Origin of the sequence: Vibrio sp. T3Y01, from assembly GCF_013114525.1 — a bacterium.
In the GTDB taxonomy this organism is placed as follows: domain Bacteria; phylum Pseudomonadota; class Gammaproteobacteria; order Enterobacterales; family Vibrionaceae; genus Vibrio; species Vibrio chagasii_B.
This window is the reverse complement of the sequence record NZ_VTXJ01000026.1, coordinates 1-57,671: the sequence shown is the minus strand read 5'-3', so window position 1 is coordinate 57,671 and position 57,671 is coordinate 1. Positions and strand designations below refer to the sequence as shown.

Below are 57,671 nucleotides of genomic sequence, written 5' to 3'. Positions count from 1 at the left end.
GGTAGCGCAATATAATCTGCGGGTTAGCGCGTGCTTGATTACCCTCATAGTAGCCAGTTGGACTTGGGTTCAATGCACCAATTAATTGAAAGCGCGCAGGAAAGCGAGTTTTGCCCGCCACCCGCGAGATAATGATTTCACCTGACTCCAGCGGCTCACGCAATGAATCAAGCACCTTGCGCTCAAACTCGGGCATCTCATCAAGAAACAATAAACCATTGTGCGCTAAAGAGATCTCGCCCGGGCGAGGTACAGAGCCACCACCAACCAGTGCTGCCATTGAACTCGAATGATGTGGCGCGCGAAAAGGGCGTTGCTTCCAGTTGTACTGATTAATCTCTTGTTGAGTCAAAGAGGCGACCGATGCCGTTTCCATCGCTTCTTCATCACTCATGTCAGGTAACAAATCACGCAGACGAGACGCCAACATGGTCTTGCCCGTTCCGGGAGGCCCGAGAAAAAGTAAGTTATGGTTACCCGCCGCTGCTATCTCCAATGCTCGCTTCCCCTGCTGTTGGCCAATGATGTCCTGCAAGTCGCGAAGCTCAGACACATCAACTTGATGTTGCTCAGTGCGATACAAACCCAGTTGAGCCTGACCACACATATCCGCACAAACTTCTAACAGGGTTTGAGCCGACTTATGGGCCCCTTTACCAACTAAGGCTGCCTGATCACCATTGTGATGCGGTACAACTAAGCAGCGATCAACACTATCAGCAGCCAGTGTCGCTGGCAGCACACCTTTAACTGAACGCAGTTCTCCAGACAGTGCCAACTCACCAATAAACTCATGCTGCGCGATCTTAGAAGTAGGAAGTTGCTCAGAGGCGACTAAGATTCCAAGCGCAATCGGCAAATCAAAACGGCCGCCCTCTTTTGGCAAATCCGCTGGAGCAAGGTTGACCGTGATTCTTTTCGATGGAAACTCAAAGCGAGAATTGATGATGGCACTTCTGACTCTGTCCTTGGACTCTTTGACTGTCGTTTCAGGCAAACCCACCAGCGTGAACCCCGGCATTCCATTGCTGATATGCACCTCAACCGTCACTTCTGGCGCCTCAACCCCCACACTAGCCCGGCTATGAATTATCGCGAGTCCCATAACTTTCCTTTCTCTTTGATTTAAAAGTATTCGCTCTGGATATTCATTGCGCACCAAAGCAATAAGGTTGTTATATAGCTTGGTGGAATGGTGTTTTAATGTGAAAAAAGAATGACATTTTCCTTGTCATGCAACAGATTTGTGTGATAACACTAGAGATGTAGACATTTACTGAACAGAATAAACGAGAAAACTCGAATTATATGAACTTTAACGCTCGCATTTACGCACTGATTAACCTGATTATCGTAGTCATTATTGAGACTGCGCGGGGGCGAGTGGGAAAAAAGTAACCACGAATTAGAAAAAACCCCCGCACTGACAAGTCCGGGGGTTTTTTCTAATTTGAATAATCGATTTTTATATTTTGAACATTTTCGGCTTTGCCGATTTACAGGAAGAATGGGAGCACAAGATGTGCAGAGACAAAGGAAAAAGTTACCAAAATAAAGGTAATACGGGAGAATTCCGATGAAAGGCGCAGAACTAGTTGTATCCGCACTAAAGCAGCAAGGAATTGAGACCGTATTTGGCTACCCAGGCGGTGCCATCATGCCAATCTACGATGCACTTTATGACGGCGGAGTTGAGCACATCTTATGTCGCCATGAGCAAGGCGCGGCCATGGCTGCGATCGGTATGGCTCGTGCAACACAAGATGTGGCAGTATGTATGGCAACCTCAGGTCCAGGTGCTACTAACTTAGTAACAGGCCTAGCCGATGCCTTTATGGACTCTATTCCACTGGTCGCTATCACAGGTCAGGTAGCAAGTTCCCACATCGGTACCGATGCATTCCAAGAGATGGATGTGATTGGTATGTCTCTATCATGTACTAAACACAGCTACCTAGTTACCGACATTGAAGAGCTAGCTCCAACACTAGCCGAAGCATTTGTGGTAGCGAAATCTGGCCGACCTGGCCCAGTTATCGTTGATATCGCCAAAGATGTTCAACTGGCTGAAGCTCCGGTAAACACTCTTCCTGAATTTACTCCTCCTGAAATTCCGGTAGCAACGACTGATGCTATTGAGCAGGCGCAGCACTTCTTATCTCAAGCTACCCGCCCTGTTTTATACGTAGGTGGTGGCGTTCAATTAGCAAAAGCGACCGATGCCGTTCGCGAGTTTTTGCGCCTTAACCCAATGCCAGCAGTAAGCACATTGAAAGGCTTAGGCACTATTGAGCGTGACGACCCGCACTACCTTGGTATGCTTGGTATGCACGGCACGAAAGCCGCTAACCTAGTGGTTCAAGAGAGTGACTTACTGATCGTAGTTGGTGCTCGTTTTGATGACCGAGTAACCGGCAAGCTTGATACCTTTGCACCACACGCGAAAGTTATCCATATCGATATCGATGCGGCTGAGTTCAGTAAACTGCGTCTTGCCGATGCGCCAATTCGTGGCGACATCAACAAGATCATGCCTCAACTTGAATTGAGCCAAGACATCTCCTCTTGGGTTCATCACTCAGAAGGCCTACGTAGCTCATTCAAGTGGCGCTATGACCACCCAGGCGATCTGATCTTTGCTCCACTGCTGTTAAAGCAACTGTCAGACATGATGCCTGCAAGCTCTATCGTTTCAACCGATGTGGGCCAACACCAAATGTGGGCTGCACAGCATATTCAACCTCGCGATCCACAAAACTTCATCACCTCTGCTGGTCTAGGCACTATGGGCTTTGGTTTACCAGCCGCGATGGGTGCTTCGGTTGGCCGTCCTGATGACCAATCTATTCTTATCTCTGGTGATGGCTCGTTCATGATGAACGTGCAAGAGCTGGGTACGCTAAAACGCCGCCAAATCCCAGTGAAGATGGTACTGCTAAACAACTCTCGCTTGGGCATGGTTCGCCAATGGCAATCGCTGTTCTTTGATGGTCGCCACAGTGAAACCATCTTAGATGACAACCCTGACTTCGTGATGTTAGCGAAAGCCTTCGATATCCCGGGCAAGACCATCACTCGTAAAGAAGAAGTAGAGCCCGCTCTAAAAGAGATGCTAGAGAGCAAGACGGCTTACCTACTTCATGTTCTTATCGATGAAGAAGAGAACGTATGGCCACTAGTACCGCCAGGTGCTTCAAACAGTGATATGTTGGAGAACACATAACATGAAAAGATACCTATTAGACATCAAAGCCGATGATAAGCCAGTACTACTAGAGCGTGTTCTTCGTGTTATTCGTCACCGTGGCTTTATCGTTAAACAAGTAGCCGGCACTCAGAACCATGAAAGCAAGATCGCTAGCGTTGAAATCATTGTCGACAGTGAGCGTCCGATTTCCTTCTTGGTAAATCAAATCGAAAAACTGTGGGATGTACGTACCGTTGACGTTATCTCTATCAGTCGTAATGAATTGCCAAACAATAACTTACAACAAAAGATAAGTGCATAAGGAACAGCAAACATGACAGCAAAAACGGCAGACTATATTTGGTTTAACGGTGAAATGGTTCCTTGGGCAGAGGCGAACGTTCACGTCTTAACCCACGCTATGCACTACGGTACTTCAGTGTTTGAAGGTGTTCGTTGCTACAACACACCAAAAGGGCCGGTCATCTTCCGTCACCCAGAACACGCAAAGCGCCTAAAAGATTCAGCAAAAATCTACCGCTTCCCGATTCCTTACACTGAGGAAGAGATTATGGAAGCGACTCGCGAAACACTACGTCAAAACAAACTAGAGTCAGCCTACATCCGCCCTCTAGGCTTTGTTGGTAACGTAGGTTTGGGCGTATGTCCTCCAGAAAATACTGAGATGGACCTTATCATCGCCGCTTTCCCTTGGGGCTCTTACCTAGGTGAAGAAGCGCTAGAAAATGGCGTAGATGCGATGATCTCAAGCTGGAACCGTGCAGCTCCAAACACCATCCCAACGGCAGCGAAAGCGGGTGGTAACTACCTATCTTCTCTACTGGTTGGTGGTGAAGCACGTCGTCATGGTTACGATGAAGGTATCGCTCTCAGTGTTGATGGTTACCTTTCAGAAGGTGCGGGTGAAAACATCTTTGTCGTTCGCAATGGCGTGCTATCCACACCACCAGCGACCAGCGCGATTCTGCCGGGCATCACGCGTGATTCGATCATGACGCTAGCAAAAGACATGGGTTATGAGATCCGTGAAGAGAACATTGCTCGTGAAGCGCTATACCTTGCCGACGAAGTCTTCATGACAGGCACAGCAGCGGAAATTGTTCCAGTTCGCAGTGTAGACAAAATTACAGTAGGTGAAGGCAAACGCGGTCCTATCACTGAAAAAGTTCAAGCGGCTTACTTTGGTCTTTTCAATGGTACCACTGAAGATAAGTGGGGCTGGCTAGACTATGTTTATCCAGAAAACCAAACTTCAGAAAATCAGTAAGCAACAGCCAAATATTTTATAAGGATTTAAGCAATGCCAATCTATCGTTCAGCAACGACTACCCACGGACGCAACATGGCTGGTGCGCGCGCTTTATGGCGTGCAACTGGCGTTAAAGATGATGACTTCGGTAAGCCAATCATCGCAGTTGTAAACTCTTTCACTCAATTCGTACCAGGCCACGTTCACCTTAAAGATATGGGCCAATTGGTTGCAGGTGAAATCGAGAAAGCGGGCGGTATCGCTAAAGAATTCAACACCATCGCAGTTGATGATGGTATCGCAATGGGTCACGGCGGCATGCTGTACTCACTGCCATCACGTGAGCTTATCGCAGACTCTGTAGAGTACATGGTCAATGCACACTGTGCGGATGCGATGGTGTGTATCTCGAACTGTGACAAAATCACTCCGGGAATGATGATGGCAGCAATGCGCCTAAACATCCCAGTGATCTTTGTATCGGGCGGCCCAATGGAAGCCGGTAAAACCAAGCTTTCCGATCAAATCATCAAGCTAGACCTTGTTGATGCAATGATCCAAGGTGCCGATCCAACAATTTCAGATGAGCAAAGTGAGCAAGTAGAACGCTCTGCGTGTCCAACATGTGGTTCATGTTCAGGTATGTTCACAGCTAACTCAATGAACTGTCTAACTGAAGCACTTGGTCTATCTCAGCCAGGCAACGGCTCTATGCTAGCAACGCACGCTGACCGTGAAGAGCTGTTCATCAATGCCGGTAAGCGTATCGTTGACCTGACTAAGCGTTACTACGAGCAAGACGACGAATCAGCACTGCCTCGCAATATCGCGAACCGCGCAGCCTTTGAAAATGCAATGGCTCTAGATATTGCAATGGGTGGTTCGAGTAACACTGTTCTTCACCTATTGGCAGCAGCTCAAGAGGGTGAAGTCGACTTTGATATGGGTGATATCGACGAGATGTCTCGCCGTGTTCCACACCTATGTAAAGTAGCTCCTTCAACACCTAAGTACCACATGGAAGACGTTCACCGCGCAGGTGGTGTAATGGCTATCCTTGGTGAGCTAGACCGTGCAGGCCTACTGAACAGCCAAACTCGCACTGTGCTTGGTCTAAGCATGCAAGAGCAGCTTGCTCAATACGACATCATGCAGACAGAAGACGAAGCGGTACTTAAATTCTTCCGTGCTGGCCCTGCGGGCATTCGTACGACTAAAGCCTTCTCGCAAGATTGTCGTTGGGATCGCCTTGATGACGACCGTAAAGAAGGTTGTATCCGTACCAAAGAGAACGCATTCAGCCAAGAAGGTGGCCTAGCAGTACTTTCAGGTAATATCGCGGTTGATGGTTGTATCGTTAAGACGGCAGGTGTTGATGAAGAGAACCTGAAATTCCAAGGCCCTGCTATCGTATTTGAAAGCCAAGACACAGCCGTAGAAGGCATCTTAGGTGGTGAAGTAAAAGCGGGTGAAGTGGTTGTTATCCGTTACGAAGGTCCTAAAGGTGGTCCGGGCATGCAAGAAATGCTTTACCCAACTACTTATCTAAAATCGATGGGCCTAGGCAAGTCTTGTGCACTGCTAACCGATGGTCGTTTCTCGGGTGGTACATCGGGTCTATCTATCGGTCACGCTTCTCCAGAAGCTGCAAGTGGCGGTGTGATTGGTCTAGTCAATACTGGCGACATCATCACTATCGACATCCCTAGTCGCTCGATCACACTTGACGTGCCTGAAGCTGAACTAGAAGCGCGTCGTGTTAAGCAAGACGCACTAGGCTGGAAACCAGAAAACCGTCAGCGTGAAGTGTCGTTCGCACTGAAAGCTTACGCAAGCATGGCAACCAGTGCCGACAAAGGCGCGGTGCGTGATAAGTCGAAGCTTGAGGGCTAATCTATGAGTGATGACACGGTCAGTCCCCAAAAACAAACTGGCGCAGATTATCTGCGTCAGATCCTGAGAGCGCCAGTTTACGAAGCCGCAATCGTGACACCTCTGCAAGAGATGCCTCGCTTAAGTGCTCGTATTGGTAATCAGGTTCAGCTAAAGCGAGAAGACCGTCAGCCGGTCCACTCGTTCAAGCTACGTGGTGCCTACAACATGGTATCAAGCCTTTCAGAGCAACAGAAAGCCGCTGGCGTGATTGCAGCATCGGCAGGTAACCATGCTCAAGGTATGGCACTGTCCGGTTCTAAGCTTGGTATTCAAACCACGATTGTGATGCCAAAAACCACACCAGACATCAAGGTTGATGCGGTACGTGGCTTTGGCGGTAACGTGGTTCTGCACGGCAGTAACTTTGATGAAGCTAAAGCTGAAGCTGAACGCCTTTCCGCTGAACATGGCTACACCTTTGTGCCTCCATTCGATCACCCATTGGTGATCGCAGGACAGGGCACCATGGGTATGGAAATGCTTCAACAAAATGGTCACATGGATTACATCTTTGTGCCTGTCGGTGGTGGTGGTTTGGCTGCGGGTGTTGCCGTGCTGGTTAAGCAATTGATGCCAGAAATAAAAGTCATCGCGGTTGAACCTGAAGATTCATCTTGCTTGAAAGCAGCACTGGATGCCGGTGAGCCAGTAGTACTGGATCAAGTCAGCATGTTTGCCGATGGCGTTGCAGTTAAGCGCATTGGTGAAGAGACATTCCGTCTATGTCAGCAGTACATCGATGGTCACATAGCCGTATCTAGCGATGAGATCTGCTCTGCGGTCAAAGACATCTTTGAAGACACTCGTGCGATTGCCGAGCCTTCTGGTGCGCTTGCTCTGGCTGGTTTAAAGAAGTTTGCAGAGCAGAACCAACTGCAAGGCAAACAACTGGCAACGGTACTGTCTGGTGCTAATACCAACTTCCATGGTCTGCGCTATGTGTCTGAACGTTGTGAGCTGGGTGAGAAGCGCGAAGGTCTACTTGCGGTTACGATTCCTGAGCGACAAGGTGCCTTCCTAGAGTTCTGTAATATCATTGGCGGCCGTGCTGTGACTGAGTTTAACTACCGTCATAACGATGACAGCCTAGCGAACATCTTCGTCGGTGTACGTCTCAATGGTGGACAAGAAGAACTCGATCACATCATCAACGACCTGCGTGAAGGTGGCTATCCAGTCGTCGATCTGTCTGATGATGAGATGGCAAAACTGCACATTCGTTACATGATTGGTGGCAAACCATCAAAACCATTGAAAGAGCGCTTGTACAGCTTTGAGTTTCCAGAATATCCAGGTGCATTGATTAAGTTCCTTGATACCTTAGGTACCCATTGGAATATCAGCCTGTTCAACTACCGTAACCACGGCGCTGATTACGGCCGTGTATTGTGTGGATTCGAACTGGATGATGATGATTTGGCTCAGTTCTCTACTCACCTCAGAGAGCTTGGTTACCAGTGTAAAGATGAAACCGATAACCCTTCTTACAAGTTCTTCTTGTCATAAGAGAGAGTTACCGAAACAAAAGAGCGAGTTTTCACTCGCTCTTTTTGATCTTACCAACAAAGATCTTTCAACTAGATCGCTTTGCGATGATCCAACCAATCACGGTGAAGTTGTTCACTGGATCCTAAATAATTGACCATCCACTCGATCAACTTATGGTTATCGTCTTTTCGCCACACCAAGCAACACTGACTCAACGGGCTCGGTTCTGGCAAAATTTTCTCCACCAGCAAACCTTGTTCGATAATCGGCGCGGCAATATGCCTCGGCATGTACCCCACTCCAACGCCGTTCTTGAGGCATTCAATAGCGCTATACCAGTTAGGTAACAGCAAACGCCTTTGATTGGCGTAGTGTCCAGTATGACGCTTAGGCAGCACGCTTGAGGTATCATCCAAGCAGATGGCTGGATATTGGCTCACGAACTCTTCATTAAGGTTCTGTTCGCGCACACACGGGTGGCTTGGCGACATCACAAACGCCCAATCTAATTGCCCCATGTCTTTGACTTCAAAATCGCCACCAACTGGCACAGCTGACGTGGCGCCAATCACGATATCCGCCCTGCCCTGTGCAATCGCTTCCCATGAACCGTTGAATACCTCCATGTTGATCTGAAGTTCGGCAAACTCAAAGGTTTGATAGAACTCTTCAATCATCGGCTTCATCTTGTCGAGCTTCACCACATTATCGAGCGTCAGACGCAAGGTTTTCTTCCAACCTCGAGCTGCTCGACGAGTCTGGGCACTGACCTCTTCCATTTGCCTCAGTAGTGCACGCGCCTCTTCAATGAACAATTCACCTGCCGGAGTGAGCTCGACCTTTCTAGGTAAACGCCTGAAAAGTAGTACATCTAGTTCTTGTTCGACCTGTCTAACACCATAGCTGATCGCCGAGGGCACTTTGTGCAACTGCTCCGCCGCCGCGGTAAAGCTACCTAAACGCGCTACCGTGTCGAGCATTTCTAAAGAGGATTTAGAGAACATAAGCCTTCAAATTTTTTGATTGATAACCACATATTTTAGCGTTTTATTTTATCAGATCCGAAAAATAGAATGTCAGCATAAATAAACAGGGACTTTCACCTCTGTATATCAAACAATTTTTTTGATGATAAAAACATCACTACTTTTAGCGTAATGGCATCTTATGAATATTTCTAAATTTCAATTGGTCTACCTTGCAGTACTTTCAATGCTAGGTTTTATCGCGACTGATATGTACCTTCCTGCATTTAAGGCGATGGAGATCGATTTCGCAACCGGTCCTGAACAGATCGCCCTATCTCTTACTGTATTCCTTGGTGGTATGGCAATGGGTCAACTGCTTTGGGGATTAGCGAGTGATAAATACGGTCACCGTAATACGCTGGCGGTTGGTCTTTTGATTTTCACTGCCGCTTCTTTCGGTTTGGCATTCAGTACTGAAGTTTGGCATCTACTGACGTTGCGCTTCATTCAAGCGATTGGTGTATGTGCACCAGCGGTAATCTGGCAAGCGATGGTTATCAAGCGCTACTCAGAGAGCAGCAGCCAACAAATTTTTGCAACCATCATGCCTTTGGTGGCACTGTCTCCAGCGCTGGCACCTCAACTTGGTGTGCTACTGGCAGATAACTTTGGCTGGCACAGCATCTTCGTAACATTAACCCTAATGGGCGCGCTGCTAGTGGCAACCACTATGGCTCAGCCAAAAGAAGCACCAGAAGTAAAACAAACATCAGTGAAAACTGATATCAAAATGCTGCTTAAATCGAAGCCTTACGTGGGTAACGTATTGATGTTTGCATCGGCTTCTGCAGCGTTCTTTGCTTACCTAACGGGTATGCCTGAGATCATGGCGCAATTAGGCTACGAAGCAAAAGACATTGGCCTGAGCTTCATCCCACAGACGATCGCATTCATGGCGGGTGGTTACTTCGGTAAGCAAGCCGTGAAGAAATATAGCGATGGTGTGGTGCTAAGAAATCTGATCGGTTTGTTCAGCGTTGCTGCAATGCTTATCTTTATCGCATCACAGTGGGAACTGACATCAATCTGGCCTCTACTTGCACCCTTCTGTCTGATTGCAGTAGCAAATGGCGCACTTTACCCAATCGTAGTAAACCGTGCTCTATCAAGTGCAAAACAAAGCCCAGCAACAGCGGCTGGTCTACAGAATAGCTTACAAATCAGCATCAGCGGCCTTTCAAGCGCATTGGTAGCAGCAATGGCGAGCCAAGCATTAAGTGCGACAGGCATCGCGGTCGTGATTTGTTTGGGCGCATTGTGGATTGGTTACATCGTTTCAAACAAAGAGCTTTCAGAACACTTCGCAGCGCCGGATAACTCTCGCGTTGTAGCAGAAGAGAAACAAGACTAGTTTCTAGTTTAATAAAAACTAAAAAGAGCGAGGTAACTCGCTCTTTTTATATCTGAATTTTGTACTCACTAGAGTTAATGCGTAGCCGCTTCTCCATCAACAACTTCTAACGCAGGTGCCTTATGGCGGCTGTATTCATCATAATTAACCACTCGACTGCGTCCCATATCCTTTGCCATGTACAGCGCGTTGTCCGCCATCTTCACCAGAGATTCGGTATCGGAGGCAGGCTTCGGATACGTAGCAACACCGATCGATACACCTAACTGACCTAAAGAAAGCCCTTTGTGTTCTAGGTGCATAGAACGAACCGCATCACACAAGGTTTGCCCGAACTCGGTCGCTTGCTGCATAGTGTAATGTGGAAGCAGCACCGCCAACTCTTCACCACCTAAGCGACAAGCAATCTCATCTTCACTGACACTCTGTTTAAGTAGCGCACTGATCTCTTTCAACACGAAATCACCTGCATCATGGCCAAAGTTATCATTGAAGCGTTTGAAGTGATCCAAATCGAGCATCAGCAAAGACAGTGGCTGCTCGCTGGTGGCTGAATTCATTGAGTGCTCTTCCAACTTCTGCTCGAAGAAGCGACGGTTGAATAGTCCTGTCAGTGGATCGCTCAATGCTTGTGAGCGAAGCTTCTCTTGCAGGCTCAAGTTAGCCAGCGCCAAGCCTAGGTGTTCTGACACACTGAAAGCCAATTGCTCGGTGATAGGGTCAATCTCGATATGACCTTGACCGAAATAGAGGTGCATGATGCCTATGGTATTGCCATGCGCGGTCAATGGGATACAAAGGGTTTGATTGTTTTCCATCTCGTGCATGTGCCCACAAGTTAACGAATGGAAGTCATCATTTGATTGATGTGCTCGCCCCTTACGCAGTGACCAACACTCTTCAGGTGCAAAGCTCGCACTTCCGGGCCAAGTGTCTCCCCAGTCTAGCTGGGTAATTAATTGATTTCGTGATGCTCGCATCAGTGAAACACTGCCGTTCACCTTACCAAGAATTCGCGGCAAGATATCTGAAACGATCTGCTGAGCTTCCACCATGTTATTACACGCTGCAAGCATATTGGCCAAACGGTGCATCAACTCAATCTCATGGGTTCTTTGGCGAATACGCTCATCTTGCTTCTTCTGCTCTTCTTCAACCTTGTGCACTATCTGACGGTTACTCACATACGAAGTGCCAATCAAAAAGCTCAAGCTCAATACAACCATCCCGATCAGAATACCCATTAGCTGGAAGTTCATCTGCTTAAGTTGATGCATAGGTGAAGAGATTACGATAACGAAACTGCTACCGTTCATCGACTCTTTATGCGAGTAATAGATACGATCAACGGAGGTAACGGTACTAAAGCGCACGTCACTACCAAGGCCGTTTTCTAAAGCTTGTTGAAACTCAGGGCGATTGCTGTGGTTCTCAACACTCGCCAATGCATGATCAGAAAGGTCTGTATCACCAATCACCACACCATCAGGCGTAATAACCTGGATTCTCAATCGCGTACTGGCTTGAGTAAGATTGCCAATGTAGTCATCCACATCCACTCCAGCAGTAAATAGGCTACTATCTTCACGGATCTCATAAACAACGTCAGACATCAATGAGACGAGATGGTTACGTTCGTTCTCAACCACTAACTTTTCTAAAGTGATGTAAAAACCATACAGGCCCACCAGCATTGAAAAAGACAGAATAATGATCGGCAAAGTTTGCCACTTTTTATCGACGAGTCTCATTTTGCGCACACTTCAAATTTACAGAACAACGACCCGATTATTAACAATCGTCCTACAAAATACAATTAGGAAATAGATTATTTTTTTGTCAGTAAATGATGACAAAAAAGCCAGCAACGTAAGTTGCTGGCTTTCAAAAGAATCAAACTTTAGGTGTTAGAAGATTACTTCTTCTTTGGGCGCTGCCAGTCCGCAATTTTGCGCTCTTTAGCACGGCTGATAACCAGTTCGTTCTCAGAAACGTCACGTGTTACCGTAGAACCAGCACCCACTGTCGCACCATTACCGATAGTAACAGGCGCGATTAATTGGCTATCAGAGCCAACGAATACGTCATCGCCAATGATGGTCTTAAACTTATTTGCACCATCGTAGTTACAAGTAATAGCACCTGCACCAACGTTAACACGCTGACCAATCTCTGCGTCACCTAAGTAAGTAAGGTGGTTCGCTTTAGAGCCTTCACCAAGACGAGTGTTCTTCACTTCAACAAAGTTACCAACATGCGAATCATTGCGCATGTCAGCGCCTGGACGTAGGCGAGTAAATGGACCAACTGTGCAGTCTTCACCTACAGTCGCACCTTCAATTACGCTGTATGGGCGAATAACGGTATTGTCATCAATTTCGCAGTCTTTTAAAACACAACCAGTGCCAATAACCACGTTATCACCAATGCTTACGCTGCCTTCAATAATAACGTTGGTGTCGATCTCAACGTCCATACCACATTGCAGTTCACCACGTAGATCAAAGCGGCTAGGGTCGCGTAGCATAACGCCCTGCTTCAATAATTTGTCAGCCTGCTCTGCTTGGTAAGCACGCTCTAAACGAGCAAGTTGAGAGCGATCGTTCACGCCTTCAACTTCAATTGGGCTTACAGGGTGTACCGCTTCTACCGCACGGCCTTCATCGTGAGCTGCAGCAATAACGTCAGTTAGGTAGTATTCACCTTGCGCGTTGTCATTGCTTAGACCTGACAACCAGCGCTTAAGATCACCGCCTGTCGCAACCATAACTCCGGTGTTGATCTCTTTGATAAGCTTCTGCTCATCCGTTGCATCTTTTTGTTCAACGATCGCTACTACTGGACCATTGCGACGAATGATACGGCCGTAACCCATTGGGTTATCCAGCACAACAGTAAGTAGTGCGATGCCACCATTTGGTTGAGCGTCTAATAGGTTTTCAATGGTTTCAGGCGAGATAAGCGGAACATCACCGTAAAGTACTAGGACTTTCTCATCATCAGCAAAGTGCGCTGATGCCTGATCAACCGCGTGACCTGTACCTAACTGCTCTGCTTGCAGTGCCCAATTTACCGATTCCTCAGCCAAAGTAGCCTTCATCTGATCACCACCATGACCATAAACCAAGTGGATATTTTGGGCGCCGAGACCATTACAGGTATCGATCACATGCTTCACCATTGGTTTGCCTGCAAGAGTGTGCAGAACCTTTGGTGTATTTGAATACATGCGAGTACCTTTGCCCGCTGCGAGAATTACCGCGCTAAACTTCATTGTAAACCTATCCGACGTAATTTTTATTAAGCTGATATTGTAACCGTTTTGAGGCAAAAACTTAAATCGTAATAACCATTTAATCGGTAGCGATACGTAAACGAACAATTATGAGAATGCAAAAAAACAAAAAGGCGACCCTTAGGTCGCCTTTAGATCAGAACCAATAATCTTATAAAAGATTAGCGGCGCTGTTTTGTCAGTTCGATAACTCGTAACTGAGCAATGGCTTTAGCCAGTTCACCGGCCGCTTGTGCGAAGTCTATGTCGCCATGCTGATTTTGGATATTCTCCACAGCCTTGCGCTTAGCTTCTTCCGCCTTTGCTGCGTCTAGTTCTTCACCACGGATAGCTGTATCAGCCAGTACAGTCGCTGTACCAGGCTGAACTTCTACCATACCACCAGAAACATAAATGATTTCTTCGTGGCCGTGCTGCTTAACAATACGCACCATACCAGGCTTGATAGCGGTCAGCAGTGGAGTATGACCATGGAAAATACCAAGCTCACCCTCACTACCGGTCACCTGAAACGTCTCAACAAGACCAGAGAAAAGCTTTTTCTCTGCACTTACTACGTCTAGGTGAAAGGTTATTGCTGCCATATCGCCTCCTAGTTAGCCTTATAGCTTCTTAGCATTCTCAATAGCTTCGTCGATAGTACCGCAGTACATGAACGCTTGCTCTGGAATGTCATCGTATTCACCAGATAATAGACCTTGGAAGCCACGTAGAGTCTCTTTTAGAGGTACGTAAACACCTGGGTCACCAGTAAATACTTCCGCTACGTGGTAAGGCTGAGTAAGGAACTTCTCAATCTTACGAGCACGAGATACTACTTGCTTATCTTCTTCAGATAGCTCGTCCATACCTAGGATAGCAATGATATCTTTCAGCTCTTTATAGCGCTGAAGTGTAGACTGAACGCCACGAGCGATGTCGTAGTGCTCTTGTCCAACTACCAATGGATCCAGTTGGCGAGATGTAGAATCTAGCGGGTCGATCGCTGGGTATAGACCCATAGCTGCGATGTTACGGTTAAGTACAACCGTTGCATCCAAGTGCGCGAACGTTGTTGCTGGAGACGGGTCAGTCAAGTCATCCGCAGGTACGTATACCGCCTGTACAGACGTGATAGAACCTTGCTTAGTTGACGTGATACGCTCTTGTAGAACACCCATTTCTTCTGCAAGAGTAGGTTGGTAACCTACCGCAGAAGGCATACGGCCTAGAAGTGCTGATACCTCAGTACCTGCAAGCGTGTAACGGTAGATGTTATCTACGAATAGTAGAACGTCACGACCTTCGTCACGGAAACGCTCAGCCATTGTTAGACCAGTCAGTGCAACACGTAGACGGTTACCTGGTGGCTCGTTCATCTGACCGTAAACCATCGCTACTTTAGATTCTTCAGGGTTTTCAACGTTTACAACGCCTGCTTCCTGCATTTCAAAGTAGAAATCGTTACCTTCACGAGTACGCTCACCTACACCTGCAAATACAGATAGGCCAGAGTGTTGAAGTGCGATGTTGTTGATAAGTTCCATCATGTTAACGGTCTTACCTACACCTGCACCACCGAATAGACCGATTTTACCACCCTTAGCGAATGGACAAACCAAGTCGATTACCTTAACACCCGTCTCTAGAAGAGCTGTCTCGTTAGACTGTTCTTCGTAGCTTGGAGCTTCACGGTGAATTGCGTAGTGCTCTTCTGCACCGATTTCACCACACTCATCAATCGCGTCACCTAGAACGTTCATGATACGACCTAAGGTCTTAGTACCTACTGGTACTGAGATTGGAGCGCCAGTATTTTCAACTGTCAAACCACGACGTAAACCATCAGAGCTACCCATTACGATTGCGCGAACTACGCCACCGCCAAGTTGTTGCTGAACTTCAAGAACTAGACGCTCTTTCACTTCATTAACATTCAGAGCATCGTATACACGAGGTACTTCGCCCTGTGGGAACTCTACGTCGACTACCGCACCGATGATCTGTACGATCTTACCTGTAGCCATCGTTAATCCTCTAACTATTTAGTTTTACCTAAGCTTAAAACGAATAAGCGATTAAACCGCTGCTGCGCCTGAAACGATTTCAGAAAGTTCTTGTGTAATAGCCGCTTGACGCGCCTTGTTGTACACAAGCTCTAAATCATCGATTAGGTCGCTAGCGTTGTCGGTTGCAGCTTTCATTGCAATCATTCGAGCCGCTTGCTCACAAGCAAGGTTCTCGACCACACCTTGGTACACTTGAGATTCGACGTAACGAACCAATAGTGCATCTAGTAGTGGTTTTGGCTCAGGCTCATAAATGTAGTCCCAAGCATGATCGCGCTGCATATCTTCGCTATCTGATTTAGGCAAAGGAAGTAATTGATCGATCGTTGGTTCTTGTACCATAGTGTTTTCAAACTTGTTGAACACTACGAACAGGCGATCCAATTCACCTTCATCATATTTCTTTAGCATTACGCTTACAGAGCCGATTAAGTCTTCAAGGCTAGGGCTATCGCCTAGGCCAGAAACTTGAGCTGCTACTTTCGCGCCGCTGTTGTTGAAAAATGCTGTTGCTTTTGAACCGATAATTGCCAGTTCAACGTCAGCACCTTTCTCAGACCAATCTTTCATGTCGTTCATGGCTTTCTTGAACAAGTTAATGTTCAAACCACCACAAAGACCACGGTCTGTAGAAACGATGATGTAACCAACACGTTTGGCTTCACGTTCCTCAAGATAAGGATGCTTATACTCAAGGCTACCGTTAGCCAAATGACCGATCACTTTACGCATTGTTTCTGCATATGGACGAGTAGCTTCCATTGCGTCTTGAGAACGACGCATTTTTGAAGCTGCTACCATTTCCATTGCTTTCGTAATCTTCTGTGTGCTTTTAACACTACCGATTTTATTACGTATCTCTTTTGCGCCGGCCATCGTTACTCTCCGTTAATGGTATGAGGTGACCCGAAGGCCACCCACCAATTACCAGGTCTGGGTTGCTTTGAAATCGTCAACAAGCTTCTTCAGCTCAGCTTCGATATCATTGTTGTAAGCACCCGTTGTGTCGATCTGTGTAGCTAGATCGCCATATTGACCGCGAGCAAACGATAGTAAAGCAGCTTCAAAGTCTAGAAGCTTAGCAAGCTCTACGTCTTGAAGGTAACCACGCTCTGCAGCGAAGATTACAAGTGCTTGGTCAAATACAGACATAGGAGCGTATTGCTTCTGCTTCATTAGCTCTGTAACTTTTTGACCATGGTCTAGCTGCTTCTTAGTCGCTTCATCAAGGTCAGACGAGAACTGTGCGAATGCCGCAAGTTCACGGTACTGTGCTAGAGCTGTACGGATACCGCCAGATAGCTTCTTGATGATTTTAGTCTGCGCTGAACCACCTACACGAGATACTGAGATACCTGGGTCAACAGCTGGACGTACGCCCGCGTTGAATAGCTCAGTTTGTAGGAAGATCTGACCATCGGTAATCGAGATTACGTTCGTCGGTACGAATGCAGATACGTCACCAGCTTGCGTTTCGATGATAGGAAGAGCAGTTAAAGAACCAGTCTTGCCTTTCACTTCACCGTTAGTGAATGTTTCTACGTAGTGTTCGCTTACACGAGCAGCACGCTCTAGTAGACGAGAGTGAAGGTAGAAAACATCACCTGGGAACGCTTCACGACCTGGTGGACGCTTAAGTAGTAGCGAGATCTGACGGTAAGCTACTGCTTGCTTAGATAGATCATCATAAACAATCAGTGCATCTTCACCGCGATCACGGAAGTATTCACCCATCGCACAACCTGCGTATGGCGCTAGGTATTGTAGCGCTGCAGATTCAGAAGCTGATGCAACAACAACGATAGTGTTAGCTAGCGCGCCGTGCTCTTCTAGTTTGCGAACTACGTTAGCGATAGTCGATGCTTTCTGACCGATTGCTACGTAGATAGAGAAAATACCTGAATCTTTTTGGTTAATAATCGCATCGATCGCCATCGCTGTTTTACCAGTTTGACGGTCACCGATTACTAGTTCACGTTGACCACGACCGATTGGGATCATTGAGTCAACAGACTTGTAACCAGTTTGTACAGGTTGATCTACCGATTTACGGTCGATTACACCTGGTGCAATTACTTCTACAGGCGAAGTCAGTTTCGCTTCGATAGGACCTTTGCCATCAATTGGCTCACCTAGTGTGTTTACAACACGACCAAGTAGTTCTGGACCTACTGGCACTTCAAGAATGCGGCCAGTACCTGTAACTTTCATGCCTTCCTGTAGGTCAGCATATGGGCCCATTACAACAGCACCAACCGAATCACGGTTCAAGTTAAGTGCTAGCGCGTAACGGCCACCCGGTAGTTCAATCATTTCACCTTGCATCACGTCCGCTAGGCCGTGAATGCTAAGGATGCCATCGCTTACCGAAACGATAGTACCTTCATTGCGAGCTTCACTAACAACGTCGAAAGATTCAATACGTTGTTTAATTAGATCGCTAATTTCAGTGGAATTAAGTTGCATGCTCCAATCCCCATTAAGACTGCAATGCATCGCTCAGGCGGTCTAGTCGACCACGCGCTGAGTTATCGATGACTAGGTCTCCGGCTCGAATAATAACTCCGCTAAGCAGAGTCTCATCTATACTGCAATTCAGCTGTACTTTGCGCGCTAGGCGCTGTTCCAATTTGCTGCTGATATCTGCGCGTTGTTCTTCAGAAAGTTCAACCGCTGAAGTTACTTCAACGTCGATCTCTTTCTCGTGCTCTTGTTTGAGCAATAAGAACTCTTTGCAAACATCAGGAAAAGCCATTAAGCGGCCATTCTCTGCCATCACTTTAATCAAGTTCTGGCCGAATTCATCAAATTGTTCGCCACAAACTGCAATGAATACTTCCGCTAATTTTTCAGCAGTTAGAGAACTGCTTAGTAGATTGTGGATATCATTGTTTTGTGCCACTTCGGCAGCAAAAGAGAGCATTTGACTCCATTGGTCAAGCTCACCTTTCTCTACCGCAAAGTCAAAAGCTGCTTTAGCATAGGGGCGTGCGATTGTTGTCAAATCAGACATATACAGCCCCTTGCTTTAAAGTTTTGCAGTAATGTTGTCAAGAAGGTCTTTGTGTACGTCTTTATCGATCGTACGCTCAAGGATCTTCTCAGCACCAGCTATAGCCAGAGTTGCGACTTGTTTGCGCAGGTCATCACGGGCACGTGTGCGCTCAGCTTCAAGTTCTGCTTCCGCTTGCGCTAAGATTTTCTGGCGTTCTGCCTGAGCTTCTTCGCGAGCTTCATCAATAATTTGAGCTTTACGTTTGTTTGCCTGTTCAATAACCTCAGTTGCAGTGCGCTTTGCTTCTTTCATTTGCTCAGAAGCGTTGGCTTGTGCCAGGTTCAAGTCTTTAGCAGCGCGCTCAGCGGCTACTAGACCGTCAGCAATTTTCTTCTGACGCTCTTCAATTGCTTGCATGATTGGTGGCCATACATATTTCATGCAGAACCAAACAAACAGTGAAAAAGCAATTGCTTGACCTAGCAGAGTTGCGTTCATATTCACAACAGCTACCCCTCGTTAAGAATCAACTACAAAAATTTAATTAACTATTGAAGAGTTAATTAGCCTGCTAGTTGACCAACAAATGGGTTAGCAAACGTGAATAGTAGTGCGATTACGATACCGATCATTGGAACAGCATCCAGTAGACCAGCGATGATGAACATCTTAACTTGTAGCATAGGAGCCATTTCAGGTTGACGCGCAGCGCCTTCTAGGAATTTACCACCAAGAATAGCAAAACCAATTGCAGTACCTACGGCACAAAGACCAACAATAATAGCAACAGCGATTGCTGAAAAACTTAGTACAGTTTCCATTTACGTTCTCCGATTAACATTAATAGTTAGAATAAAGCTTAAAAATTTTTTTTAGTGATCACTATCTTCATGAGCCATTGATAAGTAAACAATTGTCAACATCATGAAAACAAATGCTTGAATCAAAATAACCAAGATATGGAAGATAGCCCAAGGTAGTGCACCTACCCATTGTAAGTACCACGGTAGCATTGCCGCGATAAGAATAAACACCACCTCACCCGCAAACATATTACCAAATAAACGCATACCTAGAGATAGTGGCTTCGCCAGAAGCGAAATTACCTCAAGTACCAAGTTAAATGGAATCATGATTGGGTGATTAAATGGATGCAGTGCCAATTCTTTAGCAAATCCGCCCAAGCCTTTTACTTTGATGCTGTAGTAGATCATCAGAGCAAAAACACCTAGAGCCATTGCCATAGTTATATTTACATCAGCTGTAGGAACCACTTTCAAGTAAGGGATGCCTAACCAATGCTCTGCAGGATATGGTAAGAAATCGATTGGCACTAAGTCCATCAAGTTCATTAAAATAATCCAGCAGAATATAGTCAGTGCTAATGGGGCAATCAGCGGGTTGCGGCCATGGAAAGTTTCCTTAACGTTGTCGCCAACGAATTCCACTACCATTTCTACAAAACACTGAAGCTTACCAGGTACACCTACTGTTGCTTTCTTAGCGACTGAGCGAAAAACCCAAAGGAATAACATCCCTGTCAACACCGAAAAAAACAGACTGTCTATATGTACGTTCCAGAAACTTGTCTCCTCTACAAAACCTAACTTAGCTAAAGATAGATTCTGTAAGTGGTGTTCAATGTATCCGGATGCTGTTGCCGCAGCCATAACTCGTCCTATTTCTTATTGTTAATGAAAAGCACTGGCGCAAAGATATTAATACCAAGAACCAGTAAATAGGTCAGTTTGAGGGGGATTAACTCCACCTGCATATACATGTAGACAATAGAGAATAGTAGAACTGTGATTAGGATTTTTAGCGCTTCGCCAGCATAGAACGACGCCGCAACTAACTTAGTCGCACGAGCTCCACAAAATAGGAAAGCACACACACAAAAAACTACATTCGCGATGACAAAAATGCCGCCACCGATTAATGCAGCAAAACCCCAGTCAGGATTAACAGCTAAACCTAACCCTATCGCCACTAATATAACCGCGCTAAGCTCGATCAATAACATTTGCTTTGCAAGCACTCGTCCTGGTCTTGCTAACGCCGCTACCATGTATTCGTTCCTCTTTAAGCCCACTTTACCACTCGCTCAAAAGCGTGCTGAGAAATTGGCGAAAATTATACGTTCAGCCAAATTGATTGCAATAAGAACGCTGCAATCATTTACATTTTTGCATACAAACCGACAACTTTTGTACGAAATTACTTGTTTATTACATAATTGACCTAAGTCAATTATCTCATTTAGTACTCTAATTTAGCAATAAGTTGCTCTAATTTGTGAGGCTCATCAAGAGTAATCGTCACTTTTGACTTACCGCTAACAGAACGAGTAACTGAAACGTTTGCTTGCAATTTTTCCGTGAGTCTTCGTGAAAGTTCGATAGCTTCTGTGTCTTCAGGCTTCGATTCTGGTTCAACGTCTGGTTTTAAACACTTTTTAACAAGTTGTTCAGTTTGACGCACGGTCATGTTTTTGGTCGCCGCAGTGTTCGCTGCCTCAACCTGGGTATCACCTTCAAGCGCAAGCAGTGCTCGAGCATGCCCCATTTCCAGTTGTTTGTTGGAAACTAAACCTTTTACTTCATTTTCGAGCTGATTTAGACGTAATAAGTTACTAACCGTTGCTCTCGATTTACCAATCACATCAGCAACTTGCTGATGCGTCAGTTCAAATTCATTCTGTAAGCGCTCTAGCGCTTGTGCTTCTTCGATAACATTCAGGTCTTCACGCTGAATATTCTCGATTAACGCCATCGCAATCGCGGCTTTGTCTTCCACTCGCTTGATAAGACATGGCACTTGCTTAAGGCCCGCTTGACGAGCCGCTCTCCAACGACGCTCACCCGCAATAATCTCATACTGATCTTGCGCTAATGGACGTACAACGATTGGCTGGATGATGCCTTGAGATTGAATTGAAGCCGCCAGCTCTTCTAGCGCTTCTGGCGCAATATCTTTACGCGGTTGATATACCCCTGGTTTCAAGCAACCAACAGCCAACTCTGTGAGCTCTCCATCAGCCGATAACGCCTGACTATGAGAAGCAACTTGCTGTTTTTCACGAGCCAACGAGCTAGTTGCAAGCAGTGCATCTAACCCTTTTCCTAAACCACGCTTAGACATTGAGCGAATTCCTTTGATTAGACCTATACTGGGACTTCTTCACGACGCAACATTTCGCCTGCGAGAGCAAGATATGCTTTGGCACCAGCGGAATATTTGTCGTAGTACATTGCAGGCTTGCCGTGACTCGGCGCTTCAGCTAAACGTACATTTCGAGGGATCACAGTTCGGTAAACCTTGCTACCGAAGTGCTTTTTGAGTTGATCAGATACTTCGTTCGATAAGCGGTTACGCGGATCATACATAGTACGCAGAAGACCTTCGATCTTCAGGTTCTCGTTCACCACCGCTGCGAGCTTACTGATGGTATCCATCAACGCAGTCAAACCTTCAAGTGCAAAGTATTCACATTGCATTGGAACTAACACGGAATCGGCTGCAGCCATCGCGTTAATTGTAAGAAGGTTTAGAGAAGGTGGGCAATCAATAAAGATGAAATCATAATTATCGCGAATGGATGCGAGTGCATTCTTAAGGCGTACTTCACGCGCAAACACTTCCATCAGCTTGATTTCTGCCGCAGTAACATCACCGTTAGCGGCGATGAGGTCATAATTGCCAGATGTACTTCGACAAACTACCTCATCAAATGGGGTGTCTTCAACCAACAAATCGTAAGCAGTTGCTTCAACCTGATATTTGTCGACACCGCTCGCCATAGTGGCATTACCTTGAGGATCGAGGTCAACAACCAATATCTTGCGCTTTGTCGCCGCCATTGATGCTGCTAAGTTAATGCAAGTTGTTGTTTTTCCTACGCCGCCCTTCTGGTTGGCAATTGCTACGATTCTACCCACTATGGCCTCGCTGATTATCCCTGACGCGATAAAGTTACTAGATGACGCTCTCCATCAAGCTCTGGTACTCGCAAAGCTTTGATGTCTGTCACTGAACACCATTCAGGTAACAGGTCGATTTCATCTCTAGGATGTTGTCCCTTAAGAGCCAAAAATACACCGGATTGCTCTTTAGGTAAATGGTGACACCACTCTACCATGTCTGTCATTGACGCAAATGCGCGACTGAGCACTGCATCAAACTTTTCTTCAGGTTGAAACTCTTCAACACGGCTTTGGACCGGCACGACGTTGTCGATTCCCAACTCGTGAACCACCTGCTTAATAAAACGAATACGCTTACCTAAGCTATCTAGCAAGTAAAACTCGCAGTCTGGGTTCATGATTGAGAGCGGAATCCCAGGTAAGCCAGGTCCGGTTCCCACATCGATAAAGCGCTTACCCTGTAAGTGAGTGCTAACAATGATGCTATCTAAGATATGTTTCACCATCATTTCTAATGGGTCACGAACCGAAGTTAGATTGTAAGCCTTGTTCCATTTGTTGAGTAACTCAACATAGCCAACTAGCTGGCTACGTTGTTTTTCAGATACTTCTAGGTCAGTCTGGCCAATCAGGTGATCCAGTTTTTCGCGTAATACGCTCATTATGCTTCCTCACCCTTTTTCAACAGGCCGTGTTTTTTCAAGTAAACCAGTAGGATTGAAATTGCCGCAGGTGTAATACCCGAAATACGAGAAGCAATACCAATTGAATCCGGTTTAGCGTTAGTTAGTTTTAGAACTACTTCGTTAGAAAGCCCTTTTACCTGGCTGTAATCAATATCAGCCGGCAGTTTGGTGTTTTCATGACGCAGTGATTTTTCAATTTCGTCTTGTTGACGCTGAATGTAACCTTCGTACTTCACTTGGATCTCAACTTGCTCAGCCGCTTGTTGATCTTCCAGTGCTGGAGAAAAACGATCCAGAGCCGTCAGCTGTGAATAAGTCATTTCTGGACGACGCAGAAGATCTTCGCCGCTCGCTTCACGAGACATTGGTGTTTTTAGGATCTGGTTCAGCGCGCCAATATCTTCAGATTTTGGATTAATCCAAGTCTCTTTCAGACGCTGACGCTCTTTCTCCATGTTGTCCATCTTCTCGTTGAATCGAGCCCAACGCGCATCATCAACCAAACCAAGTTCACGAGATTTTTCTGTCAGACGGATATCGGCGTTGTCTTCACGAAGCAACAGACGGTATTCCGCACGAGACGTAAACATACGGTACGGTTCTTTGGTGCCCATAGTTGATAGGTCATCGATAAGAACGCCCATGTAAGCTTGGTCACGACGTGGGCTCCAGCCCTCTTTGCCTTGAGTGAATAAGCTTGCGTTTAAGCCAGCCATGAGACCTTGTGCTGCCGCTTCTTCATAACCGGTAGTACCGTTAATTTGACCAGCAAAGAACAAGCCTTGAATAAACTTAGTTTCGTAAGTCAGTTTTAGGTCGCGAGGATCAAAGAAATCATACTCAATTGCGTATCCAGGACGCACGATATGAGCATTTTCGAACCCCTTCATTGAGCGAACTATTTGAACCTGTACATCAAACGGCAGACTAGTAGAGATACCATTCGGGTATAACTCATGTGTCGTTAGGCCTTCAGGTTCAATAAAAATTTGGTGGCTGTTTTTATCAGCAAAACGCATCACTTTGTCTTCAATCGAAGGACAGTAGCGAGGACCAATACCCTCAATCACGCCAGCGTACATAGGGCTGCGGTCAAGGTTGGCACGAATCACATCGTGCGTATTTTCATTGGTGTGCGTGATGTAACATGGGATTTGGCGTGGCTGTTGTGCTCGGCTGCCCATGAATGAGAAAACCGGTGTTGGGTTATCACCGTGCTGAACCTCAAGCTCAGAAAAATCAACACTGCGCGCATCGATACGAGGAGGGGTACCTGTTTTCAGGCGATCAACTCGAAATGGAAGATCACGAAGTCGGTCAGCCAAAGCGATCGATGGTGGATCGCCAGCACGACCACCAGAAGAGCTTTCCATACCAATATGGATCTTACCGCCTAGGAATGTCCCTACCGTCAGTACCACAGCATCGGCACGGAACTTAAGGCCCATTTGAGTGACCACACCGACCACTTGATCCTGTTCAACGATCAGGTCATCAACCGATTGCTGGAACAAGGTTAGATTTGGCGTGTTTTCAAGGACATTACGAACAAAGGCTTTGTAGAGTGCACGGTCTGCTTGAGCGCGAGTTGCACGAACCGCAGGGCCTTTTGATGCGTTTAATGTTCTGAATTGAATACCTGCATGATCAATAGCTTGCGCCATTAAACCACCCATAGCATCGACCTCTTTTACCAAGTGGCCCTTACCAATACCACCGATAGCTGGGTTGCAGGACATTTGTCCCAATGTATCGATATTGTGAGTAAGTAATAACGTACTTTGACCAGTACGTGCAGATGCGAGTGCGGCTTCCGTTCCTGCATGGCCACCACCAACAACGATGACGTCAAATTTTTCGTGATAAAGCATGAACCGACCTCAGGTATTCAAACGTTTTCTAGACTGATAAAAAGGAGCGATATTCTACCTGTTTTCATAGCTTGAGAAAACGTTTTTGGAATTTTTCGAGTAAGCTGTTTTTAATTAATATAGATAAGATCTTTAAAGAGATCTTTTATTGGATCTATTATTAGGATCGAGGAGGTCTGTGGATAAGTCGAAAATGATCAACGAGATCATGGATCTTTTTTGGATCAAATGATGTGATCTAACTTTGATCAGGGTGAGGATTAGCTGGGATCAAAATGGCGACTTATTCACAGGGGGAAATAGGCATAAAACTTATTATTTGGATAACTATAGGTTAATCACCGAATATGTATGATCTTGTCCACAGTAGATCTTGAAAATAAATGGTTATTTTTCGGCTTTTACTCAAAAAAGTTATTCACAATCTCGATATTCAGGCATAAAAAAAGCGGCAAAAGCCGCTTTTTGAGGAGAGGAGGGGGTTAAAACTGGTCGCTATGATCGTTAAACCACTCTTCTGCAGCGTCTTCGGGTACCGGAGTCTCCAATACATCGATGGTAAAACAGTCAGAAATCGCCTGTCCGCCAAGTTTTGTTAATAACTCATGAGCGGCTTGGCCTGCTGCGCAGAAGGTATCGTAACTTGAATCACCTATGGCTATCACAGCAAAGCGAACCTTATCGAGTTGAGGTACGTGCTCTGTTAGATCGGCAATGAATGGCTTGATATTATCAGGGAATTCACCCGCACCATGGGTCGAGGTCACTACTAACCAGAAGCCTTGCTGAGGAATATCATTGTATTCAGGCTGGTTGTGCAGCGTTATCTCATGGCCTTGTTCTTCTAGAAGATCATTAAGGTGATCGCCAACGTATTCGGCGCCGCCTAAGGTGCTGCCTGTAATAATGTGGATCATTAAGCTGTCCTTACTAAAGAAAAAGGCCAACATTCGCTGGCCTTTATAGGTTATTTACCGATACAGAAAGAAGAGAAGATGCGACCTAAAAGATCGTCTGAACTGAATTCACCTGTAATCTCGTTGAGGTGCTGTTGAGTGATACGAAGCTCTTCCGCTAAGATCTCTCCAGCCATGTAGCCTTCAAGTTGTTGCTGGCCAATATCCAAGTGCTCAGATGCGCGTTCTAGGGCGTCTAAGTGGCGACGACGCGCCATAAAGCCACCTTCATGACCACCAGCAAAGCCCATACACTCTTTTAGATGGCTGCGCAGTGCATCCACACCTTGGCCTGTTTTCGCTGATAGGCGGATTAGAGTTGGATCGTTCACATGGCAAATACCCAGCTCTTCATTGGTTTGATCCGCTTTGTTGCGAATCACCGTCATACCGATGTTATTTGGTAAACGATCAACGAAATCAGGCCAGATATCTTTCGGGTCAGTAGCATCGGTCGTGGTGCCATCCACCATAAATAGAACTCGGTCTGCTTGAGCTATTTCTTCCCATGCACGTTCAATACCGATTTTTTCGACTTCATCGGAAGCATCACGCAGGCCCGCGGTATCAATAATGTGCAGTGGCATACCATCAATATGGATGTGTTCACGTAGTACATCACGCGTGGTGCCAGCAATATCAGTCACGATCGCCGATTCTTTGCCTGACAGGGCGTTCAGTAGGCTAGATTTACCGGCATTTGGGCGACCAGCAATCACCACTTTCATGCCTTCACGCATGATGGCACCCTGATTGGCTTCTTGGCGTACCGCCTCTAGGTTATCGATGATAGCCTGTAAGTCAGCACTTACTTTACCGTCAGCCAGAAAGTCGATTTCTTCTTCAGGGAAGTCTATCGCCGCTTCAACATAGATGCGCAGGTGAATCAGCGAATCCACTAGGGTGTTAATACGTTTTGAGAACTCACCCTGAAGAGATTGCAGTGCCGATTTAGCCGCTTCCTCTGAGCTTGCATCAATCAAGTCAGCAATCGCTTCGGCTTGGGTTAAGTCCATCTTGTCGTTCAAGAACGCACGCTCTGAGAACTCACCAGGACGAGCTGCACGCACGCCTGAGATGCCTAGGATGCGCTTGATGAGCATGTCCATAACCACTGGGCCGCCATGACCTTGCAGCTCTAGAACGTCTTCGCCGGTAAAAGAGTGCGGGTTAGGGAAGTAGAGCGCGATACCTTGGTCGAGCTCGATGCCATCGGCAGATTTAAAAGGTAAGTACTCAGCGTAGCGAGGCTTAAGTGTTTTTCCCGTTACTTCTAGGGCAACCTTAGTCGCTAATGGACCGGAAACGCGGATAATACCGACGCCACCACGGCCGGGCGCGGTCGCTTGAGCAACAATCGTATCTGTAGTCATAGTTGTGCCTGCTAGCATGTGAACGCCAAAAAGGGCATTCACGATTAATCAATTAGCTGAATTGTAATCAGCTAAAAACAAAAAGGCGACCTTTTGGTCGCCTTTCTTTAGCTCTTTCTGTTATCGAACTTACTTAGAATGTAAGCCTTTCTTTTCCAGCGCGCGGTAGATAAGCGTTTGCTGAATCAGAGTTACGATGTTCGATACTAGCCAGTAAAGAACCAGACCTGAAGGGAAGAACAGGAAGAAGAATGTGAACATAACCGGCATAAAGGTCATGATCTTCTGCTGCATTGGATCCGTTACAGTCGTCGGGCTCATCTTCTGGATTAGGAACATTGAAGCACCCATCAGAAGTGGCAAGATGTAGTATGGGTCTTGCGCTGAAAGGTCAGTAATCCAACCGAAGAACGGTGAGTGACGCAGTTCAACAGACTCCATTAGTGCCCAGTATAGCGAAATGAAGATAGGCATTTGCAGAAGGATAGGTAAACAGCCACCTAGTGGGTTTACTTTCTCTTTCTTGTAAAGCTCCATCATTTCTTGGCTCATGCGTTGACGGTCGTCGCCAATACGCTCACGCATTGCTGTCAGCTTAGGCTGAAGCATACGCATTTTCGCCATAGACGTGTACTGAGCTTTCGTTAGTGGGTACATAGCACCACGAACGATGAAAGTTAGGATGATAATTGCTACACCCCAGTTCGATACGAAGCCTTGAATGAACGAAAGCAGAGTATGAAGTGGTTTAGCAATAAACCATAGCCAGCCGTAATCTACTACCAAGTCTAGGTTTGGTGCAGTTGCTGCCATTTGGTCTTGAAGTTTAGGACCAACCCAAAGCGTTGCTTTAAAGCTTGCTTCGTCACCGTTAGCGATAGTTTTGTTCGGCATACGAACACCGATGTCGCCTAGGTTACCAATTACACGAGTGTAAAGGTTGCTGCCTGCTTCGTCGCGTGGGATCCAAGCACTTGCAAAGTAGTGTTGAATCATCGCTGCCCAACCTTGACCGTTTGCTAGGTTAAGAGACAGGTTGCGATCTTGCATATCGTCGAAGCTGTATTTCTTGTAACGCGTGTCTTCCGTAGAGTAAGCACCACCACGGTAAGTTGGCATTGTTAGGCTACCGCCGTCATCCATAACGTTTTGACGTAGGTGAGCGTACATACCGAATGTCGCGTTGTTGCCAGAGTTGTTGACTACATCGTATTCAACGTCAATCGCATAGCTGCCGCGCTTTAGGATGAATGTTTTTGTGTAATCTAGGCCGTTCGCTTGGTAAGTCATTGGGATGCGTAGTTCATCCTGACCGTCAGCCAGCGTAAAGCTGTCTGCTGAAACCGTGTAGCTAGGGCGGTTAGTGCTGCTAAGGTCGATACCTTGAGGACCAACTAGACCGCTTTGCGCGATAAATTGGTGGCCTGGTTCATTCTTAAGAAGAACAAAGCTCTCTTCAGAATCAAACTCAGCTGAGTAATCATTTAGGTTTGCTGTCACAACATCACCACCAACCGTATCAATTGACAGAGTCAGTACATCAGTGGTTACTGTGATAGTTTTTGCAGAAGAAGCAACTTGACCAGGAGCCGGGTCTAGATCATCTGCATAAGATGGCGCTGGTAGGGTGCTGCCAGATTGTGCCTGCTCAACCGCTTGAGGAGCTGGGTTCTTAGCTACATTCCATTGTTGGAAAAGTAGGAAAGAAACCAAAGCCAATGCGATTAACAGGATATTACGTTGAGAATCCATCGTTATTTATCTCTGTCTTGTTTTTGGACTGGTGGAACGGGGTCAAAGCCCCCTTCGTTCAAAGGATGGCATTTTAATAGACGTTTGCCTGATAACCAACACCCTTTTACAAAACCGTGAGCTTTCAACGCTTCTATCGCATATAAAGAGCAGGTTGGAGTAAATCGGCAGCGTGGGCCGATGAGTGGACTAATAAACCATCTATAAAAATAGATGGGTATTAGCGCTATCCACGCGAAGGGCGAGACAGGCGAAGCCATAATTTGTCGAGTAGCTTGAACATTTCTTCATTGCTTAAATCTTGCGCGCTCTTCTTAGCGATTACAACAAAATCTTTGTTAGGAAGTTTGTGCTGAGTGTTACGAAAGCTTTCACGAGTAAGACGCTTGAATCGATTACGACCCACGGCTGTTTTAATCTGTTTTTTCGGAACGGCTAATCCAAGACGAGGATTTGAAAGAGAGTTATTTCGAGCAATGATGGTGAAATGAGGAGAGCCAGCTCGATGAGCTTGCTTGAAGACATTTTGATAATGTTCGGGAGTTAACAAGCGTAACTCCCGACCGAAGGCTAGCTTATTCAAAATAATCAAAGATTACTTAGAAAGACGCTTACGGCCTTTTGCACGACGTGCATTGATTGTTGCGCGACCGTTCTTAGTAGCCATGCGAGCACGGAAACCGTGAGTACGCTTACGCTTTAGAACTGTAGGTTGAAAAGTGCGTTTCATTGTAATTACCTTACTGATCAGTAGTTTTAGGTTTTTGTTAAACCCGGCGTGGGCATTTTTTCTCTTCTTTATATAAGAAAGGAAAACCGACGCCTCTCAACAAAGAGGCGGAATTGTAATCACTGTCACAAAAAGTGTCAATGATTGGGTTAACTAAAATTCCGGTCGGGGGATTATACGTAGAATAACTAAAATCACAAGGATCCTTAGTCGATCCCAACCTTATTTAGGAATTTTTTTAATTTAGGATCTTGTGGATTACCAAAAATATCCTGTGGAGATCCCTGCTCGACAATATGGCCGTCAGCCATGAAGATCACTCGGTCAGCGACCTCTCTAGCGAACTGCATTTCATGAGTAACCACCAGCATAGTTTGATGCTGATTAGCTAATTTTTTCATTAGGTTAAGTACTTCGCCAACCCACTCAGGATCCAGCGCTGAAGTCGGCTCATCAAACAGTAAAAGCTCAGGTTGAAGTGCCATGGCACGACCAATACCGACTCGTTGCTGCTGACCTCCAGAAAGCGCTGCTGGGTAGCTGTCTGCTTTGTCACCTAGGCCAATATCATCGAGTATTTGTTGTGCTTTTTCATGCGCTTGCTGCTTCTTCCAACCGCGCACTGTAATTAAGCCTTCAGCAATGTTTTGCTTGGCGGTTTGGTGAGCAAACAGGGCGTAGTTCTGGAAGACAAAGCCGGTCTTACGTCGCAGTGCTAGCACTTCTGCTTTCGTATGTTTCTGGGCATCGACTTTGATGTCATCAATAGAGATCGTGCCTTGGTCGGCTTGCTCAAGAAAGTTCACACAACGCAGTAGCGTAGACTTACCTGTACCACTCGAACCTATGATAACAATGATCTCACCTTGTTTGATATCTAGGTCGATCCCTTTAAGAACTTCGGTGTCACCAAAGTGCTTGTGGATATTTTGTAATTTGATCATCGTACGTACGCCTTATTCAGTTTCACTTCGGCCCAGATTTGAATACGAGTGAGGATAACCACCACGCCCCAGTAAATCAGTGCTACTGCCAAGAAAGCCTCGAAGAAACGGAAGCTTGAAGATGCCTCCATTTGAGCCTTAGCCATAATCTCAGCTACGCCTAGCGTAAAGGCAAGTGAGGTCGATTTGATCATATCGATGAAGTAGTTCATCAGAGAAGGCAGAGCGACACGGGTCGCTTGCGGCAAGATCACTCGACGCATCGCTTGGCTAGTCGTCATACCCACCGAAAGGCTCGCTTCCATCTGGCTGCGATCAATACCGATAATCGCGGCGCGAATACTCTCTGCCATGTAAGCGGCAAAGTGCAGGGTTAAACCAATGACGGCAGCACTGAATGCATCTAAACCAACCATCCACGGGAATACCTGAGGTAAGCCGTAATAAAGGAGGAATAGCTGAACCAGCAGTGGGGTGCCACGGAAGAAGCTAATGTAAAGCTGGCTGAGTTGGTCGAGTACTGGGATTTTGAACACACGAATGTTTGCCAGTATCACAGACAGGATCAGAGCAAAGAACAAGCCCCAAATCGCCATCTCCATGGTGGTGCCGAGATACTTTAACAGTATCGGCAGCAGCTCTAGCATGTAGTTAAAATCAAATCCCATAATCTATCTCGTATTTTTATTGGAAGTGTCGTTATATCAAGCGTTTTAATCAGTGATACAAAAGCAAAAAGCCCACCGCCGTGTAAGCAGTGGGCCTCGTATGGAGAGAGTGAGTGATTACTTCTGAGTAATGTCCGCACCAAACCATTTCTGAGAGATACTTTCTAGCGTACCATCTGCGCGCATTGCTGCTAATGCTTCGTTTACTTCTGCTTGCAGTTTCTTACCGTTATCGTTGTCTACGAAAGGCCAAGCATTTTCAATGGTTTCGAATGGCTGACCTGCTAGTTGTAATGGTAGACCAGTCTTCTTGATAAGCTCTAGTGCTGATAGGCGATCCATGACGAATGCATCGGCACGACCAAGAGCGACATCATGCTCAATACCAGTGTCGTAGGTCTTTACGTTGATCTTGCCATCTTTGTCGTAGCTGCGTAGCAGTTGCTCAAAGTTCGAGCCTAGGTTGACTGCAACAGTCTTGCCTGCAAGGTCTTCGATGCCTTTAATGCTGTCATTACCCTTACGAACGGTAATTTGTGCGCCATCTACTACGTATGGGTCTGCGAATAGGTATTTCGCTTTACGTGCATCCGTCATTGTAATTTGGTTAGAAATGGTATCGATTCGACCAGTTTCAAGAAGACCAAACAGACCAGAGAAGTTCGCTGTTACGTATTCAACCTTGTAGTCGTTACGTTTACCGATCTCATCCCATAAATCCACTTCAAAACCTTGTAGTTGGTCTTGCTTAACGAAAGTAAATGGGAAGTAGCGACCAGACATGCCGACTTTTACTTCAGTCGCAGCTTGAACAGTAGCAGCAGAGAGTGCGATAGCCGCAATTGCAGCCTTAATCCAGTTATTCATTTGGTAACTCCTTATATTTATGGGATTGGATGTTACTGGGAAAATGCTCGATAGAATAAATAACCAGATGTTATTAACCATAACTAGATCGCATTCTCATTTTGGGGATAACTAGCAAGGATCCGGGCATAAGTGGATCGTTGTGTGAGTAAATTAGGGGCAAGATGTGCGGATCCACCCATTAATTATAAATTTATTGTGAATAACTTGGATCTTATTCACTGGATCTGTGATCAATTGCTGGTGATCTGACTTATCAACAGGTAAAATTAGCAGTCATTTCATATTACTTAAATAGAGTGGGGGCACCGTGTCATCTTCGCTTTGGTTGCAGTGTTTGCAACAGCTTCAAGAAGAGTTACCAGCTACAGAATTCAGTATGTGGGTTCGTCCGTTACAAGCGGAGCTCAATGACAATACTCTAACTCTATTTGCACCGAACCGTTTCGTACTCGATTGGGTTCGTGATAAGTACTTAAATAGCATTAACCGTCTGCTGCAAGAATATTGCGGCAACGATATCCCGCATCTGCATTTTGAAGTAGGCAGCAAACGTGTATCGGCACCTAAGCCGGCAGCACCTGCATCTGCTCCAGCGCCAACTCGTACTGCTGCGGATGTAGCGGCAGAGTCTTCGGCGCCTGCACAGCTGCAAGCTCGTAAGCCAGTTCACAACACATGGCGCGATGAAGAGCCAGTGGATGTGGATATTAACCACCGTTCAAACGTCAACCCTAAACACAAGTTCAATAACTTCGTTGAGGGTAAGTCGAACCAACTTGGTTTGGCAGCAGCACGTCAGGTGGCGGATAACCCAGGCGCGGCATACAACCCACTATTTCTATACGGTGGCACCGGCCTAGGTAAAACTCACTTGTTGCACGCGGTAGGTAATGCCATTGTTGATGGTAAGCCGAATGCAAAAGTGGTGTACATGCACTCTGAGCGTTTTGTTCAGGATATGGTTAAAGCGCTACAAAATAACGCGATCGAAGAATTCAAACGCTACTACCGTAGTGTTGATGCATTGCTTATCGATGACATCCAATTCTTCGCTAATAAAGAGCGTTCTCAAGAAGAGTTCTTCCATACCTTTAATGCGCTGCTTGAAGGCAACCAACAGATCATCCTAACGTCTGACCGTTATCCAAAAGAGATCAACGGCGTAGAAGATCGTCTTAAATCTCGTTTCGGTTGGGGTTTGACGGTTGCGATCGAGCCACCAGAGCTTGAGACGCGTGTTGCGATCTTAATGAAGAAAGCAGAAGACCATCAAATTCACCTTGCGGATGAGGTGGCATTCTTTATTGCTAAGCGTCTGCGCTCGAACGTTCGTGAGCTAGAAGGTGCACTGAACCGTGTAATCGCGAATGCGAACTTCACTGGCCGCCCAATCACGATCGATTTCGTGCGCGAAGCACTGCGTGATCTACTGGCTCTGCAAGAGAAGCTGGTTACTATCGATAATATTCAGAAGACCGTTGCTGAGTACTACAAAATCAAAGTGGCTGACCTGCTGTCTAAGCGTCGTTCTCGTTCTGTTGCTCGCCCACGTCAACTGGCGATGGCACTAGCAAAAGAGCTGACTAACCACAGCTTGCCTGAGATTGGTGACGCATTCGGTGGCCGTGACCACACCACGGTACTGCACGCTTGCCGTAAGATTGCTCAGCTGCGTGAAGAGAGCCACGACATTAAAGAAGATTATTCGAACTTGATTCGTACCCTTTCTTCTTAATACACAGTATTCTTAACCTTAATAAGCAGAATCTTGGTCACGTACATATGCTGCGTGCCATTTAGACCGTAAGAGCAAGATATGAAATTTACCATTGAACGTAGTCATCTGATTAAGCCATTACAACAAGTGTCTGGCGCGCTAGGTGGCAGGCCAACGCTTCCAATTCTAGGAAACCTACTGATTAAGGTAGAAGATAACGTGTTGTCGATGACAGCAACGGATCTAGAAGTTGAACTGATCAGCCGCGTAACGCTTGAAGGTGATTTCGAAGCGGGCAGCATCACAGTTCCTTCTCGTAAATTCTTAGATATCTGCCGCGGTTTACCTGATAGCTCAGTGATCACTGTGGTATTGGATGGTGACCGTGTTCAAGTACGCTCCGGTCGTAGCCGTTTTTCACTGGCAACCTTGCCAGCGGCCGATTTCCCTAATATTGAAGACTGGAGCAGTGAAGTTGAAGTGTCTGTGACACAGGCTGAACTTCGTGGTCTTATCGAAAAAACTCAATTCTCAATGGCGAACCAAGACGTTCGTTATTACCTCAACGGTATGTTGTTTGAGATTGAAGGCTCTACATTACGCAGTGTGGCGACCGATGGTCACCGTATGGCGGTATCTCAGGCTCAGCTTGGTGCGGATTTCGCACAGAAGCAGATCATTGTGCCTCGTAAAGGCGTGCAAGAGCTGGTGAAGCTATTGGATGCGCCTGAACAACCGGTAACACTGCAGATTGGTAACTCAAACGTGCGTGCTGAAGTGAACAACTATGTCTTCACTTCGAAGCTGGTTGATGGTCGTTTCCCAGATTATCGCCGCGTAATGCCGCAAAACACCACCAAAACGCTAGAAGCGGGTTGTGATGAACTGCGTTCAGCGTTCTCTCGAGCTGCGATTCTATCTAATGAAAAATTCCGTGGTGTTCGCGTTAACCTTGCAGATAGCGAGATGCGCATTACTGCTAACAACCCAGAGCAAGAAGAAGCCGAAGAGATGCTGGACGTGACCTTTGAGGGTGATGCACTAGAGATCGGCTTTAACGTAAGCTATGTACTTGATGTTCTCAATACACTGCGCTGTGAGCAAGTTCGTATCTCAATGTCAGACGCGAACGCGAGTGCCTTGATTGAAAATGCACAAGATGACAGCGCAATGTACGTTGTTATGCCAATCCGTCTGTAGAGTTGGTGCCATCGTTAATGATTAATGTGATGACGCTATGCCACTCTCTCGTCTAATCGTTAAGCAGTTTAGAAATATTGAAGCCTGTGACATTCAACCGTCATCAGGCTTTAACTTTCTTATAGGGCCTAACGGAAGCGGTAAAACCAGTGTTCTTGAAGCGGTATATCTGCTCGGCCACGGTCGCTCATTTAAGAGTTCCCTAACGGGACGTATCATACAAAATGAGTGTAGCGAACTGTTTGTGCACGGCCGTTTTATGACCTCGGATCAATTTGAGCTGCCAATTGGCATTAATAAGCAGCGCGATGGCACAACAGAGGTTAAAATAAGCGGTCAAACTGGGCAAAAACTCGCGCAGTTAGCGCAAGTCTTACCTTTGCAGTTGATTCACCCTGAAGGGTTTGATTTACTGACAGATGGACCTAAGCATCGCCGCGCATTCATTGATTGGGGAGTCTTCCACAGTGAGTCGGGTTTCTATGATGCATGGGGCAGGGTTAAGCGCCTCAATAAGCAGCGAAACGCCTTATTGAAAACGGCAACCCACTATCGAGAGCTGAGCTACTGGGACCAAGAACTGGCCCGTTTAGCGGAAAGCATCAGTGAGTGGCGTGCCACCTACGTTGATCAGCTTAAAGAAGTCGCCGAAGAGATCTGTGCGACCTTCCTACCTGAGTTTGAGATAAAGATTAACTACTATCGCGGCTGGGACAAAGACACCCCATACGCCGAGATATTAGAGAAGAATTTTGAAAGGGATCAGCAGCTTGGTTACACCTTTAGTGGGCCAAACAAAGCGGATCTGAAGATAAAAGTGAACGGCACTCCAGTGGAAGATGTCTTGTCACGAGGTCAATTGAAGTTGATGGTGTGTGCGTTGCGAGTAGCACAAGGGCAACACCTCACTCAAATGACAGGTAAGCAGTGCATCTATTTAATAGATGACTTCGCTTCCGAATTAGATAGCCAACGCCGCGCACGTCTTGCTGAGTGTTTAAAGGCGACCGAGGCTCAAGTTTTTGTAAGCTCTATTACCGCTGATCAGATTGCAGATATGCATGATGAAAATAGCAGGATGTTTCATGTGGAACATGGCAAAATAGAGCAAGGATAATTAGTCAGAGAGTAACTATGTCAGATAATTACGATTCATCGAGTATTAAGGTACTGAAGGGTCTGGATGCGGTTCGTAAGCGTCCTGGAATGTACATTGGCGACACGGATGATGGTACCGGTCTGCACCACATGGTCTTCGAGGTAGTAGATAACTCTATTGATGAAGCGCTTGCTGGTCACTGTAATGACATCATTGTTACTATCCATGAAGACAATTCAGTATCGGTACGCGATGACGGCCGTGGTATTCCAACTGAAATTCACCCAGAAGAGAACGTGTCTGCTGCTGAAGTAATCATGACGGTTCTTCACGCTGGTGGTAAGTTCGATGATAACTCATACAAGGTATCAGGTGGCTTGCACGGTGTAGGTGTTTCAGTAGTAAACGCACTGTCTAAGCAGGTTACTCTTACTATCCACCGCGGTGGTAAAATCCATACTCAAACGTACCACCATGGTGAGCCTCAAGCGCCACTAGCTGTGATTGGTGATACGGACCAAACGGGTACAGAAATCCGTTTCTGGCCAAGTGAAGAGACATTCTCAAATGTACTTTTCCACTACGATATTCTAGCTAAACGTCTACGTGAACTGTCGTTCCTAAACTCAGGCGTTTCTATCAAGCTGATTGATGAGCGTGAAGAAGATAAATCGGATCACTTCATGTTTGAAGGTGGTATTCAGGCGTTCGTTGATCACCTAAACACCAACAAAACCCCGATCATCCAAAAAATCTTCCACTTCGACCACGAACGTGAAGACGGCATTACTGTTGAAGTAGCAATGCAATGGAACGATGGTTACCAAGAGAACATCTACTGTTTCACAAACAACATTCCTCAACGTGATGGTGGTACTCACCTTGCTGGTTTCCGTGCTGCGCTGACGCGTACTCTGAACAGCTTCATGGATAAGGAAGGCTTCTCTAAGAAAGCGAAGACAGCAACATCAGGTGATGATGCTCGTGAAGGCCTAACTGCGGTTATCTCGGTAAAAGTGCCAGATCCTAAGTTCTCTAGCCAAACTAAAGACAAGCTGGTTTCTTCTGAAGTGAAATCTGCCGTTGAACAAGCGATGGGTGAAAAACTGTCTGAGTTCCTTATCGAGAACCCAACAGAAGCGAAAACCGTTTGTACTAAAATTATCGATGCAGCACGAGCTCGTGATGCAGCGCGTAAAGCACGTGAAATGACGCGTCGTAAAGGTGCTTTAGACCTAGCTGGCCTACCAGGCAAGCTTGCAGACTGTCAGGAAAAAGACCCTGCACTGTCTGAACTATACATAGTGGAGGGTGACTCGGCAGGCGGCTCCGCAAAACAAGGCCGTAACCGTAAGAATCAAGCGATTCTTCCACTAAAAGGTAAGATCCTAAACGTAGAGAAAGCACGTTTCGACAAGATGCTTTCTTCACAAGAAGTAGCAACGCTGATCACAGCTCTTGGCTGTGGTATTGGCCGCGACGAATACAACCCAGATAAGCTGCGTTACCACAACATCATCATCATGACCGATGCCGATGTCGATGGTTCGCACATTCGTACGCTACTATTGACCTTCTTCTACCGTCAAATGCCAGAGCTTATTGAGCGTGGTTACATCTACATCGCTCAGCCACCGCTTTACAAAGTGAAGAAAGGTAAGCAAGAGCAGTACATCAAAGATGAAGATGCAATGAACCAATACCAAGTGGCATTGGCTCTAGACAACGCAGCGCTACACGTAAACCCTGATGCACCAGCATTGGCAGGTGAAGCACTAGAGAAGCTAGTTCAGCAATACAACTCTGGTATCAAGCTGGTGGAGCGTATGAGCCGCCGTTACCCACATGCTCTAATGCATGAAATGATCTACATGCCTCGTCTAACTGCAGAGCAGTGTCATGATGAGTCAGCAGTAGAAGCATGGGGCAAGCAGCTAGTAGAACAACTGAACGCGAAAGAGGTTGGTGCAAGCCAGTACTCTCTAGAAGTTGAGAAGCATGAAGAGCTAGGTCTAAGCCTACCTAAGATTGTGGTTCGTACTCACGGCGTGACACACGAACATGCATTAAGCGTTGAACTGTTCAACTCGAAAGAGTACGGCAAGCTAGCAAGTCTAGCAGAAGCGTTAGATGGCCTGATCGAAGAAGGCGCTTACATCAAGCGTGGTGAGCGTACTCAAGCAGTATCAAGCTTCGTTGAAGCGCTGAACTGGTTGATTAAAGAGTCTCGTCGTGGTCTAAGCCTACAACGATACAAAGGTCTAGGTGAGATGAACCCAGATCAGCTTTGGGAAACCACAATGGACCCAGAGACACGTCGTATGATGCAAGTAACGATCGAAGATGCAGTCGGCGCAGACCAGCTGTTCACCACGCTAATGGGTGACCAAGTTGAGCCTCGTCGTAACTTCATTGAAGAGAACGCATTGAAGGTTGCTAACTTGGATGTGTAGATTGTCCTAAAAAACAATCTGAAAATTTTAAAAGACTGCCAGAAATGGCGGTCTTTTTTATTGCCGATATTTTAATTATCTTTCAATAAGTTGGCTCGTCATCCTCAAGAGAGAGGAACGACCGAGTTGGGGATCTCTAGAAGCGCGTAGAAAAATTTTTAGCTCGATCCCTTGAAACTATTTTGCTCAATCCACATATCTATTTGTGAAGAGGATGACTGTCTTGCTCATAAGAGAAGAAACAGAACCTTCATTACCGCTGACGAAGTATCGCTCAACAGAGGATAACTTTAGCAGCACACAACTTAAAAATTGATTCACTGTCATGTCCCAGTGTTGTCGCCAGCAGAGGTGAAACCCGAGGAATGCGAATTGAATCTCTTAGCTGTTTACTTGGTCTCATACACAGGTTCGATCTAAGTAAAATTCGCAGCTAAGACTATTGCTTACTAAAAGGATAGCATTATGAGAACTGTAGATTTCACTCCACTTTACCGCAACGCAATCGGCTTCGATCGTCTATTCAACATGATGGAAGCGAACACATCGAAGAATACTTCTGGCGGTTACCCTCCATACAACATCGAGCAAAAAGACGAGAACAACTACCGTATCACTATGGCTGTTGCTGGTTTTGCTGATGACCAATTAGATCTGACTCAGAAAGAGAACATGCTAATTGTTAAAGGTGAGCGTAAACCTGAAGCAGAAAAAACCTATGTGTACCAAGGTATCGCAGAGCGTGATTTCGAGCGTAAATTCCAACTTGCAGATTACGTAAAAGTAGTAGGAGCAAGCATGGAAAATGGTCTTCTTCACATCGACCTAGAACGCGAAATCCCAGAAGCGATGCAACCACGTAAGATTGCTATTAATGGGAATAGCCTACTAGAAGGCTAATTGCTGTTAGCTCCTCAGAGCTAAAAATTATCGGGAAGTAAAAGTGAAAGAGCACCTCATGAGGTGCTCTTTTTGTTTATCCTTCTAACGTCATTCCATAGAGGGAGGAACGACCGAGTAGGGAATCTCTATTTGCTTTCGCTGTAAGCCTTTTTCACTTCTTCAGCAATGATCGCAATACCTTTTTGCATTGCTTCATCGTCTTGTACGTAGTTCATACGTAAGCACTGATGAGCATGATCCCACTCATCTTCTTGGCCGATAAAGAAGTATTCACCCGGAACAATCAGCACGCCACGAGCTTTTAATCTGTCGTACAGTTCCATGGTTGTGATTGGCAGTTCATCAAACCATAGCCACAAGAAGATAGCGCCTTCAGGTTTGTGAATACGGAAACGTGGGTCATCAATCGCTTCTTGTAGCAGTTCGACAGCGCGCAAAGACTTCTCTTTATAGAAAGGTTTAATCACTTCGCTGCTTAAACGCAATAGATCACCTTTTTCAATCATGTGATTGGCAATCGCTGGCCCAACACTGTTTGGCGCTAAGCTTATGATGCCATTCATGTTGGTTAGTGCTTGAGTGACTTCTTCGCTCGCAATCACGATACCGCAGCGCACTCCTGGCAAACCAAGCTTAGAAAGGCTCATGCACAGAATCGTGTTTTCATTCCAGAATGGTTCGACATCTTCAAAGATGATGTTTGGAAATGGTAGGCCGTAAGCGTTGTCGATCAGCAGTGGGATGTTGTTCTCACGCGCGAGTTTATCCAACTTACGTACTTCTTCGTCGGTCAGTACGTTACCCGTCGGGTTGGTTGGGCGAGACGCACAGATAGCCGCGACTGAGTCATCAACCTTAAGTTGTTCAAAATCGACATGGTATTTGAACTGGCGGTTTTCTAGCAGTTCGATCTCTGGGTGGTAAGAGATAAAGATATCGTCATCAATCCCCGCATCGCCGTAGCCGATGTATTCCGGTGCGATTGGCAGTAGGATTTTCTTATGTGAGCCATCTGGCTGTTGGCCTGCTAGCAGGTTGAAAAGGTAAAAGAAGCCACTTTGACTGCCGTTAGTTAGGCTGATGTTCTTTTCGCTGATGTCCCAGCCATAGGTCTCTTTTAGCATTGCAGCGAGAGACTTAATAAAGCTGTCTTTGCCCTGCGGGCCATCGTAGTTGGCGAGGGCGGCGATGAGTTCTCCACTGGCGAGCATATCTGCACTGGCTTGGTTAAAGTAATCGAGCATGGCTGGGATAGCAGCTGGGTTGCCACCACCAAGCATGATTGCGCCAGGAGTGCGCAGGCCATCATTCAAATCATCCATTAAACGAGTGATTCCAGAGTAACGATTAAACTTTTCACCAAACTTAGAGAACTGCATTACTTATTTTACCTAATTCATTGTGATTGCTTGTTATGTGTCATTAAGGCAGACCTTATGTCTGCCATCAGTGTAATCCTTGAACATACCGCAATGTTTTTGCGACGCATAGCGCCAAATGCTCTAACACGTAAAAAACTTCTATAAAGTTTGGCTAATGAGTAACTGCTTGCTTATTGCACTGGTTTTTGCGATCAAAAAGGAGAAGCTTCGGCTTCTCCTTGAGTTTCTACTGTTTTATGCCTACGAACGCTTTATTTCGAACCGGTATACACAACCAACACCTTGTCATCTTGGTATTGACGTTCGAAGGCGTAATATCCCTTGCTGTTGCGGATGATGTGCTTACCTTGCGCGACAGCAGGGTGGCGTTGGCGGAATTGTCCGAGTGCTTGCCAGTGCTTTAACAACTCGGCACGCTCTCCGGTGATTTGCTCCCAAGGCATGTCTGAGCGAGTGCCTTGCATTGGGTCTGATCCTGTTGGTCCAAAGTCACGGGCTATTTCATCTCCGTAATAGATCTGCACTGCACCCGGAGCCAGCATTAACGCATTCGCGGCTTTGGTTTGTTTGGCAAAGTCATTGCCGTGCTGCGTCCAGAATAGTGAGGTGTCGTGAGAGGATAAGTAACTCAACACGTTGAACTCGCTGTCACTGTTGATCTTCTCTGCATAGCGAAGGTAGTCAGCATCGAGATCGGATAGGCATTTAAGCGCTTTAGGGGCGATATCGCTCTGGAATTCAAAGTTGATGATCGAATCAAATCCGTTAGCGAAGTAATCTGACTTCACCACGCTGTGTGCCCATACTTCGCCGGTCATCCAGAAGGGTAGGTCATCTAGAGCTTTGTCTGGGTTGTTCTGTTTCCATTCAGCCAGTGCTTGGTTAGTGCTCTTTTTCAGTTCTGCCCACGCTTCCAGTTCAACGTGCTTGGCGGTATCGACTCTAAAGCCATCCACGCCGTATTCACGTACCCAGTCTGAAAGCCAAGTGATGAGGTGGTCACGAGGTGTTTTGAGTTCATCAGTCGCGCTGGTGGATTTGTTGCGATAGAAATTCGGTAGTCCTGTTGTTTCTTTCGATTCTGTTTTGAAATCAGGCAAGTGCGCTAATGACATGGTCAGATTGTTGTAACCTGGAGAGTCGTAAGCACCGATATCGCTGCGTAGCCAGGCTTTGCCCCACCATTTTTCCCACGCCTCTTTGTCGCCGTAAGAGATGTAGTTGTTGAAGTAGTGCCAGTTCTGACCTTTAGCAGGTTGCCAATCTGTCCAGTTCTCACCCAGCGTTTTTGTTGCTTCTTCATCACTCAGGTTGAGCTTACCAAAGTCGAACTCCTGCATATCGGCAAGGGTAGCGTAGCCTGTGTGGTTCATGACTATGTCCCAGATGACACGAATACCTTTGCTGTGCGCGGTATCGATGAAGGTTTTTAGCTCGTCTTCGGTACCCATGTTTTTATCAAGTTTGGTCCAATCTTGATGGTAGTAACCATGGTAGCCATAGTGTTTGAAATCACCACGGTCACCACCGCCAACCCAACCATGTATCTGCTCTAAAGGAGATGTAATCCAGATAGCATTAGCACCCAGTGATTCAATGTAGTCGAGTTTTTCGGTTAAGCCTGCTAGGTCACCGCCGTGGAAGGTGCCGATTTTATTTTGTCCATCTTGGCTACGGCCGTAACTACTGTCGTTGTCAGGGTTGCCGTTGTGGAAACGGTCTGTCATCACGAAGTAAACCGTGGCGTTATCCCAACTAAAATCTGCTTTGGTTTCAGGCTCTACCTTTTCTAGCAACAAAACACCTTGGCTATTTTCTGCTGGCTGCATGGTGACACTGCCGTTAGTGACTGTTGTTTGTATTCCGGAAAGGGCATCTCTGATCAAGGTGCCATCGTCAAAGGTTTGAGCAACATTGATGGTCGTCGGTGCGCCACTAGGTACTGGGCAGGCAAAGCTTTGGAGTTGTTGCTGTTTTGGCTTTATTTGAACCGTTAACTCATTAGTTTGCGGGTTGAGAGTAAACTGGTAGGTATTCGCGCGAAAGACCTTAATGGCGAGCTCAGATTTCTCGGCGCAATCGTCTAGGCGAAGGGGCTTATTGAATTTGATGCGACTCTCTTCCGCCAGTGCATAGTTGGTGCCACAGGTGTTTTTACTGTCGCTGATGGAGAAGGTATAGCTACCTTTAGCGAGTTCCTGTTCTGCGATCACAGTGCCTTTGCCTGTTGATTTGAATACCGCGGTGTCGTTATCAATCGTCAGTAATAGGCTGTTGTCGCTGGTTTGACTGCATGCGCTGAGAGCAAGCATTGAAAGTGCGAGTACTGTTTTTTTCATTGTTCCCTTCCCCTGAATAAACAGGTCAGTTATAGCAAACAATGCCCTCTACAGTCTGAGTGCTGATTCATTCAGTTAATCAATAACACCTCTACAAACAAATGCTTGGTTCACAAAAACAAAAAGGGAAGCTTTCGCTTCCCTTTGGGTATTTACCTTTCGTTGCTCAGAGCATCGCTTTGAACAGCTTCCTCACTTGCACTTATTTTTGCAGTAGAGAGATATCAGCAATCTGTAGGAACAGGTTACGTAGGTTATTCAGTAGCGTTAGACGGTTCTTCTTAAGCGCTTCGTCATCAGCCATAACCATTACGTTATCGAAGAACGCATCAACAGGCTCACGTAGAGCTGCTAGCTTGCTTAGGGCTTCTTGGTAGTTACCTGTAGCGAATGCTGGCTCTAGTGCTTCTGTCATTACGGCAACGTTTTCAGCCAGTGCTTTCTCTGCATCTTCTTGAAGAAGGGCTAGATCGATATCAGCTGCTAGCTCACCATCGAATTTCGCAAGGATGTTACCTACACGTTTGTTCGCTGCTGCTAGTGCTTCTGCCGCTTCTAGTTCACGGAAGTGAGAAACCGCTTTAACACGTTGGTCAAAGTCAGCTGGCTTAGTTGGACGGTTAGCTAGTACTGCCTGGATGATATCCACGCTGAAGCCAGCATCTTGGTACCATGCACGGAAACGACCTAGCATGAAGTCGATAACGTCAGCTTCTACGTTGTCGTTGGTTAACTTGTCGCCTAGTAGTTCTTTCGCTTTTGCGATCAGATCCGTTAGGTCTAGGTTGTAGCCGTTTTCAACGATAATACGTAGCACACCTAGTGATGCACGACGTAGAGCGAATGGGTCAGAACCTTTTGGAGCTTGGCCAATACCGAAGATACCTACGATAGTGTCTAGCTTGTCTGCCATTGCTACTGCAGAAGAAATACCAGTGCTTGGTAGGTCATCACCCGCGAAACGAGGCATGTACTGCTCGTAAAGTGCTAGTGCAACCTGCTCGTCTTCGCCATCGTGAGTCGCGTAGTGCATGCCCATTACACCTTGAGTATCCGTGAATTCGAATACCATAGAGGTCATTAGGTCACATTTAGCCAGTAGGCCTGCACGCTTAGACTTCTCAACGTCAGCATCGATTTGCTCAGCGATGTAGCCAGCAAGCTCTGTGATGCGGTCTGTTTTGTCTTTGATAGTACCAAGTTGCTTTTGGAAGATAGCTTGGTCTAGTTCTGGAAGACGGTCGATCAGAGGACGCTTACGGTCTGTGTTGAAGAAGAACTCTGCATCAGCAAGACGTGGACGTACCACTTTCTCGTTACCTTCGATAACGTGGCGAGGCTCTTTAGACTCGATGTTCGATACGAAGATAAAGTTAGGAAGTAGCTTCTTGTTTTCATCGTAAACAGGGAAGTATTTTTGGTCACCTTTCATGGTGTAAACCAAGGCTTCAGAAGGCACCTTTAGGAACTCTTCTTCAAACTTCGCTGTTAGTACTACTGGCCATTCAACCAGAGACGTTACTTCTTCTACTAGATCATCTTCTAGCTCAGTGATACCACCGACAGCAGCACCTGCTTTTTCAGCATCAGCAAGGATGATTGCTTTACGCGCTTCGTAATCTGCCATTACTTTACCGCGCTCTTCTAGGATCGCTGGGTATTGCTCTGCAGAATCGATAGTGAACTCTTGCTCACCCATGAAGCGGTGACCACGGATAGTGCGGCCAGATGCTACGCCTAGGATCTCACCTTCGATAAGGTCAGCGCCCATCAGCATAGTCAGTGTTTTAACCGGACGGATGAACTGAGTCGTCTTGTTACCCCAGCGCATCGGCTTAGCGATAGGCAGGTTACCTAGTGCTTTAGCCGCTAGATCAACAACGATTTCAGACGTTGCTTGGCCTTTTACTTCTTGTTTGAAAAGAAGCCATTCGCCTTTGTCTGTTACTAGACGGTCAGCTTGTTCAACCGTGATGCCGTTACCACGAGCCCAACCTTGAGCCGCTTTTGTTGCGTTGCCGTCAGCATCGAATGCGACAGAAACTGCTGGGCCACGTTTTTCAACAACTTTGTCTTCTTGGCCTTCAGCCAGTGCTGCTACTTTAAGAGCAAGACGACGAGGTGCTGCGTACCATTTCACGCCTTCGTGCGCTAGGTTTGCGCCTTTTAGCTCAGCTTCGAAGTTTGCCGCGAATGCTTCTGCTAGAGTGCGAAGTTGCGTTGGTGGTAGCTCTTCAGTACCCAGTTCAATTAGAAAATTCTTCGCCATGATTATTTGTCCTTCTTACACATTGGGAAGCCAAGCGCTTCACGTGACGCGTAGTACGCCTCAGCAACTGATTTAGTCAGGTTGCGGATACGAAGGATGTAACGTTGACGCTCTGTTACAGAGATTGCTTTGCGCGCATCAAGGATGTTGAATGCGTGACCTGCTTTTAGAATACGCTCGTAAGCTGGAAGCGGAAGTGGCTTCTCAAGCTCAAGTAGCTCTTTACACTCTTTCTCGCACTGATCGAAGAAAGTGAATAGGAAATCTACATCTGCGTGTTCGAAGTTGTATGTTGATTGCTCAACTTCGTTTTGGTGGAAGATGTCACCGTAAGTCACGTTAGAACCGTCTGGTGCTACGTTCCATACTAGGTCGTAAACAGAATCTACTTCCTGGATGTACATTGCTAGACGCTCGATACCGTAAGTGATCTCGCCAGTTACTGGCTTACACTCAAGGCCGCCAACCTGTTGGAAGTAAGTAAACTGAGTTACTTCCATGCCGTTTAGCCATACTTCCCAACCAAGGCCCCATGCGCCTAGTGTTGGGTTTTCCCAGTTATCTTCAACGAAGCGAATATCGTGAACAAGTGGGTCAACACCAAGAACCTCTAGTGAGCCTAGGTACAACTCTTGGATATTGTCTGGCGATGGTTTTAGCGCTACTTGGAATTGGTAGTAGTGCTGCAGACGGTTAGGGTTTTCACCGTAACGGCCATCGGTCGGACGACGAGAAGGTTGAACGTAAGCTGTAGACATTGGCTCTGGGCCAAGTGCTCGTAGACATGTCATTGGGTGAGAGGTGCCTGCACCTACTTCCATATCTAGAGGTTGAACAATGGTACAACCGTTTTGAGCCCAGTAATCCTGCAGCGCGAGGATCATTCCCTGGAAGGTTTTGATATCGTATTTTTGCATAGTCAGGTTCGCGCGATTCTTTTAAATGAATGAGAAAAATAACCTCTGAGTATACCGAGATATTCGTAAAGCGAGTAGGGGTAATCTTGTTTAATTAGTGGTCTAAAATGTCGTTTAATGGATTTTTTTGCCTTTAATGTTTGTTTTTCGGTGCAAGTAGATATTTTGATAAGTTTGACACTTGTTTTTGACTACGTGGGTGATTAGAATCTCGCGGTCTTTGGGGAGTAGCTTACTTGTTCATATCCTAGTGAATGAGTTCGTTCGTCAACATAATTGATGCAAAATCATCATGGCGTTCGAGGCAACCACCACCTTGGTGGCGCTTAGCAAGACCTTAGACAAGCATCGTGAACCGGGATGGGGCGCGAGGTTTGTCTTTGGTTAAATATAATAATCTCCATCCCAAATGAGCATGTCGTGAGCGTTTTAGCAATTTCAATTACAACTGTCGCCTTAGCCGAGATCGGTGATAAGACCCAGTTGCTATCCCTTTTATTAGCCAGTCGATATCGAAAACCGATACCTATCATTGCAGCCATCTTCTTTGCCACCATAGCCAATCATGCTCTTGCAGCATGGCTCGGTGTGGTCGTCGCCGATTACTTATCGCCAGAAGTTTTAAAATGGGTGCTGGTGGTCAGCTTTATTGCAATGGCGGGCTGGATTCTGATTCCCGATAAGCTCGATGATGACGAACAGATCTCAAACCGTGGTCCTTTTGTTGCCAGCTTCATTGCGTTTTTTATCGCTGAAATTGGTGATAAGACTCAGATTGCGACTTCTATTCTAGGGGCACAATACGCCGATGCTTTGGCGTGGGTGATTCTGGGTACAACCATAGGCATGTTGCTGGCGAACGTACCTGTGGTGATCATTGGTAAGCTGTCGGCAGATAAGATGCCTCTCGATCTGATTCGTAAGATCACAGCCCTGTTATTTGTTGGTTTGGCTATCGCTGCTGCGTTTTACTCATGAGTGTTTTGAGTCTTATTATACTCAACCAGTGGAGTAATGTGTTGTAGGTCATACTCTTACAGAATTGTGGGTTTTATCGAGCGAATGGACATATAACTGTCATACTTGTCATGATATTTTAATCTTGTGAGTTTAGAACACGAGGGCATGATTATGTTGACGCGTTATATGGGTATTACTCCACAAAGCCAAAGCTATCTATTTACCTTTGGTCTTGCTCTTACACTATTAGGCATGGTGCTGACGGACATGTGGCTACCAATGGTCGCCGGCGCTATGATCATGACTGGACTTGCAGTTGAGGCTTGGATTCGAGTCGCACATATTATTCCGATGCGTAAAGACATTCGAGCGTTACAACAACAGCTTGATTATCTGCAAACCAAGTCTAGAGATGAATAAACAAAAAGCCGCTGGTACTCTGAGTTCTGCTTGAGAACATAAGGTACCAGCGGCTTTTTTTGATGTTTGATTCTCGGTGGGGCGTTAAGCCTCCAATCCCTTTTTGATCAAATACAGGTATGGCAGCGTTTCTGTCTCTTGGCCTACCAACTGGTGATCCATGAATCGACAAAAGCTCGGGATATCTCGAGTGGTCGACGGATCGTCAGCTTTTACCAGTAACACATCGCCATCCTGCATGTTTCTAATTGTCTTCCTGACCATCATTACTGGCTCTGGGCAACGCAGGCCTTCAGCTTCTAAAGTATGGGTTGCCAGTTCAGGTTTGAATGTCATGGTTTGTATCTCTATATCTATCTAACGTGTGAATAATACGTCTGCAGAAAAAATATGCAATAAGTGCTTGGCAAACAGAATCATTTCCTATAACTTAGTTAACAAGTTGATAACAACTTGAAACAAAGGCAACTAGCTAAGGAGTGGCGATGTTGACAGGATTAGATAGATTAACAATTTATTCGGTTCTCTGTTTTATTTCTTTTTGTGCGTTAGTTTTACGCTCATCGACAGAGACCTCACTGATGCCTATTTTTGGCATAGTAGCAACGATTATTGGTATTTGGGTTGAGATGCGCCGTTGGCAGAGTGTAGCCGAAGAGCAAGAGCACTAACCTAAGTACAGCAAACAAATTCCGATACGACATTCCGACACTATCCCCAAATTTTCTTGGGCTTCCCCGCGTAATTGCGGGATTTTTTTTATCTAAAGCATGCTATAAACAAGTTAGTGAACAATGATCATTGTATTCAGCTAGGTAAGTGGCGTGGAATTAGAAGACATCTATCGTAGAGACCTTAATTTATTGGTCGCTTTAAAGGTATTGATTGAAGAGGGTAGCGTTAGCCAGGCCGCGCTTCGTCTTAACTTGAGTCAGTCGGCAACCAGCCGAGTACTCGGGCGCTTAAGAGACCTGCTCAACGATCCTCTGTTTACTCGTCAGGGCCAACACCTTATTCCGACCAAAAAAGCGCTCGAGATCAGCCAGCGAATTGATCAGCCTTTGGAATCATTCCGTCAACTCCTTAGCCCTAGTGATTTCGACCCTTACTATTGCAGTGAACGCTTTCTAATTGCGACCACTGATTATGCGATGCAAACCATTTTGCCGTATGCACTGCCGAAGATTTATGAGCAAGCACCGAATATCTCTTTAGAATTCGCCCCGCTGCAGCATGAGCATTTGTTTAAGCAGCTTAGTACCGAGCGCGTCGATATGGCGATTTGCCGACCAAGTGGCAGTGTTGTACCACTTCATCAAGAGGTCCTTGGCCCTGTGGGGGTGTCGTGCTTACTCTCTAAAAATCACCCCTTGGCAGACAACTCGTTGAGCCTTGAAGATTATGTCTCTTTGCCTCATGCGATGATTGCGATCAGTGATGGGGTAAAGGCTTTATTGGACAACGCTTTAGCCAATCAACAACCTAGAAAAATGGTACTGCGTGCTTATCATCTTGAAGCGGCATTGGCGATTGTCGATAGAATGCCGTTAGTGATTACGGTACCTGCTGATTTGGCATACTTGGTTGCAGAGCGTTATGACTTAGTCGTTAAGCCGCTGCCATTCGAGTTTATGCCATTTGATTACTCGTTGATTTGGCATTCACGCTGCGACTCTTCTGCCTCACAGCAATGGTTGAGAAGAGTGGTCAAAGAAGAGTGTGGTGAGTTAATTCAAAAGCGAATTGCTGATGTCGGCTTAGGTTAGACTCAATAGTAGGTAGCAAATAGCAAAAAGGGCTGATCATGATCAGCCCTTTTGTTTTATTGCGTGTTGTCTTTAGAGTGCGAGCGATTACAGCTTGATAACTACACGGCCTGTGATTTGACCGTTAGTGATGTCTTCTGCCGCTTGAATCGCGTCATCTAGAGATACTTCTTTTGTCGCGCTGTTGTAGAAAGACTCAGGTAGCAATTCAGCCAGTTGTTCCCACGCCTTAATGCGTTTTTCACGAGGGCACATAACAGAATCAACACCTTGCAGGCGAACGTTACGTAGAATGAATGGCATTACCGTCGTTGGTAAGTCAAAGCCACCCGCGAGACCACAGATTGCAACCGCACCGTTGTAATCAATTTGTGCCAATACTTTCGCAAGTACTTTGCTGCCTACAGTGTCGATAGCACCAGCCCACATTTGTTTCTCAAGTGGTTTCGCTGGCTCTTCTAGTTCAGCACGCTCAACAATGCGAGTCGCACCTAGTGATTTTAATAGCTCACCATTTTCTGAAGCTCGACCTGTTACTGCTGCTACTTTGTAACCTAGCTGGTTTAGTAGAGTGATAGACACGCTACCTACACCACCACTTGCGCCAGTCACTAGGATTTCACCGTCTTCAGGTTTGATGCCTGCATCAACAATTGCTTGAACACAAAGCATTGCTGTGAAGCCTGCTGTACCAATCGCCATTACTTTCTTAGCGTCTAAGCCTTTAGGCATTGGTACTAACCAGTCACCGTTTAGGCTTGCTTTCTCAGCCATGCCACCCCAGTGACCTTCACCAACACCCCAACCAGTTAGAACCACTTCGTCGCCTGCTTTGTAGCGAGGGTCATCAGATTGTGAAACCACACCAGAAAGGTCAATACCAGGAACCATAGGGAAGTTGCGAACAATGCGCCCTTTACCTGTAATCGCCAAACCATCTTTGTAGTTCAAAGAAGAGTAGCTTACATCGATCTTCACGTTACCTTCTGGTAATTGAGACTCTTCAATTTGAGAAACTGATGCGATAGTTTTTTTGTCTTCTTGGTTTAGTACAAGTGCTTTAAACATGATCTGCTCCATGGGAGAAATATTAGGAAACTGAAGTAACTTTAGTTGAATCATTGGAGAAAAAATAATGAAACATCAACATTGAATCTATGCGTTTTATGCATAGATATCGTTGGCTACTTTCCTCCTGATTCGGTTTGCTGAACGAACCTACCGTTTTCTGATAGCTGGAAATAAAAAGTGCAGCTATATAAATATAGCTGCACATAAGATTATCCGACAAATATTACCGTCGATAAGTGCTATGGGCGTTCAAATACCGTTGCAATACCTTGGCCTAAACCAATACACATGGTTGCTAATCCATATTTCACGTCTTGCGCTTCCATTAGGTTGATTAGCGTTGTAGAGATACGAGAACCTGAACAGCCTAGTGGGTGGCCGAGTGCAATTGCACCGCCATTAAGGTTCACTTTTTCGTCAACCACATCCAGTAGACCTAGGTCTTTAGCACAAGGTAGAGATTGCGCCGCGAACGCTTCATTCAGCTCAATCACACCCATGTCTTCAATTGTTAAACCTGCACGCTTCAGCGCTTTTTGAGTTGCAGGTACTGGGCCGTAACCCATGATTGAAGGATCGCAGCCTGCGATAGCCATAGACTTAACGCGAGCACGAATCTTAAGACCCAGTGCGTTAGCTTTCTCTTCACTCATGATAAGCATTGCCGATGCTCCATCAGACAGAGCTGATGAAGTACCTGCAGTTACTGTACCGTTGGCAGGGTCAAATACAGGGCGCAGCTGAGATAGGCCTTCAACCGTGGTTTCTGGGCGAATCACTTCATCGTAATCTAGAGTAAACAGTGAACCGTCAGCAGCGTGACCTTCTGTCGGTAGAATTTCGTTTTTAAAACGACCTTCAACCGTTGCTGCTTGTGCACGAGCGTGTGAACGTGCAGCGAATGCATCTTGGTCTTCACGGCTAATGCCATGCAGCTTACCAAGCATTTCAGCGGTTAGGCCCATCATACCTGCAGCTTTTGCTACGTTCTTTGACATGCCAGGGTGGAAATCAACACCGTGTGTCATTGGTACGTGGCCCATGTGTTCCACACCACCGATTAGGCAAATTTCCGCATCACCAACCATGATTGAGCGAGTTGCATCATGCAGAGCTTGCATAGATGAACCACACAAACGGTTAACTGTGACGGCACCAATCTCAATTGGTAAACCAGCCAGTAGCGCAGCGTTACGTGCAACGTTGAAGCCTTGCTCTAATGTTTGCTGTACACAGCCCCAGTAGATATCTTCGATCTCTGAAGGGTTAACTTCTGGATTACGCTCTAAAATACCCTTCATTAAATGTGCAGACAGATCTTCAGCGCGAGTGTGACGGTAAGCTCCACCTTTGGAACGTCCCATTGGGGTGCGAAGGCAATCAACAACAACTACATTATTCATTTTGCTATTCCTTTTCCAAATGTGGGTTACAGAGAACTTGCTTGTTGAGCGTCGTAAAAGCTTTCGCCTTTCGCAGCCATATCAAGCAATAGTTGAGGAACTTGGTACATTGCACCTAAGTCTTGGTAGCCCTTCGCCATTTCTACGAAGTTACCAATACCCACACTGTCTAAGTAACGGAATACGCCGCCTCGGAATGGAGGGAAGCCTAAACCGTAAACCAGTGCCATATCCGCTTCTTGCGGTGTCGCGATGATGCCTTCTTCTAAACAAAGAACGACTTCGTTGATCATTGGAATCATCACACGTTGGATAATTGTTTGGTCATCAAAATCTTGTGGTGCTTGGCATACGTCAGCCAAGATAGGAAGAATGTCTTCAGAGAAGGTCTTCTTCGGGCGACCACGCTTGTCTACGCTGTATGTGTAGAAACCGCTACCGTTTTTCTGACCGTATTTTTCAGCAACGTAAAGTGCATCAATCGCATCACGACCTTCTTTGCCCATACGCTCTGGGAAACCTTGCGCCATCACAGCTTGTGCGTGGTGTGCTGTGTCCAGGCCTACAACGTCTAGTAGGTAAGCAGGACCCATTGGCCAACCGAACTTACGCTCCATGACTTTATCGATCTTAGTGAAATCAGCGCCGTCACGTAGCAACATGCTGAAACCGCCAAAGTAAGGGAAAAGTACACGGTTAACGAAGAAGCCTGGGCAATCATTTACAACGATAGGGGATTTGCCCATCTTCGCTGCGTAAGCCACAACGCGATTAATCGTTTCTTCTGAAGTGTGCTCGCCACGGATGATCTCAACCAAAGGCATGCGGTGCACTGGGTTAAAGAAGTGCATACCACAGAAGTTTTCTGGGCGTTTCAGAGATTTCGCTAGCAGGTTGATAGGAATCGTAGAAGTATTTGAGGTCAGTACAGTGTCTTCACCGACTAGGCCTTCCACTTCGCTCAGTACCGCTGCTTTTACTTTTGGATTCTCCACCACGGCTTCTACGACAACGTCTGATTGCTCAACACCAGCGTAATGCAAGCTTGGAGTAATCGAAGACAGGATACCTGCCATCTTGAAGCCATCTAGGCGACCGCGAGATAGGCGCTTATTCAATAGCTTAGACGCTTCGTTCATACCAAGGTCAAGCGATGCTTGTGCGATGTCTTTCATCATCACTGGCACGCCTTTCAACGCAGATTGGTAAGCAATGCCGCCACCCATGATGCCTGCACCTAGTACAGCAGCACGTTGAGTGTCTTTGGTTGCTGACTTACCTGCTTTTTTAGCAAGACCTTTGATGTATTGGTCATTTAGGAACAGACCAACTAGTGCTTTGGCTTCTTCAGATTTCGCTAGCTTGATGAAGTGTTTACGTTCGATATCGAGTGCAGCATCACGATCGCTTCGTGCCGCTTCTTCAATAGCAATTACTGAAGTAATCGGAGCTGGGTAGTGAGGGCCAGCTTTTTGAGCAACGAGGCCTTTCGCCATGGTAAAGCTCATCATCGCTTCGAGTTTGCTTAGCGATAATGCTGATGTTTTCTGTTTGCGGCGTAATTGCCAGTCTAGTTTTTCATTAGCAGCCAGAGAAACGGTATTGATTGCCGACTCTAGCAGTTGGTCTGTTTCTACAATCGCGTCTAACAAGCCAATTTTTAGTGCTTCATCAGCTCGGCATGCTTTGCCTTGAGTGATGATTTCCATTGCACTGTCAGCACCAATAACGCGAGGCAGGCGCACACAACCACCAAAGCCAGGCATGATGCCAAGTTTGGTTTCAGGTAAGCCAATGCTGGTAGTCTTGTCACCGATACGGAAGTCAGTTGCCAATACACATTCACAACCGCCGCCTAGGGCATGGCCGCGCATCATTGAAAGAGTTGGAACAGGAAGGTCTTCTAGCTTGCTGAAGATGGAGTTTGCAAATCTTAACCATTCATCAAGTTCTGATTCTGGCTTAGCAAATAGACCAAGAAATTCAGTGATGTCTGCGCCTACAATGAACGCGTCTTTGTTTGAAGTTAAGATTAAACCACGTAGTCCTGCGTGAGCTTTAAGAGCGTCTAACGCTTTGTCTAGTGATTCTAAAGTAGCAAGGTCGAGTTTGTTTACAGAGGCTGGAGCGCAGAAGCTTAATTCTGCAATGCCATCTTGTAATTCCTTTACCTGTAGGGTGTTAGCTTGGTAAATCATTGTCTATCTCCATGACATACAATCCACGATTGTTTGAGAGAATCTTGTTGTCTTTCTATTATTGTAGAATACCTGGTAAGACCAGTTATCTTAGTCTGTACCTCTGTAAGATGAATTTCAATACATTTTTTAAACAATTGTTTAACATTGTGCGATAGCACAGATCCTCTAACCCTTATTATTCACGCGTGATACACTTCGCCGCTCTTATTAATTAAGTTAACGATATGAATGAACAGCCTTATTTAATACCGTCAGCTCCAGCTTTGTTTGAAGAAGAGATCAAGAAGAGCATCTTTATTACCCACCTTGCGCATACTCCAAGTGTAGGAGCCGCGAAGCAGTTCGTAGAGCAGGTAAAAAAAGAGCACGCTTCAGCGCGACATAATTGTTGGGGCTTTGTTGCTGGTCGACCTGAAGACTCAATGCTTTGGGGCTTTAGTGATGATGGAGAACCCTCCGGTACCGCGGGTAAGCCTATCTTGGCGCAATTGTCTGGATCTGGTGTGGGTGAATTAACGGCTGTCGTCACGCGTTACTCTGGTGGAATTAAGCTTGGAACTGGTGGTTTGGTTAAAGCTTATGGTGGCGGAGTGCAACAAGCTCTCAAGCTGCTTCAAACTATCGAGAAAAAAATAACCACAAAATTACGGCTAGAGTTAGACTATGGCTTTGTGCCAATCGCACAATCCATCATGGCTCAGCATCAGGCTGTTGAGGTCCAAGCGGATTATGGTGTGCAAGTTGAGCTTATTATTGAGATAGAGCTCCTGCAGGTAGATGCGTTTACCCAAACCATGATCAATAAAAGCGGTGCTAAGGCACTGGTAACGAAAGTCAAAGACAACTAGGAAGTGTGAAGCATTTCGCTTCGTTCAATAGCTCATGCAATTTCGCTCAATTATTCGAATCGTCGGATTATTATTAGCACTTTTTAGTGTATCAATGCTCGCACCTGCGTTAGTCGCTCTGATCTATCGAGATGGTGCGGGTGTGCCATTTGTAACGACTTTCTTTGTTCTGTTATTTTGTGGTGCGACGTGTTGGTTTCCAAACCGACGTTATAAGCATGAGTTAAAAGCGCGCGATGGCTTTTTGATTGTGGTTCTGTTTTGGACGGTAATCGGTAGTGCGGGTGCGTTGCCGTTTTTGATCGCTGATAACCCCAATGTTTCGGTAACCGATGCCTTCTTCGAATCCTTTTCTGCACTAACCACTACCGGTGCGACGGTGATTGTCGGCCTTGATGATTTACCTAAGGCGATCTTGTTTTATCGCCAGTTCCTGCAATGGTTCGGTGGTATGGGTATCATCGTATTGGCGGTAGCCATTCTTCCTGTTCTGGGTATCGGTGGTATGCAGTTGTACCGAGCTGAGATTCCAGGCCCGGTAAAAGACAGCAAAATGACTCCGCGTATCGCTGAAACGGCAAAAGCGCTGTGGTACATCTATCTCAGCCTAACCATTGCTTGTGCGGTGGCGTTTTGGCTAGCCGGTATGAGCTTCTTTGATGCAATCAGTCATAGCTTTTCTACTATTGCTATTGGTGGCTTCTCCACTCACGATGCAAGCATGGGCTATTTCAACAGCCCGGCTATTAACATGATTACCGTGGTGTTCCTGCTTATATCTGCATGTAATTACTCTCTTCATTTTGCTGCATTTGCTTCGGGTGGTGTGCATCCTAAGTATTATTGGAAAGATCCTGAGTTCCGCGCCTTTATCTTTATTCAGGCAGTACTGTTCTTGGTTTGTTTCTTATTACTGCTCAATCACCACTCTTATGATTCGTACTATGATGCTTTCGACCAAGCCTTGTTCCAAACCGTGTCTATCTCTACGACCGCGGGTTTTACAACGACGGGTTTCTCAGAGTGGCCATTGTTCTTACCCGTACTGCTTTTGTTCTCTTCTTTTATAGGGGGATGTGCAGGTTCTACGGGTGGTGGTATGAAAGTGATTCGAATCTTACTACTTACTCTGCAAGGTGCTCGTGAAATGAAGCGTCTTGTTCACCCACGGGCTGTCTATACCATCAAGGTTGGCGGTTCTGCACTACCACAACGTGTTGTAGATGCGGTCTGGGGCTTCTTCTCTGCATACGCATTAGTGTTTGTGGTTTGTATGCTGGCTCTTATTGCAACTGGTATGGACGAGTTGAGTGCTTTCTCTGCGGTAGCGGCGACATTAAATAACCTTGGCCCGGGCCTTGGTGAAGTCGCGGTGCACTTTGGCGATGTGAACGACAAAGCAAAATGGGTACTTATCGTATCTATGCTGTTTGGCCGATTAGAAATCTTCACCTTATTAATCTTATTGACCCCTACGTTTTGGCGTAGCTAAGGACAACATTGTGGCAAAAGCGTTATTTTTGTATTCAAGCCGTGAAGGGCAGACCAAGAAAATCTTGAACTATATAAAAGAAGAAATGAGTGAGTTCGAATGTGAGCTTCAAGATCTGCACACTATTGGCAAGGTGGACTTTGCTCAGTACGACAGAGTGCTGATTGGCGCATCGATTCGTTATGGCCACCTTAATAAGAAGCTATATCAATTTATTGATGCCAACCTTACTCAGTTGCAATCAAGCAAGGTTGCGTTCTTCTGCGTGAACTTAACGGCGCGTAAAGAAGACCAAGGCAAAGATACACCAGAAGGCAGTGCTTATATTAAGAAGTTCCTTATCAAGTCTCCATGGCAGCCGACTTTAATCGGTGTATTTGCAGGTGCCCTCTATTACCCACGCTATAACTGGTTCGATAGAACCATGATCCGCTTTATTATGAATATGACAGGTGGTGAAACGGATACAACGAAGGAAGTTGAGTACACAAACTGGGAAAAAGTCTCTTTGTTCACTGAAAAACTGAAGAATATGTAAGAGAAAAGCCTACTTTTGAGGCGTTTTGAGTTCTTTTTAATCGAACGAATAAAAAAACGAAAAAAACTTAAAAAAGGGCTTGCCAGTGTGATCGAAATCTCTATAATGCCACCTCGCTGACACGGGATGGCTTCTTATGAAACCTGAACGAACCAGCAAGCCAAATTAGCCAAGCCAAGCGCTTGAAAAAAGTTTTGAAAATAGTGGTTGACACTAAAGCTTAAATCGCTAAAATGGCCGTCCGATTTGAGCGAAGCTCAAAAAGGAAAAGCTCTTTAACAATTTAAACCTATCAATCTGTGTGGGCACTCGTTGATGAATAT

Annotated in this window: 52 protein-coding genes (1 of these 52 running past the window's edge); 18 read left to right on the top strand and 34 right to left on the bottom strand. The window is 46.1% G+C overall.

Annotation, left to right across the window (positions count from 1 at the left end):
* On the bottom strand, positions 1-1,105 hold the 5' portion of the coding sequence (locus F0232_RS21635; protein ID WP_105057699.1) for a YifB family Mg chelatase-like AAA ATPase. Its footprint begins 419 nt before the window's first position; only the first 1,105 of its 1,524 coding nucleotides appear in the window; the start codon lies at positions 1,103-1,105; its stop codon lies off the left edge, out of view.
* 471 nt (positions 1,106-1,576) lie between these two features.
* Between F0232_RS21635 and ilvG the strand changes: the two genes are divergently transcribed.
* The 5 genes from ilvG to ilvA are packed head-to-tail and all read left to right on the top strand — an operon-like array spanning position 1,577 to position 7,898.
* Positions 1,577-3,223 (top strand): acetolactate synthase 2 catalytic subunit, encoded by a 1,647-nt coding sequence (gene ilvG, locus F0232_RS21630; protein WP_105057700.1) that lies wholly within the window; start codon positions 1,577-1,579, stop codon positions 3,221-3,223.
* Between the two features lies 1 nt (position 3,224).
* Entirely contained in the window at positions 3,225-3,509 is a 285-nt protein-coding gene (gene ilvM, locus F0232_RS21625) for an acetolactate synthase 2 small subunit (protein WP_004739310.1), read from the top strand.
* A 12-nt stretch (positions 3,510-3,521) separates the two neighbouring features.
* Positions 3,522-4,475, top strand: a complete 954-nt coding sequence (locus F0232_RS21620; protein ID WP_076654337.1) for a branched-chain amino acid transaminase — start codon at positions 3,522-3,524, stop codon at positions 4,473-4,475.
* A gap of 33 nt (positions 4,476-4,508) precedes the next feature.
* Positions 4,509-6,350 carry a dihydroxy-acid dehydratase gene (gene ilvD / locus F0232_RS21615; protein ID WP_105057701.1) on the top strand — a complete coding sequence of 614 codons (1,842 nt, stop codon included), beginning with the start codon at positions 4,509-4,511 and terminating at the stop codon, positions 6,348-6,350.
* Positions 6,351-6,353: 3 nt separating this feature from the next.
* Positions 6,354-7,898, top strand: coding sequence for a threonine ammonia-lyase, biosynthetic (gene ilvA / locus F0232_RS21610; RefSeq protein ID WP_102426595.1), 1,545 nt, complete (start codon positions 6,354-6,356; stop codon positions 7,896-7,898).
* Between the two features lie 71 nt (positions 7,899-7,969).
* Here the strand turns inward: ilvA and punR are convergent, their stop codons facing one another.
* Positions 7,970-8,884, bottom strand: coding sequence for a DNA-binding transcriptional activator PunR (gene punR / locus F0232_RS21605; protein WP_061033956.1), 915 nt, complete (start codon positions 8,882-8,884; stop codon positions 7,970-7,972).
* Between the two features lie 163 nt (positions 8,885-9,047).
* On the opposite strand from punR, the gene punC reads away from it, so the two are divergent.
* Positions 9,048-10,259 carry a purine nucleoside transporter PunC gene (punC, locus tag F0232_RS21600; protein ID WP_105057702.1) on the top strand — a complete coding sequence of 404 codons (1,212 nt, stop codon included), beginning with the start codon at positions 9,048-9,050 and terminating at the stop codon, positions 10,257-10,259.
* A 74-nt stretch (positions 10,260-10,333) separates the two neighbouring features.
* On the opposite strand, the gene F0232_RS21595 is transcribed toward punC, so the two are convergent.
* The 24 genes from F0232_RS21595 to F0232_RS21480 all read right to left on the bottom strand — a co-directional run bounded on the left by F0232_RS21595 (position 10,334) and on the right by F0232_RS21480 (position 32,367).
* Positions 10,334-11,953 (bottom strand): sensor domain-containing diguanylate cyclase, encoded by a 1,620-nt coding sequence (locus F0232_RS21595; RefSeq protein ID WP_105057869.1) that lies wholly within the window; start codon positions 11,951-11,953, stop codon positions 10,334-10,336.
* Positions 11,954-12,174: 221 nt separating this feature from the next.
* Positions 12,175-13,533: a bifunctional UDP-N-acetylglucosamine diphosphorylase/glucosamine-1-phosphate N-acetyltransferase GlmU gene (glmU, locus tag F0232_RS21590; RefSeq protein ID WP_008221377.1), complete on the bottom strand. Its 1,359-nt coding sequence runs from the start codon at positions 13,531-13,533 to the stop codon at positions 12,175-12,177.
* 182 nt (positions 13,534-13,715) lie between these two features.
* Positions 13,716-14,138, bottom strand: coding sequence for a F0F1 ATP synthase subunit epsilon (locus tag F0232_RS21585; protein ID WP_004739296.1), 423 nt, complete (start codon positions 14,136-14,138; stop codon positions 13,716-13,718).
* A gap of 18 nt (positions 14,139-14,156) precedes the next feature.
* Complete coding sequence (atpD, locus tag F0232_RS21580) at positions 14,157-15,560, bottom strand: F0F1 ATP synthase subunit beta (protein WP_008221380.1); 1,404 nt, start codon at positions 15,558-15,560, stop codon at positions 14,157-14,159.
* Positions 15,561-15,611: 51 nt separating this feature from the next.
* A complete protein-coding gene (gene atpG, locus F0232_RS21575; protein ID WP_008221382.1) occupies positions 15,612-16,478 on the bottom strand; it encodes a F0F1 ATP synthase subunit gamma in 867 nt (288 codons plus the stop codon).
* A gap of 48 nt (positions 16,479-16,526) precedes the next feature.
* The gene (gene atpA / locus F0232_RS21570) at positions 16,527-18,068 is read right to left on the bottom strand and encodes a F0F1 ATP synthase subunit alpha (protein WP_008221384.1); all 1,542 of its coding nucleotides are present in this window, start codon (positions 18,066-18,068) and stop codon (positions 16,527-16,529) included.
* Positions 18,069-18,081: 13 nt separating this feature from the next.
* The gene (gene atpH, locus F0232_RS21565; RefSeq protein ID WP_004739291.1) at positions 18,082-18,615 is read right to left on the bottom strand and encodes a F0F1 ATP synthase subunit delta; all 534 of its coding nucleotides are present in this window, start codon (positions 18,613-18,615) and stop codon (positions 18,082-18,084) included.
* A gap of 15 nt (positions 18,616-18,630) precedes the next feature.
* Positions 18,631-19,101 (bottom strand): F0F1 ATP synthase subunit B, encoded by a 471-nt coding sequence (atpF, locus tag F0232_RS21560; RefSeq protein ID WP_032498590.1) that lies wholly within the window; start codon positions 19,099-19,101, stop codon positions 18,631-18,633.
* A gap of 59 nt (positions 19,102-19,160) precedes the next feature.
* On the bottom strand, positions 19,161-19,418 hold the full coding sequence (atpE, locus tag F0232_RS21555; protein WP_004411110.1) for a F0F1 ATP synthase subunit C: 258 nt from the start codon (positions 19,416-19,418) through the stop codon (positions 19,161-19,163).
* A 51-nt stretch (positions 19,419-19,469) separates the two neighbouring features.
* Entirely contained in the window at positions 19,470-20,267 is a 798-nt protein-coding gene (atpB, locus tag F0232_RS21550) for a F0F1 ATP synthase subunit A (protein ID WP_004739289.1), read from the bottom strand.
* 8 nt (positions 20,268-20,275) lie between these two features.
* Positions 20,276-20,665 carry a F0F1 ATP synthase subunit I gene (locus F0232_RS21545; protein WP_008221392.1) on the bottom strand — a complete coding sequence of 130 codons (390 nt, stop codon included), beginning with the start codon at positions 20,663-20,665 and terminating at the stop codon, positions 20,276-20,278.
* A gap of 191 nt (positions 20,666-20,856) precedes the next feature.
* Positions 20,857-21,738: a ParB/RepB/Spo0J family partition protein gene (locus F0232_RS21540; RefSeq protein ID WP_061033953.1), complete on the bottom strand. Its 882-nt coding sequence runs from the start codon at positions 21,736-21,738 to the stop codon at positions 20,857-20,859.
* 23 nt (positions 21,739-21,761) lie between these two features.
* On the bottom strand, positions 21,762-22,535 hold the full coding sequence (locus F0232_RS21535) for a ParA family protein (protein ID WP_026084427.1): 774 nt from the start codon (positions 22,533-22,535) through the stop codon (positions 21,762-21,764).
* 14 nt (positions 22,536-22,549) lie between these two features.
* The gene (rsmG, locus tag F0232_RS21530; RefSeq protein WP_004739283.1) at positions 22,550-23,182 is read right to left on the bottom strand and encodes a 16S rRNA (guanine(527)-N(7))-methyltransferase RsmG; all 633 of its coding nucleotides are present in this window, start codon (positions 23,180-23,182) and stop codon (positions 22,550-22,552) included.
* Positions 23,182-25,077 (bottom strand): tRNA uridine-5-carboxymethylaminomethyl(34) synthesis enzyme MnmG, encoded by a 1,896-nt coding sequence (gene mnmG / locus F0232_RS21525; protein WP_105057703.1) that lies wholly within the window; start codon positions 25,075-25,077, stop codon positions 23,182-23,184. The genes rsmG and mnmG overlap by 1 nt, the downstream gene beginning before the upstream one ends.
* Before the next feature lie 482 nt (positions 25,078-25,559).
* The gene (gene mioC / locus F0232_RS21520; protein ID WP_105057705.1) at positions 25,560-25,994 is read right to left on the bottom strand and encodes an FMN-binding protein MioC; all 435 of its coding nucleotides are present in this window, start codon (positions 25,992-25,994) and stop codon (positions 25,560-25,562) included.
* A 50-nt stretch (positions 25,995-26,044) separates the two neighbouring features.
* On the bottom strand, positions 26,045-27,406 hold the full coding sequence (mnmE, locus tag F0232_RS21515) for a tRNA uridine-5-carboxymethylaminomethyl(34) synthesis GTPase MnmE (protein WP_105057870.1): 1,362 nt from the start codon (positions 27,404-27,406) through the stop codon (positions 26,045-26,047).
* A gap of 129 nt (positions 27,407-27,535) precedes the next feature.
* Complete coding sequence (gene yidC / locus F0232_RS21510) at positions 27,536-29,158, bottom strand: membrane protein insertase YidC (protein ID WP_061033950.1); 1,623 nt, start codon at positions 29,156-29,158, stop codon at positions 27,536-27,538.
* Positions 29,159-29,160: 2 nt separating this feature from the next.
* Entirely contained in the window at positions 29,161-29,418 is a 258-nt protein-coding gene (yidD, locus tag F0232_RS21505; RefSeq protein WP_004735802.1) for a membrane protein insertion efficiency factor YidD, read from the bottom strand.
* Positions 29,385-29,708, bottom strand: coding sequence for a ribonuclease P protein component (gene rnpA / locus F0232_RS21500; RefSeq protein ID WP_017055478.1), 324 nt, complete (start codon positions 29,706-29,708; stop codon positions 29,385-29,387). Before rnpA ends, yidD begins: the two co-directional genes overlap by 34 nt.
* Before the next feature lie 45 nt (positions 29,709-29,753).
* Positions 29,754-29,888 (bottom strand): 50S ribosomal protein L34, encoded by a 135-nt coding sequence (gene rpmH, locus F0232_RS21495; protein ID WP_004735800.1) that lies wholly within the window; start codon positions 29,886-29,888, stop codon positions 29,754-29,756.
* A 206-nt stretch (positions 29,889-30,094) separates the two neighbouring features.
* On the bottom strand, positions 30,095-30,832 hold the full coding sequence (locus F0232_RS21490; RefSeq protein ID WP_105057706.1) for an amino acid ABC transporter ATP-binding protein: 738 nt from the start codon (positions 30,830-30,832) through the stop codon (positions 30,095-30,097).
* On the bottom strand, positions 30,829-31,500 hold the full coding sequence (locus F0232_RS21485; protein WP_004739268.1) for an amino acid ABC transporter permease: 672 nt from the start codon (positions 31,498-31,500) through the stop codon (positions 30,829-30,831). Before F0232_RS21485 ends, F0232_RS21490 begins: the two co-directional genes overlap by 4 nt.
* Positions 31,501-31,617: 117 nt before the next feature.
* Positions 31,618-32,367 (bottom strand): amino acid ABC transporter substrate-binding protein, encoded by a 750-nt coding sequence (locus tag F0232_RS21480; RefSeq protein ID WP_008224665.1) that lies wholly within the window; start codon positions 32,365-32,367, stop codon positions 31,618-31,620.
* A gap of 310 nt (positions 32,368-32,677) precedes the next feature.
* On the opposite strand from F0232_RS21480, the gene dnaA reads away from it, so the two are divergent.
* From dnaA to F0232_RS21455, 5 genes are all read left to right on the top strand, one after another.
* The gene (gene dnaA, locus F0232_RS21475; RefSeq protein WP_004739264.1) at positions 32,678-34,105 is read left to right on the top strand and encodes a chromosomal replication initiator protein DnaA; all 1,428 of its coding nucleotides are present in this window, start codon (positions 32,678-32,680) and stop codon (positions 34,103-34,105) included.
* Between the two features lie 81 nt (positions 34,106-34,186).
* Entirely contained in the window at positions 34,187-35,287 is a 1,101-nt protein-coding gene (dnaN, locus tag F0232_RS21470; protein ID WP_061033947.1) for a DNA polymerase III subunit beta, read from the top strand.
* A gap of 37 nt (positions 35,288-35,324) precedes the next feature.
* A complete protein-coding gene (gene recF, locus F0232_RS21465) occupies positions 35,325-36,404 on the top strand; it encodes a DNA replication/repair protein RecF (protein ID WP_061033946.1) in 1,080 nt (359 codons plus the stop codon).
* Positions 36,405-36,421: 17 nt separating this feature from the next.
* Positions 36,422-38,839: a DNA topoisomerase (ATP-hydrolyzing) subunit B gene (gene gyrB, locus F0232_RS21460; protein ID WP_061033945.1), complete on the top strand. Its 2,418-nt coding sequence runs from the start codon at positions 36,422-36,424 to the stop codon at positions 38,837-38,839.
* 465 nt (positions 38,840-39,304) lie between these two features.
* Positions 39,305-39,739: an Hsp20 family protein gene (locus tag F0232_RS21455; protein WP_004739258.1), complete on the top strand. Its 435-nt coding sequence runs from the start codon at positions 39,305-39,307 to the stop codon at positions 39,737-39,739.
* 128 nt (positions 39,740-39,867) lie between these two features.
* Here F0232_RS21455 and F0232_RS21450 read toward each other — a convergent pair whose 3' ends face one another.
* From F0232_RS21450 to glyQ, 4 genes are all read right to left on the bottom strand, one after another.
* The gene (locus F0232_RS21450; RefSeq protein WP_061033943.1) at positions 39,868-41,121 is read right to left on the bottom strand and encodes a valine--pyruvate transaminase; all 1,254 of its coding nucleotides are present in this window, start codon (positions 41,119-41,121) and stop codon (positions 39,868-39,870) included.
* A gap of 254 nt (positions 41,122-41,375) precedes the next feature.
* Entirely contained in the window at positions 41,376-43,463 is a 2,088-nt protein-coding gene (locus F0232_RS21445; protein ID WP_105057707.1) for an alpha-amylase, read from the bottom strand.
* 202 nt (positions 43,464-43,665) lie between these two features.
* Positions 43,666-45,732 carry a glycine--tRNA ligase subunit beta gene (glyS, locus tag F0232_RS21440; RefSeq protein WP_105057708.1) on the bottom strand — a complete coding sequence of 689 codons (2,067 nt, stop codon included), beginning with the start codon at positions 45,730-45,732 and terminating at the stop codon, positions 43,666-43,668.
* Between the two features lie 2 nt (positions 45,733-45,734).
* The gene (gene glyQ, locus F0232_RS21435) at positions 45,735-46,649 is read right to left on the bottom strand and encodes a glycine--tRNA ligase subunit alpha (protein ID WP_017632669.1); all 915 of its coding nucleotides are present in this window, start codon (positions 46,647-46,649) and stop codon (positions 45,735-45,737) included.
* A 420-nt stretch (positions 46,650-47,069) separates the two neighbouring features.
* Between glyQ and F0232_RS21430 the strand changes: the two genes are divergently transcribed.
* The gene (locus F0232_RS21430; protein ID WP_004739245.1) at positions 47,070-47,627 is read left to right on the top strand and encodes a TMEM165/GDT1 family protein; all 558 of its coding nucleotides are present in this window, start codon (positions 47,070-47,072) and stop codon (positions 47,625-47,627) included.
* A 147-nt stretch (positions 47,628-47,774) separates the two neighbouring features.
* Positions 47,775-48,029, top strand: a complete 255-nt coding sequence (locus F0232_RS21425) for a hypothetical protein (protein ID WP_008223224.1) — start codon at positions 47,775-47,777, stop codon at positions 48,027-48,029.
* An 84-nt stretch (positions 48,030-48,113) separates the two neighbouring features.
* Here the strand turns inward: F0232_RS21425 and tusA are convergent, their stop codons facing one another.
* Entirely contained in the window at positions 48,114-48,365 is a 252-nt protein-coding gene (gene tusA / locus F0232_RS21420) for a sulfurtransferase TusA (protein WP_105057709.1), read from the bottom strand.
* A gap of 149 nt (positions 48,366-48,514) precedes the next feature.
* Here tusA and F0232_RS21415 point away from each other — a divergent pair, with 149 nt between their 5' ends.
* Entirely contained in the window at positions 48,515-48,700 is a 186-nt protein-coding gene (locus F0232_RS21415; protein ID WP_105057710.1) for a hypothetical protein, read from the top strand.
* Between the two features lie 153 nt (positions 48,701-48,853).
* Positions 48,854-49,795 carry a LysR family transcriptional regulator gene (locus F0232_RS21410; RefSeq protein ID WP_105057711.1) on the top strand — a complete coding sequence of 314 codons (942 nt, stop codon included), beginning with the start codon at positions 48,854-48,856 and terminating at the stop codon, positions 49,793-49,795.
* A gap of 87 nt (positions 49,796-49,882) precedes the next feature.
* On the opposite strand, the gene F0232_RS21405 is transcribed toward F0232_RS21410, so the two are convergent.
* The 3 genes from F0232_RS21405 to fadB form a co-directional block, all read right to left on the bottom strand.
* Complete coding sequence (locus tag F0232_RS21405) at positions 49,883-50,863, bottom strand: MDR family oxidoreductase (RefSeq protein WP_061033939.1); 981 nt, start codon at positions 50,861-50,863, stop codon at positions 49,883-49,885.
* A gap of 242 nt (positions 50,864-51,105) precedes the next feature.
* On the bottom strand, positions 51,106-52,269 hold the full coding sequence (gene fadA, locus F0232_RS21400) for an acetyl-CoA C-acyltransferase FadA (protein WP_061033938.1): 1,164 nt from the start codon (positions 52,267-52,269) through the stop codon (positions 51,106-51,108).
* Between the two features lie 26 nt (positions 52,270-52,295).
* Positions 52,296-54,467: a fatty acid oxidation complex subunit alpha FadB gene (gene fadB / locus F0232_RS21395; protein WP_105057712.1), complete on the bottom strand. Its 2,172-nt coding sequence runs from the start codon at positions 54,465-54,467 to the stop codon at positions 52,296-52,298.
* Between the two features lie 227 nt (positions 54,468-54,694).
* Between fadB and F0232_RS21390 the strand changes: the two genes are divergently transcribed.
* Genes F0232_RS21390 through hemG form a run of 3 tightly spaced genes read left to right on the top strand, consistent with a single transcriptional unit; the run spans position 54,695 to position 57,348 of the window.
* Positions 54,695-55,318, top strand: coding sequence for a YigZ family protein (locus F0232_RS21390; RefSeq protein WP_061033936.1), 624 nt, complete (start codon positions 54,695-54,697; stop codon positions 55,316-55,318).
* 34 nt (positions 55,319-55,352) lie between these two features.
* Positions 55,353-56,810: a TrkH family potassium uptake protein gene (locus F0232_RS21385; protein ID WP_008223210.1), complete on the top strand. Its 1,458-nt coding sequence runs from the start codon at positions 55,353-55,355 to the stop codon at positions 56,808-56,810.
* A 10-nt stretch (positions 56,811-56,820) separates the two neighbouring features.
* Positions 56,821-57,348: a menaquinone-dependent protoporphyrinogen IX dehydrogenase gene (hemG, locus tag F0232_RS21380; RefSeq protein ID WP_061033935.1), complete on the top strand. Its 528-nt coding sequence runs from the start codon at positions 56,821-56,823 to the stop codon at positions 57,346-57,348.
* Positions 57,349-57,671 lie beyond the last annotated feature (323 nt).

What these genes read in the sequence shown, in the direction of transcription:
- ilvG (WP_105057700.1), top strand. Translation starts at nt 1,577, where the DNA reads ATGAAAGGCGCAGAACTAGTTGTATCCGCACTAAAGCAGCAAGGAATT.
- ilvM (WP_004739310.1), top strand. Translation starts at nt 3,225, where the DNA reads ATGAAAAGATACCTATTAGACATCAAAGCCGATGATAAGCCAGTACTA.
- F0232_RS21620 (WP_076654337.1), top strand. Translation starts at nt 3,522, where the DNA reads ATGACAGCAAAAACGGCAGACTATATTTGGTTTAACGGTGAAATGGTT.
- ilvD (WP_105057701.1), top strand. Translation starts at nt 4,509, where the DNA reads ATGCCAATCTATCGTTCAGCAACGACTACCCACGGACGCAACATGGCT.
- ilvA (WP_102426595.1), top strand. Translation starts at nt 6,354, where the DNA reads ATGAGTGATGACACGGTCAGTCCCCAAAAACAAACTGGCGCAGATTAT.
- punR (WP_061033956.1), bottom strand. Translation starts at nt 8,884, where the DNA reads ATGTTCTCTAAATCCTCTTTAGAAATGCTCGACACGGTAGCGCGTTTA.
- punC (WP_105057702.1), top strand. Translation starts at nt 9,048, where the DNA reads ATGAATATTTCTAAATTTCAATTGGTCTACCTTGCAGTACTTTCAATG.
- F0232_RS21595 (WP_105057869.1), bottom strand. Translation starts at nt 11,953, where the DNA reads ATGCTGGTGGGCCTGTATGGTTTTTACATCACTTTAGAAAAGTTAGTG.
- glmU (WP_008221377.1), bottom strand. Translation starts at nt 13,533, where the DNA reads ATGAAGTTTAGCGCGGTAATTCTCGCAGCGGGCAAAGGTACTCGCATG.
- F0232_RS21585 (WP_004739296.1), bottom strand. Translation starts at nt 14,138, where the DNA reads ATGGCAGCAATAACCTTTCACCTAGACGTAGTAAGTGCAGAGAAAAAG.
- atpD (WP_008221380.1), bottom strand. Translation starts at nt 15,560, where the DNA reads ATGGCTACAGGTAAGATCGTACAGATCATCGGTGCGGTAGTCGACGTA.
- atpG (WP_008221382.1), bottom strand. Translation starts at nt 16,478, where the DNA reads ATGGCCGGCGCAAAAGAGATACGTAATAAAATCGGTAGTGTTAAAAGC.
- atpA (WP_008221384.1), bottom strand. Translation starts at nt 18,068, where the DNA reads ATGCAACTTAATTCCACTGAAATTAGCGATCTAATTAAACAACGTATT.
- atpH (WP_004739291.1), bottom strand. Translation starts at nt 18,615, where the DNA reads ATGTCTGATTTGACAACAATCGCACGCCCCTATGCTAAAGCAGCTTTT.
- atpE (WP_004411110.1), bottom strand. Translation starts at nt 19,418, where the DNA reads ATGGAAACTGTACTAAGTTTTTCAGCAATCGCTGTTGCTATTATTGTT.
- atpB (WP_004739289.1), bottom strand. Translation starts at nt 20,267, where the DNA reads ATGGCTGCGGCAACAGCATCCGGATACATTGAACACCACTTACAGAAT.
- F0232_RS21545 (WP_008221392.1), bottom strand. Translation starts at nt 20,665, where the DNA reads ATGGTAGCGGCGTTAGCAAGACCAGGACGAGTGCTTGCAAAGCAAATG.
- F0232_RS21540 (WP_061033953.1), bottom strand. Translation starts at nt 21,738, where the DNA reads ATGTCTAAGCGTGGTTTAGGAAAAGGGTTAGATGCACTGCTTGCAACT.
- rsmG (WP_004739283.1), bottom strand. Translation starts at nt 23,182, where the DNA reads ATGAGCGTATTACGCGAAAAACTGGATCACCTGATTGGCCAGACTGAC.
- mnmG (WP_105057703.1), bottom strand. Translation starts at nt 25,077, where the DNA reads ATGCTTTATCACGAAAAATTTGACGTCATCGTTGTTGGTGGTGGCCAT.
- mioC (WP_105057705.1), bottom strand. Translation starts at nt 25,994, where the DNA reads ATGATCCACATTATTACAGGCAGCACCTTAGGCGGCGCCGAATACGTT.
- mnmE (WP_105057870.1), bottom strand. Translation starts at nt 27,406, where the DNA reads ATGACTACAGATACGATTGTTGCTCAAGCGACCGCGCCCGGCCGTGGT.
- yidC (WP_061033950.1), bottom strand. Translation starts at nt 29,158, where the DNA reads ATGGATTCTCAACGTAATATCCTGTTAATCGCATTGGCTTTGGTTTCT.
- yidD (WP_004735802.1), bottom strand. Translation starts at nt 29,418, where the DNA reads ATGGCTTCGCCTGTCTCGCCCTTCGCGTGGATAGCGCTAATACCCATC.
- rpmH (WP_004735800.1), bottom strand. Translation starts at nt 29,888, where the DNA reads ATGAAACGCACTTTTCAACCTACAGTTCTAAAGCGTAAGCGTACTCAC.
- F0232_RS21490 (WP_105057706.1), bottom strand. Translation starts at nt 30,832, where the DNA reads ATGATCAAATTACAAAATATCCACAAGCACTTTGGTGACACCGAAGTT.
- F0232_RS21485 (WP_004739268.1), bottom strand. Translation starts at nt 31,500, where the DNA reads ATGGGATTTGATTTTAACTACATGCTAGAGCTGCTGCCGATACTGTTA.
- F0232_RS21480 (WP_008224665.1), bottom strand. Translation starts at nt 32,367, where the DNA reads ATGAATAACTGGATTAAGGCTGCAATTGCGGCTATCGCACTCTCTGCT.
- dnaN (WP_061033947.1), top strand. Translation starts at nt 34,187, where the DNA reads ATGAAATTTACCATTGAACGTAGTCATCTGATTAAGCCATTACAACAA.
- recF (WP_061033946.1), top strand. Translation starts at nt 35,325, where the DNA reads ATGCCACTCTCTCGTCTAATCGTTAAGCAGTTTAGAAATATTGAAGCC.
- gyrB (WP_061033945.1), top strand. Translation starts at nt 36,422, where the DNA reads ATGTCAGATAATTACGATTCATCGAGTATTAAGGTACTGAAGGGTCTG.
- F0232_RS21455 (WP_004739258.1), top strand. Translation starts at nt 39,305, where the DNA reads ATGAGAACTGTAGATTTCACTCCACTTTACCGCAACGCAATCGGCTTC.
- F0232_RS21450 (WP_061033943.1), bottom strand. Translation starts at nt 41,121, where the DNA reads ATGCAGTTCTCTAAGTTTGGTGAAAAGTTTAATCGTTACTCTGGAATC.
- F0232_RS21445 (WP_105057707.1), bottom strand. Translation starts at nt 43,463, where the DNA reads ATGAAAAAAACAGTACTCGCACTTTCAATGCTTGCTCTCAGCGCATGC.
- glyS (WP_105057708.1), bottom strand. Translation starts at nt 45,732, where the DNA reads ATGGCGAAGAATTTTCTAATTGAACTGGGTACTGAAGAGCTACCACCA.
- glyQ (WP_017632669.1), bottom strand. Translation starts at nt 46,649, where the DNA reads ATGCAAAAATACGATATCAAAACCTTCCAGGGAATGATCCTCGCGCTG.
- F0232_RS21425 (WP_008223224.1), top strand. Translation starts at nt 47,775, where the DNA reads ATGATTATGTTGACGCGTTATATGGGTATTACTCCACAAAGCCAAAGC.
- tusA (WP_105057709.1), bottom strand. Translation starts at nt 48,365, where the DNA reads ATGACATTCAAACCTGAACTGGCAACCCATACTTTAGAAGCTGAAGGC.
- F0232_RS21415 (WP_105057710.1), top strand. Translation starts at nt 48,515, where the DNA reads ATGTTGACAGGATTAGATAGATTAACAATTTATTCGGTTCTCTGTTTT.
- F0232_RS21405 (WP_061033939.1), bottom strand. Translation starts at nt 50,863, where the DNA reads ATGTTTAAAGCACTTGTACTAAACCAAGAAGACAAAAAAACTATCGCA.
- fadA (WP_061033938.1), bottom strand. Translation starts at nt 52,269, where the DNA reads ATGAATAATGTAGTTGTTGTTGATTGCCTTCGCACCCCAATGGGACGT.
- fadB (WP_105057712.1), bottom strand. Translation starts at nt 54,467, where the DNA reads ATGATTTACCAAGCTAACACCCTACAGGTAAAGGAATTACAAGATGGC.
- F0232_RS21390 (WP_061033936.1), top strand. Translation starts at nt 54,695, where the DNA reads ATGAATGAACAGCCTTATTTAATACCGTCAGCTCCAGCTTTGTTTGAA.
- F0232_RS21385 (WP_008223210.1), top strand. Translation starts at nt 55,353, where the DNA reads ATGCAATTTCGCTCAATTATTCGAATCGTCGGATTATTATTAGCACTT.